Origin of the sequence: Psychrobacter piechaudii, assembly GCF_900162825.1 — a bacterium.
GTDB classification, from domain to species: Bacteria; Pseudomonadota; Gammaproteobacteria; order Pseudomonadales; family Moraxellaceae; genus Psychrobacter; species Psychrobacter piechaudii.
This window is the reverse complement of the sequence record NZ_FUGE01000124.1, coordinates 1-44,080: the sequence shown is the minus strand read 5'-3', so window position 1 is coordinate 44,080 and position 44,080 is coordinate 1. Positions and strand designations below refer to the sequence as shown.

The window sequence follows — 44,080 nt, the reverse complement described above, 5'->3', positions numbered from 1 at the left end:
AATTGCTTCTCAGGCTTGTACGCTCGTGTGGCGTATTATGCAAGCATCTGATAAACAGTCACAAGAGTTTGCTTTGTTTTTAGTGCGCCTCTCAGGTCGACAAATGAAACGCAGCAAACCAATAACCGCACCTGCTGTGATGGCAGGATTGTTCCAGTGGCTTAATTTTACCGAACTGGTAAATCATTATCCCCCTGACAAACTACGTGAATTCGCTGATGCCGCTAGTAAATTTGTGTAGATACCTATGCACTTCAGGGGGTGGATATAAGGCGACACACACTGTCGTAAGAAGCCGTTAAAGGGTTGTAAGTTAAAATTAACCTCGCCATACTAAAGGCATGAAAACCCTCAAACTACGCATTAAAGACAAGCACATAAAAGAGCTGAATCGTCTAAGCGGTTCAGTAAACTTCGTGTGGAACTATGTTAATGCGTTAAGCTTTGAGCATCTAAAACGTACCGGTAAGTTTTTTAGTGCTTATGATCTAAGTGAGTATACCAAAGGAAGCGGTGAGTATTTAGGATTACACAGTCAGACCTTACAAGCTATCAATGAGACTCACGCCAAGGCTCGCAAACAGTTTAAAAAAGCCAAACTTAACTGGCGCAGCAATCGTCCTGATGCCAAACGTAAATCACTGGGCTGGATACCCTTTAAAAAGTCTGCTATCAAGTATCTAAGTACAAGACAAACAGGCAAAAAAACACTTAAATCAACAATACAACTCTCGCTTTCTAAAGGTCAAAAGCTTATCATAGATGTATTCGATAGCTACAACCTAAGCCTATATCAAATCAACACGCTTGAGATAGTACAAGACAGTCGTAATCGTTGGTATGCGTGTATCACTGTTAAAGACTACCCCAAACTAGCCAGTGGTATGGGCAGCATTGGTATTGACTTAGGTTTAAAAGAGTCTGCTACTACCTCAATGGGTGATAAACTCACTATCAAACAAACCCAAAAATGGGCGAATAAATTAGCAACCGCCCAGCGTGCTAAGAATAAAAAACGTGTTAAAGCAATCCATGCCAAAATTAAAAATACAAGATTAGACTTAATTCATAAATTCACCACCAAGCTTGTTAAAGACAATGCCTTGATTGTAGTTGGTGATGTTAAATCACGCTCATTTACAACTAAAAAAACCAAGCTCGCTAAATCGACATACGATGCAGGTTGGTTTGAACTTAAACGACAACTGGAATATAAATGCAAGTATGCAGGTTGTCAGTTTGAGATCGTAAATGAGAGTTACACTACCCAGACCTGCTCGTGCTGCCATAAAATAAGTGACAGTAGTCCAAAAGGTAGAGCAGGTTTGCGAATAAGAGGATGGACTTGTGCTAAGTGTGGCACATGGCATGATAGAGATATCAATGCTGCTAAGAACATCCTTGCGGTCGGGCTTGACCGTCTAGTTGTAGGAATCCCCTCGGTTTAGCGAGGGGAGGAAGTCAATTTACACCTTATTAATTGCATACATAAAAAGGGCAGCTATGAGTCAGCAACTAAAGCTTAAACAAGAAGTCGCAAAAGCCGCATTGGCCTCAATTGACGACGGAATGATCCTGGGTGTGGGCACGGGCAGTACTGTGAACTGCTTGATTAAATTATTGCCGCAAGTGAATTTAAAAGGGGCTGTGGCCAGCTCCAAAGTAACCCAAGATAAGTTAGAAGCTTTGGGAATAGAGGTGATGGACCTAAACTATGTGGGTGAGCTAGACCTTTATATTGATGGTGCTGATGAGGTTAATCCTAATCTGCAGTTAATTAAAGGCGGCGGTGGTGCCTTAACTCGTGAAAAGATTGTGGCAGCCGCCTCAAAACAGTTCTTGTGTTTGGTCGATGAAAGCAAATGGGTCACTCAACTAGGCCGTGAGTTCCCAGTTCCAATCGAAGTTTTACCACAAGCACGCTCATATGTGGCTCGTGAATTGGTCAAATTGGGCGGTGAGCCGGTGTACCGTGAAGGCTTTGTGACCGATTATGGAAACCTGATTTTAGATACTTATAATCTTGAAATCACCAGTGCCAGCGAGATGGAACAAACTCTAAACAATATCGTGGGGGTGGTATGTAATGGTATCTTTGCCGCCAATCAAGCAGATAAGCTATTAATTGCTAAATCAACAGGGGTAGAGCTGTTACAGCGTTAATATAAATTAATACTCTACTGCTACTGGGTTTATGGTTAAATAAAGAAGTAATAGCAATTTGTCGTTAGTTTTAGGATCTCGTATTGATAACGACGAATTTATTTTTGCCACTTATTTATTAACCGACTGACAAGGACGTCAAACCCATGCCTATCCTCTCCCTTAATGGCGCTGAAATTTATTACGAAGACAGTGCTCCTGAACAAGCCAACCTACCCCCAGAGCAACAAAAACCTGTGATGCTATTTGCACATGGGCTATTATGGGGCACCCACCTTTATGACAAACAAGTAGAGCATTTCAAACCAGATTATCGCTGTATTGCCTTCGATTTTCGAGGACAAGGTAAATCTGAAATCACCAAGTCTGGTTATGATATGGACAGCTTAGCAGACGATGCCATCGCTTTATTAGAAGCATTACAGATTAAAAAATGCCATTTCGTTGGCCTATCTATGGGCGGTTATGTCGCACAGCGTGTGGCGTTAAAGCGCCCAGACTTATTGCAGTCTTTGATTTTGTTAGACACAGCAGCGGAAGCTGAAAGCCCAGAAAAGAAAGCGGGTTATGAAAAGCTGCTAAAGGCGATTCACTGGTTAGGGGTTAAACGGATCAGTAAAAAGGTGATGCCCATTATGTTTGGTGAGACGTTTTTAAACGATAAGTCGCGTAAGCAAGAATATAAAACTTGGCTTGAGCACCTGAAGCGAAACGATAAGAAAGGGGCTGCTAGAGCCACCATTGGGGTTATAGAGCGTGATGAGGTATTAAGCCGCTTGCCTCAAATTACCTTACCAACCTTGATTGTGGTGGGGGATGAAGACAAACCCACCCCTTATGAAGAAGCACAGAAAATGCACTTTGCTATTAGCGGCTCGAAGCTAGCAGTGATTAAGCACTCGGGGCACAGTACCCCAGTAGAGCAGCCAGAGCAATTAAATGAGGTGATAAGTACCTTCTTAACGCAGGTTATTGCTTAACCAGACATCCTTATATAAGGGTAATGTGTTAAGCTCAAATCCTGAGCCAATAAAAAAGGCTAAGTTATTTAATGACTTAGCCTTTTTATATTATTAACGACAATTTATATGGTGGACAAGTTAGCTTAGTTTGATTTTATCTTTTAATAAAAATTCCATTAAAGCTTTTTGGGCGTGCAATCTGTTTTCTGCTTCATCCCAGACTACAGAACGTGGATCATCAAGTAGGTCATGTGAGATTTCCTCCCCACGGTGTGCGGGCAAGCAGTGCATGAATAATACATCAGGGTCTGCTTTATCCAACAAAGAAGGCGTTACTTGGTAAGGAGCGAAACGACGGGCACGCGTGTTCTGCTCGCTTTCTTGACCCATACTGGCCCAGACATCGGTAACGATTAGGTGAGCGTCTTTAGCCGCCTCCTGGACGTCTTCTACTAAGCTTACACAGTGTTTGAACCTTTCCATTAAATCTGGGTTCGGTTCAAAGCCGTAAGGGGCAGCAACCCTTAGCTCAAAGCCAAATTGATGGGCAGCGGCCATAAATGAAGAGCACATATTATTACCATCACCCACCCAGGTGACGATTTTATCTTTGATGCTACCACGGTGCTCATAATAGGTCTGCATGTCCGCTAATAATTGGCAGGGATGGAAATCATCTGTTAAAGCATTGATGATAGGCACCGAAGAGTACTCGGCAAACCTTTCTACTTTTTCATGCTCAAAGGTACGAATCATAATGAGATCGACCATGCTTGAAATTACCCTAGCCGAATCTTCAATAGGTTCGCCACGACCCAGTTGCGTATCTTTGGGTGATAAAAAGATAGCGTGTCCCCCAAACTGTCCCATACCGGTCTCAAACGAGATACGAGTGCGGGTAGAGGATTTTTCAAAGATCATACCTAACGTACGACCTACAAAGGGTTGATACACTTCGCCAGCATGTTGCATCTTTCGAAGCTCACTTGCACGCCTAATTAAGGCTTCAAGCTCGGTTGGAGATAAATCGAGTAGAGTTAAAAAATGACGCACGCTCATGTGGCTCTCTTTAAATAACAGTTAATTTAGGTAGAAGGTTCCAAAAAATAATTGACTAAACTGTCAGTATAACGAACTTTTTGGCTATGTGAAAATAGTTCGCTATCATTTATATAAATGCAGTTAATCTAAATGCAGATAATAACAATACAGTTAATCTAAATGTAGCTGGTCTCAAGAGTCCTCAGTTGTTAGTGAGGGCTAAATTACCACACGAGTAGGGCGCTGTGTCACTCGGCATAATAATTCATAGCCTAAAGTATGAGCGGAGTTGGCAATTTCATCGACACTAGGTTCTGCTTGCTCTGGATCCCCCCATAAGACAACCTTGTAGCCCACCATAGGGTTAGGGACTTCAGTTAAATCGATGGCAATCATGTCCATGGCCACCCGTCCAATGACTGGACATTTATAACTTACTGTCGTCTCAGATTCGGTGCTATCACTGGCCATCTGCTTCACAGTAACCCAGGCTGAGCCATCAACCACTCGAGGATAGCCGTCACCATAGCCAATACTAACAATACCTTTAACAATAGGACGGTTGGCGACAAAACGACTGCCGTAGCCTACCGGCGCTCCAGCCGCAATGTTATGAATCGCCATTAAGCTAGCTGCAAAAGTCATGACGGGTTTTAATTGTAAATCCCGAGCACTGATGCCCTCTAAAGGTGTGCTGCCATAAAGCATAATGCCAGGACGTACCCAGTCAAAATGGCACTCGGGAAAGTTTAGGATACCGGCTGAGTTGCATAAAGAGGCTTTAATATTGCTATCTACTTGTTCTCTTAATTCGGTTAAGGCCTCAGTAAATATCTTAATTTGATTGACGTTAGAGGGATGGTCAGGGCGATCAGCATTGGCAAAGTGGCTGGTTAGGATAAGATTATATCCGGCATCAACCAGAGTTTTTGCTACGGCTACAATCTCTTCAGGTTCAAAACCTAAGCGGTTCATGCCTGTATTTAATTTAAGCCACAAAGTTCGGCAAGCAGAGTCAGCGGCAGGTAACTGATCTACAGCCCACTGTACTTGCTTTTGATGATGAATAATACTTTGACAGTCAGCCTCAATAGACTCTGCCCATTCTTGTTGACTAAATACCCCTTCGATCAGCACTATGCCTTTTTGCCAGCCCAAACTGCGAATCTGCTTCGCTTCATCAAAGCAGGCCACACCTAGAGCATCTGCTTGCTGCAAACTTAGAATACAGTGCTTGACCCCATGACCGTAAGCATCTGCTTTTACCATTGCCAAAACTTTGGTTTTTTCAGGGATTTTTTTTATGACTTGGTTTAAGTTATGGGTTAGAGCAGCAGAGTTTATAGTAATTGAGGCATTACGCATGGTTAACACTCACTAAGATATCTAAAGAATGGAAATAACTAATATAGGCTGACAGCTTGGCTAACGATAATCATCGGTTTGACTGCCATTATTGGCGGTCAGCCTAAATGTAAATGGTAATTTAATGATTTATTCATCTTGTATATAGTTAGGTACTCAGCTGACATCTAGCCTAAGATACGCCATAGCACAAACAAAATGGCTAGGATATAAAATACAGGTGATAGCCAAGCGATGACCTGTGTGGCTACAGCCACACTGATAACGAAGCCAGCTAAGGCAATCCAGTCCTTGCGTCTGTCATTTAGCATATCAGCACGAATTTGCTGTATTTCTCGTAGCTGCTGGTCTTGCCTTGCCCCTTGTGAGGCCATGCTTTGTAACCCTTGATCCAATAGCTTAGGAACCTGAGCGGTTGACAGCAATAGTTCAGGTAACTGTTCACGCAGCTCACGCATATTACGAGCAGGGTCAAGTTGCTCTTTTACCCACCCGGTCAAAATTGGCTTGGCCAAAGACCAAATATCAAGATCAGGATATAAGTCGCGACCAAGACCTTCAACGTGTACTAAGGTTTTTAGGAGTAGCATAAGCTGAGGGGGAATGCTCATATGATGGCGACGAGCGATGTCTAAGATTTGCATCAACACCCCTGCGAAATCTATTTCATTAATGGGCTTTAAGACCATAGGCGAAACAGTCCGGCGCATGTCACGGGTTAAGGCATGCTTATCGGTATTGGGCGATATCCAGCCCGCTCGGCTCACAATATCCACCAAGTTGCTGAAGTTATTATTCATCACTGCCAGTAACATACGGGCCACTATCATCTGATCTTCTTTTGATAATTCGCCCATGATGGCGCAATCAAGGCCAATATATCTGGGGTAGAAGCGATAAGGCTCTGGGGTATCTGCTGGCAAGGTTTCGACGAAGACATTTCCTGGGTGCATGTCTGCATGGAAGAAGTTGTCGCGGAAAACCTGAGTAAAGAAGATGGTTAGCCCTTTTTCTGCTAGAGCAGCACGGTCATAATCTAATTCATCGAAGACTTGAGTCTGCGAGATGGGCACACCCACAATACGCTCCATGACCATCACGCTTTTTGAAGCGGCATAAACCTCAGGCACATACATCATCGCAGAGCCTAAGAAATTATTGCGCATCTTAGTGGTATTGTCCGCCTCAAAGGTTAAGTCCAACTCATTGAGCATAATTTGACGATAGTCTTCTACCACTTCGATAATACGCACCGCACGTGCCGCTTCAATACGAGCAGAAGCCCACTGTGCTAGGTCACGTAGTAGCTCAAAGTCAGAGACAATACGCTCACGAATATCGGGCCTGACCACTTTGACCACCACCTCACGGTCATCATGCAAAGCAGCGGTATGCACTTGGGCAATAGACGCTGCGGCTAAAGGCTTGGTATCAAAGCGAGAAAACAATTCATTAATGGATTTGCCTAGGCCAAATTTTGGGTCTTCGATTTGGGCGATGGCAATATTGACATCGAAGGGCTTCACTCGGTCCTGAAGCTGAACCAATTGCTCGATAATCTCAGGGGGAACGAGGTCGCGACGAGTAGACAGAAGTTGACCCAGTTTAAGGAATAACGTTCCCATTTCTTCTAGCGCAAGCTTCACCCCATTTGGCTGATGCTTTTTGCCCCAAGCAGCGGGGTGAGATTTAATCATACGTGCTACAGATTGTAGCTGGGGAGCTTCTTCTAGGGGAAGGTGGGTATCGAGGCGGTGAAGAGCGGCGATGCGCCAAAGCTCAAGTAGTCTTTTGCGATGAGATAACAGCATGTGGAGCAACCCATATCAGGAGTATAAACAAAGCCATGACTCACTACGGAGCCTTAATAAGCTTAAATAATTGGTTTTAATGATACCACGGGAGAAGTATTTTAAGAATGGCTGAAGCCGCTTAGAGAAGACAAAGTGAATGAAATTATCAGTAAAATAGCTTCATAAAAAAGTCTCATAAAAAAAGCCACCTTAAATTTAAGATGGCTCAGTGAAGCAGATAACTAAAGCTCTGCCTTAGATTTGCATACTATGGCTGATAACTTTGGTCTGCTTTAAGACTGACTGTCCCCTTTGAGGCGAGCCTGCTCCGCTTTAATCATCGCCAGTCGCGCCTCTTCACGCTGAACATCAGCACGCAGTCTAAGAAGCTGCTGTTTTAAATCATTGGCTTCCTGCTCCTCCACTGGATCAGGAGGTTGATTGCCAGTCACTTCATTGGCCCAATCAGCGACATCATTAAAGGCATGCTTAGCAGTATGACGCACATTGCCTTTTAAGGATTTAATTAAAAGGTTCAGCTGCATCGCAAGAGGTTTGCCAATTAATGGCTCAAGCTGACCCGCAATATCTGGATTGAAGCCAGAAATAAGCTGTTTGACCTGCATCAATACTCGATAGTCGCCTTCAATGGGCAGGTTGCCACTGGCATCACGCATCAGATTCAATAGCTCAGCAGGGTTATCAACCTTAATAGTGCAGTCTGGCAGGATGCTACCAATAGACACATAGTCTTGCCAAGCTTGATCTCGGTCAGAGGCTGCGGTACCTGGTGTTTCAAACACACTTTGCTCAACTTTAGACACAGGCTCAAATCTGATGTGATCCTCATTGAAATGCACATCAATACTAAATTCAGGCATGGCCATAGTTAAGCGTAAAACTTTACCTGATAAAGGAGCGAGCCCAGACTTGGTGATTTCATCGCTCAAAATAGCAAAGTTTATAAGTTTTTCTATGCCGGTTAATAGGAGAACTGTAATCATAAATCACTGCCTAAAAAATTGTTGAGTCTGCTCACTGTGAAAGAAGAGTCAGGGCCGTCTTATAGTGCTGTGCTTATTTTTTAAAGCCACGGTGAACGGCCACGATACCTGCGGTTAAGTTGTGGTAATCACAGTTTACAAAGCCTGCATTTTCCATCATGTTTTTCAGGGTTTGCTGATCAGGGTGCATGCGAATAGATTCTGCCAAGTACTGATAGCTTTCTGAATCATTGGCCACAATCTTGCCCATCAAAGGTAGGGCAGTAAATGAGTACAGATCATATGCTTTTGATAAAGGCTCAAAGATAGGTTTAGAGAACTCTAAAATCAACAAGCGGCCACCTGGCTTTAACACACGGTACATAGCGCGTAAAGCCGCATCTTTATCGGTGACGTTACGTAGACCAAAGCTTATGGTTAATAAATCAAAGCTTTCATCTTCAAAGGGCGCTAGAGTTTCGGCATTTGCCAACACGAAGTCAACGTTGTTACAGCCGGCATTGATTAAGCGCTCACGGCCTACATCTAGCATCGCTGCGTTGATGTCTGATAAGACCACTCTACCGTTACGACCCACTTCACGGCTAAATGCCTTGGCTAAATCTCCCGTACCGCCTGCAATGTCTAACACATGCTGACCTGCGCGCACGCCTGAAAGACTGATTGTGTAGCGCTTCCATAAACGGTGGATACCAAAAGACATCAAGTCGTTCATGATGTCATATTTCTTGGCCACAGAGGTGAATACATCAGCTACCTTGGCTTGTTTTTCCGCTTTTTTAACTTTCTTATAGCCAAAGTGGGTTTCTTCTAAGCCATCGGTATCAGGAGTGTGGGGGTTGTTGATATCATCTTTGGGGTTAAAGCGAGGCAGATCACGCTGACCGGTGAAGTTTTCAAAGTCTTGAGTAGGCTGGGTGCTATTTGACTCGGTTTGGGCAGCATAAGGACGGGTAGTCTGCTGACCTTGCGGCGTGCCTGCTGGTAATTGATTGACATCGCTAAACTGGTCATTTAGCACGGTTTGCTTAGCAGAATTAGATTGTAAAGACTGTTGCACTTGGGCATTGTTTTGATGAGTGTGATCAATGGTGTCTTGGACCAATTTATTTTGTAGGCTGGCAGTGTCGTTATTTTGATTATTGGACTGGCTCATTAGGGATCCTGATTTTAGTATTTATCAATTAAAATTATGTGGGTAAATGTAATGCTGAGAGGTTAACAACTAAGTGTAGAGTAATTTAAGACTATTGACTTTAATCAATTAGGGTTTTATTACTTTCTACACCTAGTTTTTACACTCAATTGCTAACCGGAAATAAAGGGTGTTGATGGCTGTTATCATACATCAAATAGGCAGTGGCTGCTTATATAGCAACTAATCTAAATAGGTAGCCGTACCGTACCTTAATGGGCGGATTGGTTAGGCACCCTGATGCACTTCGTCAATAATAGCCAGCTCACGTTCACAGAAAGGGTCAATAAAGCTGCCAACACTTTTTAAAGGCTTCATGGCTGAAAAACCAGCGTCGATAAAGTCATATAAAGGCTGAAGGTTACGTTTGTAAGCCTGTTTTTTTACCAGTTTAAAAGACTTTTGTACGATAAATGAGTGTAAGTATTTATCACTGCGGTAGCAGACCTGCTTTAAATCTTCGATTTGCTGACGACGAGCAGCTTCATCATTAACCGCCAAATAAGCTTTTTTCATATTGGCTTCATTAACCTCAAGGTCATTTTCTATCAGCCACTGAGCCAACTTAAGGTCCAGTTTGGTAGAGGTAATGGCAGTTTCCACCCCTAAAGTACCCGTTTCTAAAGCATTAGAAGGCGCTAGTTTTTCAACCTTTTGCGCTTTTGGCACAATCTTTTCAAGCTGGCTGACGATTTGATTTAAGCTATCACCACCATATAAATGGGTCAAAAAGTAGTCTGCCATAGGTTTGTTTTTTGGTTGAGAAAAAAGATCGGCATGGGTATTGCGGATACGGTCTTTTTGCCAGCTTTGAACTTCTGCTAACTTTGCTGCAAGCTTAGGGTCATTGTGATGGGGCAGTTCCCAAAATTGTTTTAACTCAACACTTAAATCGGATAGGGCAGACATAGGTAAACTCCTGATTAGTTTTAGTAAAATATTCTATATGATAATAAGGGTAAAAAGGTTCAATAAAAAAAGCAGACAAAATAAAATCAATTAACCAAGACTATGCCGGTTAATTTGGTATGAGTTAAATATGAATTATGTAGCAAGCGATATTCGTTGTCATAAATCTGTGGCATTGTATTAATCTATAGCATTGCATTTAGTATATGCATTATAGTGATATCAATACAATACAATTTAGCCTTATTTTATCAAACCTGATTTTAATTGTGATATTACTATATGTAAGCGCTACATAATATCAAAGCCTACCCTAAATTATAGGTACAAAGCCTGGATAAACCTTTTGACAGGTAGAGATTTATTTTAAAGGATGAAAAATGTCTAAAGATAATAAAAATGAGAACAAAGAATTGCGTATTACTGCGGATCCTTTGAGTAAATTCCATATGAATGAGGAGCAGCTGCGTTTAGAATTAGTCAAGGCTCAATATGCACTGCGTGAGACCCGTCAGCAAGGGCAAGCCACTGGTTTGTTAGTCTTAGTAAATGGCATGGAGTACTCAGGCAAAGGGGCAGCTGTGACTCAGTTACGCCAATGGGTAGATCCAAGATTATTAAATGTGGAAGCGACCATAGGCACTGTGCCCAGTAAATATGAGCCTATATGGCAGGCACACGTAGCGAAGCTGCCGCGTCATGGCAATATCACTGCTTATTTTGGTAACTGGTATGCTGATCTTATTGAAGGCGCACTGCTATTGATGAAGCAGGAGAAATCTAAGGATAAAGAGGGTGAGTTTGAAGCGTGGGAAGTCTATTTGCGCCATCAATTAAACTTGTTGGCTGAGTTTGAAATGGACTTAATGAATAACCATACCAAGTTATTAAAATGTTGGTTCCATATTGATGAGGACACCTTAAAGCATCGTATCAAAGATGATAAAGACGATCCTGAATGGTTGTATCACATGGATTGGCAGGATAAAAAGAAAGTTAAGCGTTTTAATAAGATTGCCAAAGTAATTTTAAGCCAACAGCAAGATTGGATTATCCTTGATGGCAGTGAGCCGCAAGAGATTACCGAAAATAAATCCAAAAAAGAGTATAAAGATCAAGGCTATTCTGAAGAGGCCAACCTACAGTTTTGCCATGAAGTACTGCATGCCACTCAGAGTGCCCTGTTAAGCAGTCAGCAAAATGACAGCAAACATCCTTTGGTATCTGAGATTACTCGCAATATCAATGCCGCCTTTTCTTGGGCTGATATTCCCGATAAGCTGACCGATATTGATGATCCAGACATGGGGAAAACTAATTATCAAAAAGCGTTGGCAAAAAAACAAAATCGATTGGCTGAGCTGTTACGGGCTCGTGCCGATTATAAAGGTAAGGAGGGGGAGGGTGAGCCTACCAATCATCATGTGATATTTGCCTTTGAAGGGATGGATGCGGCCGGTAAGGGAGGGGCTATTAAGCGTTTGGTTGCTCCCTTAGACCCTCGTGAGTATCAAATTTATAATATTTCTGCCCCTAATCGTATGGAACAGCAGCACCCTTATTTATGGAGATTTTGGAGACGTCTGCCAGAGTTTTCCCCAACCTTAAAAGAGGAGCGTTTGAGCCGCATCGCAATTTTTGATAGGACCTGGTATGGCCGGGTATTGGTAGAAAGAGTTGAAGGATTTGCCAGTGAAGCTGCTTGGCAACGTGCTTATGAAGAGATTAACCGGATGGAGCGTGACTTGGCGGAGAAGGGCACTATTATTATTAAATATTGGCTGGCCATAGATAAGCAAGAGCAGTTAGAGCGCTTTGAGGAAAGAAAAGAGACTCCGCACAAACAATTTAAGCTGACTGAAGATGATTGGCGCAATCGCGATAAATGGCACGAGTATGTACAGGCGGCCGCTGATATGCTGGCACGAACCAATACTAAGCAGGCGCGTTGGCATGTTGTGGCTACTAATGACAAGCGAACCGCACGATTGGCCGTACTGGATCACGCCATTGCACAGCTTGAAAAAGTGATTAAAATTTGAGGTTAGAAAAACAGATGTTTCAAGTTCAATCTGACAAGGGTATAATATACGCAATTTATTTATAATGGGCGTTAATGCCTATCAAATAATGTTGATAACCTTGCGCTAAAATACAGCTAAAGTCCTATGCGGCGTAGGGTTGATAACTGTCTTGATCAAACGGACTTGTTTTAATTCATTGAAGCCCCGATCTCTCGGGGTTTTACATTTTCACCTCCGATTGGCTCAGAAATATCATGCTTCCAAAGTCAACTACACCTAGTGGTGCCCATTTTAAGGGATCAGCAAAGGCTAACCTTACTTTTGGTCTTTTTCTTTTTGCTTTTACGGCTTACTTTATCTGGTGGGGTCTAGATTATACCAACCATCAGCAAACGACGCTGTTTATCGTTGCCACTTTATTTGGCATCTTTATGGCCTTCAATATCGGTGGTAACGATGTCGCCAACTCATTTGGTACCTCCGTAGGCGCGGGGACACTAACTATTCCCCAAGCTTTAGCAGTTGCTGCTATTTTTGAGGTCTCCGGAGCGGTTATTGCTGGTGGTGAAGTAACTGACACCATTCGTAAAGGCATTGTGGACTTAGATGTCTTAGGTCCAGCGGTTACCCCCAACTTATTTATCTATGTGATGTTGTCAGCCCTGATTGCTGCTGCGTTTTGGCTATTGTTTGCCACCAAGAAAGGACTGCCTGTCTCTACGACCCATTCAATTATTGGGGGTGTGGTCGGTAGTTCTGTGATAATGGGTATTCAGATTGGGGGTACCGAGACTGCCTTATCAACAGTACAGTGGGATCAGGTTGGGCAAATTGCCATCTCTTGGGTTATTTCTCCTTTATTAGGCGGTTTTTTGGCCTATTTCTTATATGGTCAAATTAAGTCAAACATCTTAGCTTACAATGACCGAGTAGAGGAGCGCGTTAAAGAGTTAAAAGCGGCGAAAAAAGCACTCAAAAAACGCCATAAAGAGTGGTTAAATGAGCTGGCTGAATCGTTACAGATTTCCTATACCTCAAAAATGGTCCGTGACCAAGAAATCTTTAAAGATGAAGACACAGAGCGTGACGACTTAGAAACCGATTATTACCAAGAGCTTTATGATATTGAGCGTGAAAGAGCTAGTATTGATACCTTAAAAGCCTTACGTCATTGGGTTCCTTTAATTGCAGCTTTTGGCGGTGTGGTAATGACCGCTATGGTTGTGTTTAAAGGCTTAAGTAATGTGCAGATGACCCTGACCTCATTACATGGTTTCTTATTAATGATCATGGTGGGCGCGCTGATTTGGCTGACCACTTATATCTACACTAAGAGCATTAAAGGTAAGCAAAAAGAGGACTTAACTCGAGCTACTTTTATTCTATTTAGCTGGATGCAGGTTTTTACCGCTGCTGGTTTTGCATTTAGTCATGGTGCTAACGATATTGCCAACGCGGTGGGTCCTTTTGCAGCGATTATGGACGTTATTCGTACCAATGCTATTGCCAGTGAAGCTGCTGTACCTGCTCCGGTTATGATTACCTTTGGTGTGGCACTGATTGTGGGCCTATGGTTCATTGGTAAAGAAGTGATTCAAACTGTGGGAACCAACTTAGCCCAAATGCATCCCGCTTCAGGATTTTCAGCTGAGCTATCAGCTGCAGCAGTAGTAATGGGGGCTTCTATGTTAGGTCTGCCAGTATCTAGTACGCACGTATTAGTAGGGGCAGTACTGGGCATTGGTATGGTCAATAAAAATACCAACTGGGGGCTAATGAAGCCGATTGGTCTGGCTTGGGTAGTTACTCTGCCAGCAGCAGCGACCATGTCTATGATCAGTTACCTGATTTTGACCAGCATTTTATAAGGCAGTAAATAAACTGTTATATTGAATGCAACAAAGCCCCCATATATATGGGGGCTTTGTTGCATTCTGCGGGTTAAAAATGACTAAGGTAAGGTCAGAGTTTAATAATAAGATTAAACGTTTTGGCCATTTTGTTTTTGCTGAATGTTTTTAGCCAGCTTATAGCACTGGTCGATGTGGTCATTGGCAATTTTTTTGAAGATCATATAGCCCATAGTAGCTGCAACCATTTGACCGCCTAGTGGGATAAACTTGGTCACTTGCTTGGCCACAATACGTCCACCATAACCCTGTACGGTCTTTTTCACCACACCACGAGTGGCCATTAAGCCGGCAAAGTCTACCGCACGGTTTTTCATTTCGTTCCAATGAATCTCTTTAGCATTTAAATCGATAGCAGATTGAGGCTCAGAAATTAGACCAAAACGGGCACTGATTTCTGGAAGTAATTGGGTTAAGATGCCAGCATCGATTGCAATATCAACAAAAGGTACTGGAATAATGGCAGCTCCGGCTGAATATTTAGCGCGTTTTTTGACCAGTTGTTGGCATTCTTTTTTGATCTTTTCTAGATTTAAATTAGGATCAATGGTTTCTGGTAGTTTTTCAGCGGCTGGAAGAGTTATCATGAAGCATCCTTATAGAGGTTGTTTAAGATAGTAAAGCTTGTTTGAGAAACTGCTACTAAGACGAAATATATATAAAGACCTAATAGTATAACGAAGTCATTTATTGTCTTAGAAAAGTTCGCAGTTCAATTAATAAGCTATTGGTTTATAGTGCAAATTTGCATTTATAGGGTCAATTTTAAAGAATCCACAGTTTGACACAAGTGTGCGTTTGTTTCTACAACGACTAAGCACGTAAGTTTTGTAAAAAATTATAATTTTAAATTAAAAAATATGCTACTGCCCTAATTGTCTTTTATTAAATTAAGTTTTTTATCTCTTTCTTAACCTATTTCCCTTAATGAGTTAAATATTTAAAAATTATGTTGAATTTGACCCCAAGATTTACTGGAACCCTGCCTGCTGATTTGCCTGAAGGTTTACAGACTTTGTATCAATACTCTCCGACTTTAACCCGCTTGTTTTTAGCCCGAGGGGTAACCAGCAGTGAGGCGCTAGATTATGGATTGGCCACCTTACTGCCTGCTGATGGCCTAAAAGATATTGATGAAGCGGTCCAAATTCTAGATACCGCTATTGAAAGTCAGCAGCGCATATTAATCGTAGGTGACTTTGATTGTGACGGAGCAACCAGTACTGCGTTAATGATGCGAGTCTTAGGGGAGATGGGAGCGCAAGTAGATTTTGTGGTGCCAGACAGATTTAAGTACGGCTATGGGTTAACCCCTGAAATAGTGCAGTTAGGGATTGAGGAATATAATCCTGACGTTATTGTCACTGTGGATAATGGCATCTCAAGTCATGAGGGAGTGGATAAGGCGATAGAAAATGGTATTACGGTGGTGATTACCGATCACCATTTAACCACTAAGCCTAACCCTGCGGCACACGCTGTGGTTAATCCCAATCAACTGCAATGTGAGTTTGATAGTAAGGCATTGGTAGGGGTAGGGGTCGCCTTTTATTTACTGGGTCGACTGTCTAAGTATCGACGTGATGCAGGGCGTTTAAGTGCCCAAGTTAGCCGCTATTTGGACTTAGTGGCTTTAGGCACTGTGGCCGATGTTGGGGTGCTAGATCACAACAATAGAACTTTAGTGGCTCATGGTTTAGCCGCCATACGCGAGGGTCGTTGCTCATTGGGTATTTTGGCTTTGCTTGAGCTTGCTGGCCGTGATCCACAAAAGATGAGCGTCCAAGACTTCGGCTTCGTCATTGGGCCTCGTATCAATGCTGCTGGGCGTATGGACAATATGCGTATTGGTATAGAATGCTTGATGGCGGACAATATGCAAGAGGCAAAACGCTTAGCTTTTGAGTTAGATAAGCTCAATAAAGAGCGCCGCTTTGTAGAGGGCGGAATGCGGGAGCAAGCCGATGATATCTTACGGCAATTACAGGCCTCTGAGGAGAGGCAGACTGCGGCTACTGACATAAAAGATGCTGACCCCAAGGATAATCAGTCAAAGCCAAGTGATTTACGCAGTCTAATCTTATATCAAGACGATTGGCATCAAGGCGTTATTGGAATCGTGGCTGGCCGTCTAAAGGAAACTCACTATCGACCAGCGATTGTATTTGCGCCCGCTGATGAAGCCAAAGTGGGGCCGGAAGATGCGATAAAAGGGTCGGCCCGATCCATTCCAGGGATTCATATCCGAGATGCTATTGAGAGCATTGCAGAGAGCCATCCTGAGCTGATTACTCATTTTGGCGGTCATGCTATGGCAGCAGGGCTTACCCTTAAAAAGAAGGATTTTAAGGCCTTTTCTGAAGCGTTTGAGCAGTTAATGCAAAATTTGGAGGCTTCGGTATTTGAACAAGAGCAATTTACCGATGGGGAGCTGATAGCAGAAGACTTTAGTTTACAGTTTGTTGAAGCATTGAACCACAGTCATATCTGGGGTCATGGTTTTGTGGCACCACAATTTGATGGGCTTTTTGAAGTATTAGATAGCCGAATCCTAAAAGATAAGCATTTAAAGCTATCTTTAAAGTATCCTGGAGTGCTGTACCCGGTAGATGCTATTTGGTTTAACTACGATACCGATAAGTGGGACTATAGAGCCAAAGAGGTGCATGTGCTGTTTGAGCTAAATATTAATGAATGGAACGGCAATCAAAACATCCAAATGATGGTTAAAGATTTAGCGGTAACGCAGATAGTGCCTTAAATTCCCTAGCTCAGGCTAGGGCTAATAAAACCATAGCCAACAAATTGCGACCAAAAATGAAGAGCCTAAGCGGTGACGTTTAGGCTCTTTTTATTCTACAAGCTACTAATCTACTAAGCGGATAGACGGTAAGTGCCAGTCGAAAATCAGTGCCAATATACGAATGAAGAAAATAATAGCCAGCGTTAACAGGTCGTTAATACCGGGTTCGATTCCAATGGCTTGCATCACAAAATAACAGCATGAGCCAATCACACTTGCGGTAATATAAATTTCTCTTTGCAGCACTAAAGGAATTTCATTACAGATAATATCTCGAACCATGCCACCCACTATAGCCGTGCACACCGCCATTAAAACCGCAATGGCAGGGGCAACACCTTGTGAAAGGGCAACTTTTAGACCAATAACACTAAAAGCGGCAAGACCAATGGCATCAAAAAACTTTAATGCAGTGTCGATTTTATGATAAAGATGAAAGAATATCTGAAGCACTAAGGAGGTAATGGTAATCACAATGATGTAATTTAAGTCTGTCATCCAAAACAAGGGATGGCGGTCGATTATCACATCACGAATGGTACCGCCACCGATGGCATTGGCCATAGAGACCAAGATACAGCCTGCAATATCAAATCCTTTATGTTGTGCAAGCAGGGTGCCAGCAATGGCACAGGCAACAACTCCGACCATATCAAATAGATAAATTAATAGGTCTGGAGTAATGTAATAACTGGGCATGTTTCATCACACAATAAGTTAATGGGGTGGTTTATTCGTCATAACCTGACAATTATTTATTGGCGCAAATAAAAGGCCTCTAAAAAGAGACCTCGCTATTATCAATGGTTTTGTGCTATTTGGATAGCTTAACTTATAGCAGCTAATGGTTTTAAGTAGTAGCTAATGTTTTGAAAGGTTAGTTAGCTACTTATTTCAGAATTTTTAACCCTGCTTTTTTAGCCCGCTCTATGGTATCTGCTTTAGAAGCCGGAGTAGACTTAGTAGTAGTAGTAGGTTCAGGATCTTCAGGGGTAAAGTCTTCATATTCTGCAGGGTCAAATGGCATGGCGATAGACTGATTTTCTTTAGCAAAGAGCGCCATCACAGCCTGCATAGGTATCCACAGCTCACGGGAAACCCCACCAAATCGAGCATTAAAATTAATGTAGTTATTATCAATATTCATATTACCTGTGGCTTGGCTGGCAATATTTAATACAATTTGACCGTTTTGAACGTGTTCTGTGGGTATCACTAAATTATCTTGAGTGGCATCAACAAGTAAATAGGGGGTTAGCGAATTGTCTTCTAGCCATTCATAAAAAGCTCTGATCATATAAGGGCGAGTAGGGGTCAATTTTAATTCTTCTGTCATGGTAACCTCGGTTATATTTTAAATTTATTTATGCCATGGTTTGTATAAAGCTGTCGCGCTCAAACAGTCGCTTTTGGTACTCAAGCAGCGGTCGACATAAATGAGTAGGCAGTTCTATCTGCATTTCATCCAAACGATATAGCATGGCTCCTAGCAATACATCACACCAGCCAAATTCATCCGACATAAAATAGTTGGTTTGACCAAATATTGGCGACAAAGTTACTAAGGCATCAGACAGCTTCTGATTTGCAATTTTAGCTTGTTGCGGGTTAATGCTGTCTTTATGGGTTAATAAAATACGCCCCAACTTTAACCAGTCATTTTGGATACGCCAAGCCAGTTGACGTTGTAGTGCTTTTTGCTTGGGGGTATCGGGCAATAGCTTATGACCATGGAACCTGTCTTCTAGATACTCAAAAATGACATTAAGCTCATACAAGCTAAAGTCGCGGTGTACCAAAACCGGAATGGTATTGTAAGGATTTAACTGACGCAAATCTTCTGGTCGTTCACTATCAAGGAGCGATAAATAATACTTCACTTTTTTTTCTGCTAATAATAGTCGGACCACATGGCTATCGTACCCATCATCAGCATACAGCACAATCTGGCTGTCAGGAATGTCTTTAGGATCAATCATAGACTACATAAAGCAATGAATAGAGTAGCATAGTAACCAAACTGCCTAGGTTAATCAATTGCAGAATCTTTACCAAACTTAAGGCATAAAAAAGACGATAGATTTCTATCGTCTTTTTTCTCAGTTCTCTATACTTATTAAAAGCTAGGAGAGATTATTTGACGTCTTTCCAGAACTCTTTATTCAATAGATAAACTGGGATTAATAAAATTAATAAGAAGATGATCACGAAGAAACCATAACGCTTACGGTCTTCACGAACAGGCTCTGCCATCCAAGCCATGAAGTTTACTAGATCACCCACACGGCTACGATATTCTTCTTCGCCTAACTCATTCTGTAAATTAATTAGAACGTGAGGCATCGCTGCGTTCTGTAGTACCAAGTTGTTGGCACCCCAAGGACGGCTTGGATCTTCGTAGAAGCTTAGTAGGTAGGTATAAACCCAATCATCACTACGTAAGCGAGTTTCTAGCGATAAGTCTGGCGGTGGTGCACCGAACCAACCGGCTTGAATGTCTGGATCAACACCGTTATCGATATGATCACCGATCTGATCAGAGGTCACCAATAAGTATTTTTCAACCAGTTCAGGTGGAATCTCTAAATCTTGAGCAATACGAGAATGACGCACGTATTTAGCAGTGTGACAGCCAGCACAGTAGTTCATGAACATGGTAGCACCACGTTGCAATGACCCTTTGTTAGCAAAGTCGATTGGCGCAGTACTACAAGCTAGGTGTTCTTCAACCCCATCAGCGTTAGTGAAGGTACCACAGCCCTCACCACCTGCCGCTTGGGCAGATGTGGTGGCGGCTAGTGTTAGAGCAACACCAAGTCCGAAGCCGGTCAATGATTTAGTTAAAGCACTCATTAGTGACCTCCAGTAACGCGTTCAGGTGGCTGCTTACATGTCTCAATTGATGTGTAAATTGGCATCAATAAGAAATATAAGAAGTACAAGATAGTAAAGATACGACCTAGGATAGTGTTAACTGGAGTAGCAGGGGCCACACCTAAGTAACCTAATACTAAGAAGCTAACCACGAAGATACCTAGAGCAATCTTAGATAAGATACCTTTGTAACGAATAGACTTCACAGGTGAACGGTCTAACCAAGGTAGTAAGAATAGCATAGCAATCGCGCCACCCATGGCAATAACACCACCTAACTTATCTGGAACCGCACGTAAGATTGCATAGAATGGCGTGTAGTACCAAACTGGTGCAATGTGTGGTGGGGTTTTCAGAGCGTTTGCCGCTTCAAAGTTTGGTTTTTCTAAGAAGAAACCACCGCCTTCTGGGAAGAAGAAGATCACAGCAAAGAAGATAATGAAGAATACCACGATACCAACCATGTCATGCACAGTGTAGTAAGGATGGAATGGAACGCCGTCTAAAGGCACACCATTTTTATCTTTAAGCTTTTTGATATCAACGCCGTCAGGGTTGTTTGAACCCACGTGGTGTAGGGCTACTAAGTGAATAAATACTAGACCCACTAATACCAGAGGAATTGCCACAACGTGAAGGGCGAAGAAACGGTTTAGAGTAATACCAGAGATTAGGTAGTCACCACGAACCCATTCAGCAAGGCCATCACCGATAACAGGAATAGCTGCAGGTAAGTTAAGAATAACCTGAGCCCCCCAGAATGACATGTTACCCCAAGGTAATAGATAACCGAAGAAGCCTTCCGCCATTAGACATAGGTAGATACCCATACCAATTAACCAAATAAGCTCACGAGGCTTCTTATAGGAGCCATAGAGCATACCGCGGAACATGTGTAGGTAGACCACTACGAAGAAGGCAGAAGCACCCGTAGAGTGCATATAACGAATCAACCAACCGCCTTTAACATCACGCATGATGTATTCAACAGAGGCAAACGCGCCTTCAGCACTTGGGTTAAACATCATGGTTAGCCAAATACCAGTTACTAACTGGTTGACCAACACAATCATCGATAACACACCGAAGAAGTACCAAAAGTTAAAGTTTTTTGGCGCGTAGTACTTTGACATATGATATTCATAGGTCTCAGTAGCAGGGAAGCGGGCATCAACCCAACTCATCATTTTTTTACCAAAACTCATGATTACGCCTCCCCAACAGTTAAGATAGGACCATCTACGCTGTATTCTGGTACTGGTAAGTTAGTCGGAGCAGGAACACCACTGTAAACACGGCCAGCTAGGTCGTATTTTGAGCCATGGCAAGGGCAGAAGAATCCGCCGAACCAGCTATTACCACCTAAATCAGCAGCACCTACTTCTGGACGGTAGTTAGGGGCACACCCTAGATGGGTACAAACACCTTCCACAACTAAAACGCTAGGCTCACGTGAGCGAGTAGCGTTCTTGGCATATTCAGGCTGTACTGAAGCATCCGAATTGGGATCACTTAGCTGAGGGGTTACCTTCTCTAAGTTAGCCACCATCTCTTCGGTACGCTTAACGACAAAAATTGGCTTACCGCGATATTTAACCACAATCATTTGGCCATCTTCGATAGCACTAATGTCTTGTGTAACGGCAGCACCTGCAGCTTCGGCCTTCGCACTTGGATACCAAGAGCGCACGAATGGTGTGGCCACCGAAGCAACCCCAACTGCGCCTATAGCAGCAGTTGAAGCGATCAGAACTCTACGGCGTTTTATGTTGACGCCTTCGGCATGGCTCATTAAAAACTTCCTCCAGATAAAAGTCATGAAAAGACGAGGCTTAGTATATAAGGTACTCGCTACTTTTCATACTGGTATGTAAAACCCAATGCAATAAGAAGACAATAACGTTTAATTCCATAATGCTATTTATCATTAATAATAAATGTTGGGTTACATTGGCTTTGCCTAATATTACTAATTGTGTCTATTCTAAGCTATTTTATTAATAAAATAAATTCGCATCTGTAAAAATAAAAAAACCCTTGAGTCAACAAGGGTTTTTTTAATATTAAATAAGCAAATACCACACTGCCTATCAAATAAATTAACGCTTAGAGAATTGAGGACGTTTACGCGCTTTGCGTAGACCCAATTTCTTACGTTCAACTTGACGTGAGTCACGAGTAACGAAACCAGCTTCTTTAAGAGCAGGCTTAAGAGTTTCGTCAGACTCGATTAGCGCGCGAGTGATACCATGACGGATAGCACCGGCTTGACCATTGATACCACCACCTTTAACAGTAGCGTAGATATCATATGACTCAGCTGAATCAAGTAATTCTAGTGGCTGACGAACAACCATGCGTGAAGTTTCACGACCGAAGTATTCATCAAGTGGTTTGCCGTTGATAACGATATTACCAGTACCTTTTGATAAAAAGACACGGGCAGTTGACGTTTTACGACGACCAGTTCCGTAATTGCGTTCCATAACTTACTCCTGATTATGCGATTAGATGTCTAGTTCTTTAGGCTGCTGGGCGGCATGTGGATGCTCAGTACCAGCGTATAGCTTCAACTTCTTAATGGTAGCATAACCAAGAGGGCCTTTAGGTAACATACCTTTTACGGCTTTCAAAAGAACTTCTTCTGGCTTATGAGCGATTAACTTAGTGAAGTTAGTCTCTTTGATGCCGCCAGGGTAGCCACTGTGACGATAGTATTTTTTGTCTTGGGCTTTCTTACCAGTTACAGCAATCTTGTCTGCATTGATAACAACGATATAATCGCCAGTATCTACGTGCGGAGTGAAAGATGGCTTATGCTTACCGCGAAGGCGATGAGCGATTTGAGTGGCAAGGCGACCTAAAGTTTTACCTTCAGCATCGACGATATACCAATCGTGAGTAACCTCAGCGGGCTTTGCACTTTGTGTTTTCATGATTAAACCTTAAGTTATCAAGTGAAGCAGTTATCTGTGAAACAGCTAAACTGCTTCACTGTCGTTGAGAGTGTTGGGGGAAACGGGGCTCTCAAAAAACAGACGCACATTGTAGTCATTGGCTACAAAAAAAGCAATATAAGATTGTAAATAGAAGGCTTTATTTCTCTAAAAGGTACTTTATTTCTCTAAAAACTACTTTAGCCTAGCTAAAAACTTATTGATTGCACAAATTATAGTCTATTTTTAGGGCCACAAGCGATATATTTCCTAAGTAAGGTGGTTAGATTTGCTCTATTTGAATCAGGCTTGCAAAAACTTGCCCCATCTTAGTTTGTTTTAACACATTATAGTTATAAGACAGCTGCTCAAGAGTTTGAGTTAATTCTCTTTTATCTTCTATATAGAACAAAGTTTGGGAGTTAACCAATTGATGCTCGATTAATAGATCCAGCATAGGTACCCAGAGGTCAAGGTCATAAGGAGGGTCGACATAGACGATATGATAGCAAAGTGTCTCAGTAGGGGAGTTTGCTTGCCCTTTATTAGAACTGCTATCAGTATTGCTGTCTAAATTATTATCAGAGCTGTGCAGGTTACTAATAGGTTTTAGTCTCGGCAGTGTGGGAATTAGCTCTAAAGCATTCCCTAAGGATACTCGAAAGCTATCGTTTGGTAATTTAAGTCTTTCTGCCGTCTGCGAGATGAGACTGGCTTGATTTGGCTGAAGCTCAATAAAGTCGACCCAACTTGCTCCACGCGATAAAGCTTCAAAGCCTAAGACGCCACTGCCGGCACATAGATCTAGCACATGGGCGTCATGAAGCTCAAACTGGAGCCAGTTAAACAGAGTCTCTCTTAACCGATCAGGGCTAGGTCGTAAGCCGTCAGCATCTATAAAAGGGACTAGTTGACGGCGAAACTGACCTCCAATGATGCGAACTTGACCGGTTGCTTTAGCTTTGCTTCTAGTAGCAGCCTGACGAGAGCCAGCAGGCTTTTTTGTAGAGTGCGTTGCTTCAGCAACTTTGTGGGGACGGTTTCGTTTGGCGTTCATTGCCTTGACCTTTAAATACAGTATTCACGTGTTTTTAGACACATTTTGATTTCATTAAAGTCTTATGTCTATATGCTTTAAGCGCTTTGAATGACATAAGTCAGTGTTTAGGGGTTAGGTGGTTGGTTTTGTTTCAGGCTTATTGGCCTCAGCCTGTTTTGCCTTTTCTTCTAAAGCTTCTTTTGCTTCACGCTCAGCATCTAACTGCGCCTTGGCGGCTGCTTTCTCTGCTCTGATGATCTCTAACTCCTCTGCACTAGGAGGATTAATAGGGTCATTGGGTCGACGTAGCATCCAGTAATCAAATAAAGCTCGGCCAATAGGAGCCGCCGTTGAGCTACCGCCACCGCCGTTTTCTACTAAGACAGCTACCGCAATTTGTGGATCTTCAACAGGAGCAAAGCCTGTAAACCAAGCATGGTCCCAGTGACGCTTATCTAAGGCCGCCTTGTTATAGCTTTTACCTTGAGCAATAGATTTAACTTGGGCAGTCCCCGTTTTACCAGCAATCCGGTAGCGGTTGGTATAGATGCCTCTCCCTGTGCCTCGTTTAATGGTTTCTTCCATAGCATCACGCATCTTTAACCAGTCAGCCTCAGTCCCATTGAAATCAATGGTACCAGTAGGTCTATCGATAGGGTGAACTTCCGCCGCGCCTTCTGAGCGTTTCAACATATGGGGTGTCAGCTTTTTTCCTAAGTTAGCGGTCATCGCAGTGGCATTGGCTACTTGTAAAGGGGTGGCTAAGAAGTAGCCTTGACCAATACTGACTGAGATGGTCTCACCAGGGAGCCAAGCTTTGTCATAAGTATCCATTTTCCATTGGGGGGACGGCATTACCCCTGCTTTCTCATTGGGTAAGTCAATTCCTGTGGGGCTACCAAATCCGAAACGAACCATCCAATCATGTAAGCGTTGGATACCCATTTGATACGACAGCTTATAATAGTAGGTATCTACCGACATCACGATGGATTTGGTAAGGTTAACCGTACCATGCCCGCCTTTTTTCCAGTCACGGAAGCGGTGGCTATCTCCTGGTAAAGTAAAGTAGCCTGGATCATAAATGGTGTCATTCCAGCCCATTAGGCCATAATGAATCACACCCAGTCCTTCAAAGGGTTTAATGGTAGAGGCAGGAGGGTACATCCCTTGTAAAGCTCGGTTATAAAGGGGCTGATCAGGATCGTCGCGTAGGGCGCCATAATCCTTGAACGAGATACCTGAAATAAAAGGGTTGGGATCAAAGCTTGGGTTACTTACAAACGCCAGTACATCGCCATTTTGGGGGTCAATGGCAACAATGGCTCCTCTACGGCCATTTAGCTGATCTTGCGCTACTTTTTGCAGTCCATAATCTAAGCTAAGGTAGATATCATTACCAGGCACGGGCGGGGTGTTGTCCAACTTACGTAAAATATCACCATGAACGTTGGTCTCCACCGCTTGATGGCCTGCTTTACCTAACAGTAAATCCTCATAGTATTTCTCAATACCAATTTTACCAATGAGGTCTGTCCCCGCATAACGCTCTTTATCAATTTCTTTAGACTCTTTGTCATTAATCCGGCCCACATAGCCAATCACATGAGCAAATAATTCGTCATGAGGATAGCTGCGAGTGAGCTTACTTTGAATGCTTACCCCTTTAAAAAAAGGTTTTCGCTCACTAAATTGAGCCATCTGCTGATCATTAATACCAATTTTAATGGTGACGGGATCATTCTTACTTTGCTCTATACGAGCCAAAATATCGGTAACTTCTTCATCCGTCAGATCAAAAATGGGCATCAACAACTCAAGGGTGCGTTTTGGATCTTGCACCTCATCAGGGCTAAGCATGGCGGTAAATACCGGCTTATTATCTGCTAATAAGTGGCCATTCCTATCATAAATGTAGCCGCGAGAAGGCGGGTCTGAGATTAGCTTAACCCGGTTATTCTCAGCTTGAGTGGTATATTTTTCGTGAGAATATACTTGTAAATACCAATAGCGAGCCATTAGCCCTGAGAGACCTAAGAATATAAATAGCGCAGCAAACAAAATGCGGTTTAAAAAACTGCGATTTTCTTGGCGAGTATCTGAAGAGAGGGGTTGTTTCATTAAATTTATATACTTAGCAGGATGAAAAAGGAAATAGAGCTTGAAGGGGAGGTGATTAATCAAAGTAACCAGTAGCAGCAATTATATCATAACAAATCAAAGCTCATTCTATTGCTCAATGATTTTTAGTGCAGGGAAAACTGTTGCAGTTTGGGTTCATATCACGCTATTATCAGGTCTCACTAGGACGGGTGAGTTGATTTAAGTAAATCTATAGCTTGTGTGTTAGAATTTTGCACACTGACATTACAATAACATGGAAATAGGTTCCTTTAACCTAAGTATAAGTGATATATCCAACATGTTTTCTTCTATCTGGCAAGTCTTAAGCGCGCATCCTGAATTTTTTGCAATGTTAACCATTCCATTTGTAACGGCATTCGTTACGTGGGCGCACGTTTGGATGGCTTTGAAAATGTTGTTTTACCCCATCAAATTTTGGGGTATAAAAATTCCAAATTTGCCTTATGACTGGCAGGGTATTGGCTGGCAAGGCATTGTGCCGCGCAAAGCCGGGAAAATATCGGGTGTTATTGTTGATCAAACACTATCAAAGCTTGGCTCACTTGATGAATTCTTCAAGGCGATGGAGCCTGAAGAGATGGCCGACTTTATAACTAAAACCGTCGATGCCAATCTTGAGCACCTTATTGATGAGATTATGAATGAGCGCTCCGCTTCGTTGTGGAGTAATTTACCTTACGCTGTAAAGCGCCGTATTTATAGTTATGCCCATGAGCAGCTCCCTACTATTATGCGGGAGCTGGTGGTTGATCTGACCTATAATGTCGAAGAACTGGTCGATATGCGTCAAATGATCGTGCGCACCATGGAAAATGACCGTCGTTTAATGGTCAATATGTTCTTAAAGGTAGGTCAAAAAGAAATCAACTTCATTTGGCACATTAGTGCGCTAATTGGATTTATCTTTGGTATCGTGCAAATGTTTATTTATTTGCTGGTGCCTCAACACTGGACGGTTCCTTTCTTTGCAGCGATTTGGGGTTTTTTAACCAACTGGATTGCTATTTGGATGGTGTTCAACCCAGTTGATCCCAAGCCTATCAAGTATATTCGTTTATTTAAGCGGGTAAAAGGTTTCCCCTTTATTGTGCCCGTATTGCCTCGAATAGATACCTACAACTGGCAAGGCGGCTTTATGAAGCGTCAGCCAGAAGTTTCTGAGGTCTTTGCTGCTATCGTGGTAGAAGAGCTGGTGACGTTAGAGAACATCATGAATGAAATGATGTATGGGCCAAAAGCGGCAGAAACGCGTAATCTAATGAAAAATCACTTGTATGGCATCCTAGAGTCTCCAGTAGTTAGCACCACTTTAAGATTAGGCTTAGGCAGACGTGAATTTGGTCAGTTGAAAAATACTATTATCGATAAATCAATTGATGCGACCATGGTGCCCATCCGTGATCCTGAGTTGAATAAGAGTCGAGCCGAGAAGATTTATGGCTTATTCTGTGAGCGTATTAAGGCACTGACTTCGCACGAGTTCCAAAACTTATTACGTCCCGCCTTTAGAGAAGATGAAACGACCTTGATTATCCTAGGCGGAGTCACCGGTTTCTTGGCAGGTTGGTTGCATTTAATTTTAGTATTTTTCCCAGTGAGCGGATAAAGTGCTAAAATATGTGCTTAGCTGAAGCTATCTATATGGCCATCGACACTATACAATATAACTATATATAAAATATTATAGGGATATATCAACTGTGATGTGCAAATAAAGGTAAAGCCACTTTATAGTTTGAGTGGCTTTGTTCGTCAAGAGATAGTAGAAAAACCTTAATAGACAATAAATAGCATCTAATTAAAGTAAGCTTGAGTCGTAAGCAATAATAAGGTTACAGCCCTTTTGTTTTGGCCTTCTATTTTTTGAAGGGTCTGTTTTTGACAATGAATCCACACAGTAAAATTAAAGAATGATTTATCTAGCACCCACGGTAAGGTAAACATTTGATTTGAGTTTAGATCCTGTTATTTAACAAAATAGGTTTTAATAAATATTTATACGCTTACTAGAATAGGGGTTGTCTTTAATAACTCCTACCAAGCTTAAGCAACAGCATAGTAGTATTAGGGCGAGCGAATATGGTAATTACTGAGCTAGGATATTTTGCATTAGTTGCATCAATGATTTTGGCTTTATTGCAAGTGGTGCTGCCTACCATTGGTATTGCACGAAATCAGAGTCATTTGCAACGTTTGGCACCAAGCTTGGCTTGGTCACAATTCGTCGCAGTGTTGATATCTTTCTTAACACTTATGGCTGGCTTCTTCTATAACGACTTTACCTTGGTCTATGTGGCTCAGCATTCAAACTCGTTACTGCCTTGGTTCTATAAGTTATCAGCAACTTGGGGTGGTCACGAAGGCTCTTTACTATTATGGGTAACCATTTTAGCGGGTTGGTCGGCCATGGTGGCTTGGTTTAGCCGAGGCTTACCGCTGAATATGCGCGCCAGAGTATTGGTGATTTTAGGCGCTGTGCAATTAATGATGCTGGCCATGCTTATTTTCACCTCATCGCCTTTCGAAAGAACCCTGCCTAATGTGCCTGTCGATGGCGCAGACTTAAACCCACTATTACAAGACCCCGGTCTAATTTTCCACCCTCCTATGCTGTACATGGGTTATGTCGGCATGGCGATTCCTTTTGCATTTTGTATGGCCGCATTATGGGCCGGACGACTCGATGCGGTATGGACCCGATGGTCTCGCCCTTGGGCTCTGGCTGCTTGGGGCTTTTTAACTTTAGGGATCGCTCTAGGCTCATGGTGGGCTTACTATGAGTTAGGCTGGGGTGGCTGGTGGTTCTGGGATCCGGTAGAAAACGCTTCATTGATGCCTTGGCTGGCTTGTACCGCATTAATTCACTCATTGGCAGTAACTGAGAAGCGCGGTGTTTTCAAAGCATGGACCATCATGCTGTCTATCTTTGCTTTCGCTTTAAGCTTATTAGGCACTTTCTTAGTACGCTCAGGGGTGATTACTTCCGTTCACTCTTTTGCAGCAGACCCGACTCGGGGTCTGGCTATCTTAGCCATCTTAGGTGTGGTTATCGGCTCAGGTCTCATTGTGTTTGCGTTACGGGGTTGGCGTTTAACCGTTGAAAGTAACTATGGTTTAAAGTCGCGCGAGACATTACTGGTTATTAATAACATCGTGATATTAGTAGCCACTTTGGTCGTGCTACTAGGCACGCTGTATCCTATTATTGCTGACTTCTTTAATCTAGGTCAGGTATCGGTAGGCCCTCCGTATTTCAATACGCTATTTGTGCCCTTAACTTGGTTGCTATTGTTGACCATGGGTATGGGCTCTAATTTGCGCTGGAAACAGGATAAGCGTCCTTTGTTAGGCGTCACCCTCACCATTTTAATTAGCAGTGCGTTGTTAGCAGCGATCGCTACTTACTTATTTACGCAAAGTTTAAATCTACAGATTGTCGTTACTAGCTTACTGTGTCTATGGGTTCTGGGGTGGATAATCTATGATATTAAAGATAAAACCAAGAACTCAGCCAGCTTTGGCTTAGGCATTAAGCGTCTAAAAGCTCATTATTGGGGCATGCAATTGGCTCATATCGGCGTACTTATTGTTTCGCTAGGTATTGGAGTAACGAGTGCGTTAAGTGTCGAGAAAGACGTAGCAATGACCGTGGGAGATACGGTTGAAATCAAAGATTATGATTTCACTTTGGTCGACTTCGATGAGGTGCGCGGTAAGAACTATGATGCCATTCAGGCTGAGATTAAGGTAGAAAAGGACGGTAAGTTTGTCACTACTCTATATCCACAAAAACGTAATTATGTGGTGAGTAGTATGCCAATGACTGAAGCTGGGATTCAAACTACTTTCTTCCGAGATCTATATGTCGCTTTGGGTGAGCCTATCGATGAAAATGATTCTAATGGGAACTGGGCGGTACGTATTTATGTTAAGCCGATGATTGCTTGGCTATGGACTGGCGCCATCGTTATGGCATTAGGCGCCCTGATCAGCATGCTAGATCGCCGCTATCGTCTAAAAAAATCTGCATAGATTTTATTTCCGGTAATCGTTACTGAAAGGCGGTTATCGGTAAAAGCGGTAAAGAGTAACGGTAAATAACTGATGCAAAATTTGTATTAAGGATATGGTAAATGTCTGACCCATTAATGAGTAAATCACAGTTTAAGGTTTGGTTTTTAATTCCTCTGATTGTTTTCTTAGGTCTTATCGTTATGTTCTTTGCCCGATTAGGTAAGGACACTAACGTGGTATTTGATAATGCATTAAACCGACCAGTGCCAGAGTTCAATTTACCTTTATTGTCTGACCCTGACATCAAGGTAACCAATGCTGATTTACCAAAAACCCCTTTCATTATTAACGTTTGGGGCTCTTGGTGTCCTACTTGTTACGAAGAACATCCTTTCTTTATGGAGCTGCACCAACAGCAGGTGCCGATAGTCGGGGTTAACTACAAAGATGAGCTGGATAAGGCTCAAGAGTACCTCACAAATGGTGGTGACCCCTATGTATTTAGCTTTAGAGATTTTGATGGTAGTTTTGCCATTGATTTGGGGTTAACTGGTGCCCCTGAAAGTTTTATCGTTGATACTCAAGGTAATATTCGTCAACATATCGTCGGTGAAATTAGTGCCGATAATTGGCAATCTAGAATTAAGCCTTGTATGGACTTATTGACAGAGATGGGTCAAAAACAAGCAGCGCTAGATACTCCAGAGATCACGAAGCAGATTGCTGAGGTGTGTAAATGATTACTATAAAGGCCACAGCCCTAACCAAGCGTCTCATTGCTTTATTTAAAGTTTTGGCTTTGGTGCTTACCTTAGGCTCAGTGAGCAGCTTATCAAATGCTGCTATTGAAGTATTTGAGTTCGATAATCCAAGACAAGAAGCCCAGTACCAAGCTTTGATTGAAGAGTTTCGTTGTCCAAAGTGTCAAAACCAAAACTTAGCAGGATCAGATTCTGTTATCTCTCAAGATCTAAAAAGAAAAACTTATGAAATGGTTATGGCAGGGCAGTCCGATGCTCAGATACGCGAGTATATGTATGAGCGTTATGGAGACTTCATTAGTTATAAGCCGCCGGTAAGGCCTTCGACCTGGATTTTGTGGTACTTCCCACCCGTGATTTTATTATTGTTAATAGCAGGTTGGCTCATGCGTACTAAAAAAGCCAATAATAAAAAACAGGTCAGTAGCGTACCAAGCGGTGCTCAAGCTATTGACTTAGATAAGGTCGGGTCAAATTTAAGTGATGAAGAGGCCCAAAAACTTAAAGCATTACTTAAAGAGCATAGTAACGACCATAAAAGCGATAACAATTAAGCGATAAGAAATAATTAATCGCTAACACTTGTGTATCTAAGATTAATATTTACCCAAGACTAAAGTTAAGCAGTGCATTTTGCTGTCACCACCATTGCGGTTTATATCTCAACTTGTAAGGAGTTAAATCATGCCAACGTTAGTGATTTTTGTCGCGCTGGCAATTTTATTGGCAATCATATTAGCAATTATAGTGCTTATGCCATGGCTGCGGGTGGACAGATCTGCTCAAAACGATCAGCTAATAGCGCTTAATGTTGAGGTATTTAAAGAGCGACTGGAAGAGCTAAAAGCTGACTTTAATGCCGGAGCAATGACCGAGTCTGAGTTTAAGACTCAGAAGACAGAGCTTGAGCGTCAGCTATTATTAGCCAGTGATGATAAGAATAGTGTGGTGTTAAATGACGGGCTTAAAGAAGAAAGCTTTAGCCGTGGGCAGCTTCTAAAAGCAAAGCGTGAGCAACAATTTACGCGCAGTAGCAAAGCACGTTTAACACTGCTTATATGTGTGCCTATTCTGATGATATTGGGCTACTTTTTAGCTGGCGATAGATCGCCGGTGGTCAACTTATGGCAGGCACAGGATAAAGTAGGTCAAGTAGCCGACGATCTATTGACGGGTAAGATTGATGCGCCGCCAGAATGGGCTACTGAAGACTCAGTGGGCCTAATGGGTGCCATTCAAACCAATGTCCATCATCACGCTCACGACCCTATGCGCTGGATGCGATTGTCGGATATATTATTGGCTTTTGAGGCCAATGAACAGGCTATGGAAGCTCAGGCTCGCGCTTATCGCTTAGCACCTGAAGATGAAAACATTGCTGTCAGTTATGCTCAAACTAACTTCTTCACTAGCGGAGGTATGTTAGATGCCAGTAGTCGTAAAGCGTTAGAAGGGGTGCTACAAAAGAATCCAGAGCACCAGGGAGCTCAAATGTTGATGGCAATGGGGGAAGCCCGTTCAGGTAACTATCAGCAAGCACAGGCTTGGGTAGAAAGATTGAAAGCAGGCATTATGGCAAGAGAGGGTGATCACAGTGAGGCGCTAAATAGCTTGGATGAGCTGAGCCGCAATATCGCTCAACAGCAGCAAGCAAGTCTTTCTGCAGCCAATAACAGCACGGCCACCGCTTCAACTCAGACAGTGGCGGTAACTGTCACTCTGAATCCAAGCTTGACTCCATTATTAGCACCTTCAGACATCTTGTTTGTAACGATTCAGCAAGCCTCAGGGGGTGCTCCGCTAGCAGTAAAACGCCTCCCAGCTTCAGAGTTGGCAAATGCAGCGAATGGCTTTAATATTAAGCTAAGTGATGAAGATGCTATGATGCCGACACAAACCTTGTCAAAAGCGATGCAAGAAGGCAAGCAGTTGGTGTTGAAAGCTAGAGTAAGTAAATCGGGACAAGCGATGCAAGAAGCAGGTGATTTGGCTGCTAGTGATTTACCGCTTAACTATCAGAATAATACTGAAGGTGAGCTGAAAGTAACTACTGAAATTAATAAACAGCTTCCTTAGTTAATTGATAGCGAAGATTTAAGTTTTGTTTGACTACTAAGTTTTAATTATAGCGGTATTTATTATTAAAATAGCTTGAGCTTTTTTTCATCTCAAGGTAAGGTATTTATGCTTATTATAACAGTCAAACAAGACTTGTCTGAGGCGTCATTAGTTGTAGCCACCTAATGAATCAACCCTATTCAGGGCTAGGGCTTGTGGTTACCATTATATTGTTATTTAAGACATATTGTTATTTAAGACGCTTTTTTTATGATGATTTTTCATCGACACAATTCAAGAGGATTACCACTATGATGCGTATTATTTTGCTAGGGCCTCCAGGGGCAGGTAAAGGGACCCAAGCACAGTTCATCTCTAAAGAATACGATATTCCACAAATTTCAACCGGCGATATGCTACGCGCTGCTATTAAAGAAGGAACAGAGCTAGGCAAAAAAGCTGAAGGCATCATGAAGTCAGGTGGTTTAGTCTCTGATGATCTAATCATCAATTTAGTAAAAGAACGTATTGAGAAGCCGGACTGTGCAAATGGTTGTATCTTCGATGGTTTCCCACGTACCATTCCTCAAGCAGAGGCTTTGATTGAAGCGGGCGTTGATATCGACCATGTGGTAGAAATCAGTGTTCCAGATGACGAAATCGTTTCTCGTTTATCTGGTCGTCGTCAGCATCCAGGTTCTGGCCGTGTTTATCACCTAAAATATAACCCACCTAAGCAAGAAGGCTTAGATGATGTTACTGGTGAAGAACTAATCCAACGTGATGATGACAAAGAAGAAACGGTTCGTGATCGCCTTGCCACTTACCATGAGCAAACCTCTACTTTAGTTGGTTTTTATCAGAATAAAGCCAAAGAAGATGCCAATGCACCTAAGTATCATCAGTTTGATGGTACTAAAGATATCGAAGTGGTTAAGCAAAATATCCTTAGCGCACTTAAAGGCTAGTTTGATTTTATAACTGAAAAATCTGAATTAAATATTTAGTTTATAAGTCACTATAAAGCCCCGTAATCTAATTAGATTACGGGGCTTTTTATTGAGTATTAAAAAAGCCACTATAAGTTACTTATAGTGGCTTTAGTGAGATCAGTTATATAACCGGTCAATCATAGAAGGATTAAGCGTTGCCTTCAGCATCAGCAACTTGCTGCTGACTCTGAGCATAAGCTTGATCAAAGTTAACAGGGGCTAACAATAATTGTGGGAAGCTACCACGGGTTACGATATCACTGATCACTTCACGAGCATATGGGAACAAGATATTAGGGCAGTAAGCACCTAAAATTTGACCAATTTGATCTTCTGGAATGTCTTTGATTAAGAAGATACCAGCTTGATGAACTTCAGCGATAAAGGCTGCTGAACCTGCGTTTTGTGCATTTACAGTAACGGTTAGAACTACCTGATAATGATCTTCATCTAAGGGTTCTGCATTGGTAGCTAGATTAATGTCTAGCTCTGGTTGCCATTCTTTAGTAAATACTTCTGCACCTGCTACCTCAAGTGACATGTCTTTTACATAAATACGCTCAAGGGCCAGTTGAGGTTGTGCTTGTTGTTCAGCCATGAAAAATGTCCTTTTTTAAATTAGATTTTATGATTGTAAAATTATAAAGCTACCAAGTGCATAAAAATTAAGCATTTAGCATTTCATCAAGTTTACCACTTTCATTCAAGGCGTTTAGTTGATCAAAGCCACCGATGAAAGTTTCTCCGATAAAGATTTGTGGAACAGTTCTGTAGTTGTTGGTCTTTTTCATTAAAGCCATACGCTCATCAGAACTCATATCATGCATACCAATTTCTTTATACTCAATGCGTTTTGATTTCAAAAGTTGTTTGGCGTTTGAGCAATAAGGGCAAATAGGGGTTGTATATACAGTAACAGGAGCAGTCATGAACAATCCTTTTAGTTTTATGAGATATTTAGGGGTGTGGCTTTTAATGTTAATTGTACCAAAACACCGTTCCTTATAATTAAGGGTTTATCTGGCATTTTGTACCAGATATATTACTTAATGTGTGCAAGGTATCGTAGGGTAACTGCAGTCTAGAAACAATCGCTGCTTTAAGGGAAAATCAAAATAATAATATTAAGGTCGTACTAAAATGTATTAACAGTGACGACCTTATTTTTGTTATTTATTTGGCTTTTACTTTGGCTTTTCCATCCACAGTTTTTGATTTTTTTACTGTGCCGCCAACCAGTGGCATGCCTGCTGCTTGCCAGCCACCAATACCGCCGTCAAGACGAAATACGTTTGGTTTGCCAATCATTTGAACCGCAGCCCCTGCTTGAATACCCATATCACAAACCACCACAACTGGAGCTTCAATGGCTCTGATCTCTTCTAAGCGGTCTTTTAATTGGGTGAAAGGGATATTGCGGCTACCCTGGATATAACCTGTCTCAAACTTTTTCTTAGCACGAATATCAATAATTTGTGCATTTTGAGAGTTAACTAAAGTACCTAACGTATTGGGCGAAATCTTTTTACCACTGCGTTTGTTTTCCACCGTGAAAAATAAAAAGATAAGGACAGCTAGAGTACCAAATAAAAAAGGGTGGTTCCCAATAAATTCAAGCCAACGATCTAGTGACAAAACACTTCTCCAGTAAAATTTTTATGGCAATTATTATAACGTGATAAGCATTAGAATGCATTAACGACAATAGAGAATTGCTAACTTAACGGTTAGAATTCTCTATTTAAAGCATTTGAGTCAATATCTAATAAGTGGGGGTGTCTGCTTCTGCTTGCAAGGTTACCAAGCTTTCGACCCGGCGCTGCATGACCTTACCTTCTGCCACCGCTTCCCACAACGCACAACCTTTACTATTGTGGGTATGTTTGCAGTCTCTAAACTGACAATCACCGGCCAAAGGATATAATTCAACGAAGCCGGCAATAATATCATCCGGGGTTAAGTGCCAAATACCGTATTCACGAATGCCTGGGGTATCGACAATACCGCCTTGAGTAAGGTCTTCAGGATTAAAAGGTAATAAACGACTGGTGGTAGTAGTGTGCTGACCAAGCTTGGAATTGGTAGAGATGACATTAACGCTTTGATCAGAGTTGGGCAGTAAGGCGTTAACTAAGGTGCTTTTACCCACCCCTGATTGACCGGCAAAGATCACCAGCTTATCTTTAATTTGTTGCTGTAAATCAGAAAGGCCTAATTCAGCTTGCTGTTGTAATGGCTCAATATCAGTCAGCTTAGTTTTATCTACAACTTTTTTACTACTGGCCTGTGAGGGATTGAGTAAAATATTTTCAGGGCAGGGGGCTGCGGTTAGCACGGTCTCATAGCCCAAGCTTTGATATTCGCTGAGTAAGTTTTTGGTAAAAGCATAGTCTTCAATGGCCAATAGATCGGCCTTATTTAGCACCAAAAGAGGCTTAACATCGGCATGATGACAAACCACCAAATAGCGGTCTATAAGATTAGGAGCAGCAGCGGGCAGCGGGGCAAAAACAATGGCTAAAATGTCTACGTTGGCGGCCACAGGCTTAAGTTTATGGTAACGGTCTGGGCGCGAGACTAAAGAGGTACGTGGCTGAACCGACTCAATACGGCCAAAGCCCGTATTAGGGTCAGCGACCCAGCGAACCTTATCTCCCGTCGCTAACATAGGTAAGTTGGTACGGACATGACAGCGCCAAATATCACCTAACTCGATAGCCTGCCAAAAAGGCTCAGGCTCACCTTCTTCCACCACAGGTGGGTTCGGAATAATCGCCGGTAATGAGGTGACTTGAACCTCTAGCTGTTTGCCATAATGAGCCATCACCACGCCATCCATCAAGCTACCATCAATTGAGTCTTGTTGCTGAGCTTGTTTTTTATCAATGCGTCGAAGTTGTTGCTTGGTTAGCTTACGTTGTCTTATCAAAGCCATAAATTCAAGTTACCTATAATATTGCAGTGTGCTTAAGTAAGCGCGAGGGTTACTAAAAACAGTGACAGTGAGTATCAGAGTGTCTAGGATATAGTTTATTGGGCGTTGGTACAATAAATTCAAAGTTTAAGTGTTATAGTGCGTGAATAGTTAAGGAGCCAGGGGCTAAATTTGGTAACATAGTCAGATTGAGCCTTCTAGCTATTTGTAGACCCTAATAAAGGAATTGGCTCCCTATAATTAACTCTATTTTTAATCTATTTTTGTGAACTAAAAGTGTCTAGGAAATGTTATGAGCGATCATCCCAATAAAATTAAAATTAAAAACCAAGGTAAAAAAGGTCTTATCTGGATTGATTTGGAAATGACTGGTTTAGATACCATGAATGACGATATCATTGAAATTGCGACCATCGTAACCGATGAAGACTTGAATGTACTGGCTGAAGGCCCAGTGTTTGCCATCAAGGTTTCTGATCAAAAATTGAATGCCATGGATGAGTGGAACACCAAGCAGCATGGTCAATCGGGGTTGATTGATAGAGTGCGCCGTAGCGCTGTGACGCTTGAGCAAGCTGAAAAAGAAACCATCGAATTTTTAAATAAATGGGTAGATGAAGGCAAGTCTCCGATGTGTGGTAATTCAATCTGCCAGGACAGACGTTTTTTAGCGCGTCAGATGCCTCAATTGGAGCGCTTCTTCCATTATCGTAACTTGGATGTGTCCTCTATTAAAGAGTTATGCTACCGCTGGCGTCCTGATATCTTAAAAGGGGTGGAGAAGACCGGCAGTCATTTGGCTATGGATGACATTCGTGATTCGATTCGTGAGCTTAAGCACTACCGTCAGCACTTCTTTAAATTATTAGACTAATTTGTTGATATCAAAGAGATAGCTTTTGGGGCTAGTATCTCGTTTGGAAGCTAATACCTAGAGCTAACCAAACCGAGCCTTTGGCTAACTGAGTTTGTGTTTAAATTTTGATCATGAACTTAACCAGCTGAAGGCTTTCTTTTTGCTCAAATTCTGTGCTTGTGCTTACTGCGATAACTGCTTCGACCTGTTGATAAGAGCTTTCAGGATTTATTACTCGCCAATCCCCCAAAACGTAACGGGGCTTGGTTGAGTTATTTTCGTTATCAGTGATAACTTCATGGATATTAGGACGGTGAGTGTGACCATGTAATAAGGCCTCTACAGGCTTTAAAGCCCTAAGTACTGCCTGTTGATTGACGTCCATAATGGACATGGATTTTTGGGTTTTATTTAAGGCACTTTTTTGACGAATTTTTTGTGCCCAAGCTATTCTTTTATGCAGAGGTCTTTTTAATAGTAGCCACTTGGTAAGAGGGTTACGGGCTATGACCCGAAAACGTTGATAGGATTTATCATCGGTACATAACGCATCGCCATGCTCAAATCGGAAGGCTTTATTGCCGATACTTACTAAGTAAGGCTCAATAACTAGCTCACCATGAAATAAATCACAGAAGCGTTGCCCGATCAAAAAGTCACGATTGCCGTGCATTACTTTAATTTTGCAGCCTTGATTACTCAGGTGCTTCAGCTTCTCGATGATAGGAGTGAGCCAGTGCCGCTTGGCTTCAACAGCCGTTAAACTTAAGTAGCGATCATCACCGACCCAGGCATCGAACCAATCTCCAAGAATATAAAATTCAGTCAAATTGGGTAAAGCGATTAAGTCATCAACTAAAGCTAAAAAAGCCTGCACTAAGGCAGGCTCATCCGCTGATAAATGCAAGTCACTGATAATCACTCGGCGCACATCATAGGGCCGAGTGGTTATCAAATGGCTATAATCAATAACAGCAGGGTCATCTACTAGCATCATATCATTAGTAACTTATAATTAGCGATGGGCTAAATTATTCAGAAACCATAACTGCAGATTCGATGATAACAGGCTCTTTTGGCACATCAGCATGCATACCGTAACGACCTGTTGGAACGCCTTCAATTTTCTTAACCACATCCATGCCGCTGGTTACTTTACCAAATACAGTGTAGCCCCAACCTTGCATGTTTTTGCCAGAATGGTTTAAGAAAGCATTGTTTTTTACGTTAATAAAGAACTGGCTAGTGGCTGAATGCGGGTCTTGAGTACGAGCCATAGCGATGGTGCCTTCTTCGTTCTTCAGGCCATTGTCTGCTTCGTTTTCGATAGGAGCGTTGGTGCTCTTTTCGTTCATGTCAGCGTCCATACCGCCGCCCTGTACCATGAAGTCAGGGATAACGCGATGGAAAATAGTGCCATCATAATGACCAGATTTTACGTAAGACACGAAGTTTTCTACGGTCTTAGGTGCTTTTTCAGAATTTAATTCAATAACCACTTCACCCATTGAGGTGTTTAACTGAACTACAGGCATATCACTCATTTTTGTATCCTTAACATTAGATGTAACATTGGTGTTGGTATTGGTGCCGGCATTATTAGTTGGGGTTGTATTGGTGTTGGTACAGCCCATTAAAAAAAGAGGCATCATTAAAGTGCCAAAACCTAAAGTTTTAAATGCATTCACAAGATGTCCTAGAGGGCTTTTATTGGACTGAGTGCCAAATAAACCCAAGCTATATTAATATTTGATTAATAATTGGTTTTTTTAGGGGTTAAAGATATTAACTACAACCAAGTCTTCGTTAATTTATTTCTGCTTGGAGCAGATAACCCCTTGTTTAAAAGACGCATTAACACTATATAAGTATTAACATGATATAGGTATTAACATTAATACTATATAGAATAGATACGCTTAAATTTAAAGGGGTAGTCTAACCTCTTTTTTTTAGATTGTCATGTGTCTGGCTGTTACAGGGCTCGGCTATCTCCCAAAATAATATCCTTATAGACGCTTGGAATTAGAATGGACCTCTTTTTTTACGTTAGCTTTTTTTTAACTCAAGCCTGTTTGTTTGAGATAAATGATAACTTCAGAAGTGTTTCATTTGCAATCAAGGGTAATTTGCTAACCGTATATTTTGTATTATCTAGGCAAAGCAATGACGACGAAGAGGCGATTTATCATGAAATAATGTCTCTGTTTGATTTGTGGTTAAGTGAATTTCTTGAAGCCAATAATATTGAATTTGAGTACGAGCTTAACCAAGAGGTTATTTATAATCATAATAAGGACTTTATCCTAAGCCTACCTAAAAATAATGATTTTGTAGCTTCAGTATTTCAAAGAAAAGAATCTGAGGAGTGAGAGTGCAACGTAGTAAAATCCATGTTTCAAACTGTTAAAGTCGAGGAGTAATAGATCATCGCTTACAGCACGGTTATTCAATACCAATTTGTAAAGCATTAGCTAAAAGATGAGTTGCAAAATATATTGTATAAATAGATGAGTGATTACGCTTAGGTTTGTTAGAATAGAGCATTTGTTATTTTTAATTGGCTTTTAATGATTGCTAAGTCGCCTTTTTTATAAGAGTTTTTAATATTAGGAGTAAGGTTTTATGAGCGATGCTGTAAATAAAGAAGAACATGAGAAGAACGATTTTATTCGTCACATCATCCGTGAAGATGTTGCCAACGACAAATACGAGCAGATTATCACTCGCTTTCCGCCAGAGCCGAATGGCTATTTGCACTTAGGTCATGTGAAATCAATCTGCCTAAACTTTGGTATTGCTAAAGAGTTTGGTGGTATTTGTAACCTACGTTTTGATGATACCAACCCCACCGCCGAAAAGCAGGATTATATTGATAACATCAAAAATGATGTTAAATGGCTGGGTTTTGAGTGGGCAGATAAGCCTTACTATGCTTCTGATTATTTCGATCAGTTACATGAGTGGGCCATTAAACTAATTAAGCAAGGCGATGCTTATGTAGACTTGCAAACGCCTGAACAAATTCGTGAAACTCGAGGCTCATTTAATGAGCCAGGTAAACCTTCTCCGCAGCGTGATGCCAGTGTAGAGGATAACTTACAGCGTTTTGACGATATGAAAAACGGTAAGTATGCAGAAGGTGAAGCGGTATTGCGTGCCAAGATTGATATGGCTAGCCCTAATATGAATATGCGTGACCCTGTAATCTACCGTGTGATGAAACAGGCGCATCACCAAACGGGCGATAAATGGTGTATCTATCCGATGTACGATTACGCCCATCCTTTATCAGATGCGATTGAGGGGATTACCCATTCAATTTGTACTCTAGAGTTTGAGGATCACCGTCCATTTTATGATTGGGCAGTGGAGAAGGTTGGTGCTGAAGGGGGTATTAAATACCCACCCCATCAATACGAGTTCAGCCGTCTAAATGTTGATCATACCATGACCAGTAAGCGTAAGCTTAAGCAACTGGTTGATGAAGGCATTGTGACTGGTTGGGATGATCCCCGTATGCCTACCATTGCCGGTATGCGTCGTCGTGGTTACACCCCTGAAGGTTTACGTGATTTCTGTGAGCGTGTGGGCGTAACTAAGTCTGATAGCGTTGTAGATTTCCGTTTACTTGAATTTAGTATTCGTCAGTCGCTTGAGAACACAACGGCACGCGGCATGGCGGTTCTAAAACCTCTTAAAGTAACCATTACTAATTTTGAGGAAGCTTTAAGTGAGTGGGAAAGCTTAAAAGATGAAGGGGTAAACGCACGCTGGGATGAAGCTGAAAAAACCTTATGGATTAACCAGCCTAAGCATCCTAACGTGGATATGGGTGAGCGTGAAATTCCGTTTACTGAAACGATCTATATTGATCAAGGCGATTATGAACTTGAGCCACCAAAAGGCTACAAGCGCTTGTCTCCTGAAAAATCAGAAATCCGTTTACGTAATACCTATGTATTGGCAGTTACCGAGCATGTGCTAGATGACGCTGGTAATGTTGTAGAATTAAAAGCCACCATTGATAAAACCACTTTGGGTAAAAACCCTGAAGACCGTAAAGTCAAAGGCGTTATCCACTGGGTATCTGCCACGAAAGGGGTACCGGCCACTGTGCGTATGTATGAGCATTTATTCTCAGCAGAAAACCCAAGTGCAGTGCCAGATCTTCATGACGCATTGAATCCGAACTCATTGACGGTACTAGAGGCGGTAGTAGAGCCCTCACTGGCCAATGCTGAAGCGGGCAGCCGTTTCCAGTTTGAACGTGAAGGTTACTTCGTGGCAGACGCAGAAGAGCACACTGCGGATAAGCCAGTGTTTAACCAAATTGTTAGCTTGCGTGATAACTATAAGCCAGAATAGCACAAGCTATAAGCTAAGGTAGTAAACCGTAGATGCCCATACTTCATAACTCTTATAAGTAGGGCGCACAATAAAAAGAGGAGCTATATTTAGCTCCTCTTTTTTATGGATAATTTATGGTGGGGAAGCTTTGAATGCTTGGCCTTAAGCGGTCTTCTCTTGTTTTGCAGTGACCAAGTGCTCAGTACCAAATTCTTTACGTTTATTGGCAAAGAATCTATCTAGTCTGTCCATGGCATCTTCTAGGTCAAATAAGTTAGGCAGGAAGACCACGCGGAAATGATCGGGTGCGTCCCAGTTAAAGCCGGTACCTTGAACCATTAATACTTTTTCTTCGATTAATAGATCCATCATAAACTGCATATCATCTTCAATAGGATAGATGGTGCGGTCTAATTTAGGGAAGCAGTAGAAGGCACCTTGTGGCATAGTGCAGGAAATACCTGGGATAGCATTTAAGCGTTCAACCGCCAGTTGACGCTGCTTATACAATCGACCTGATTCCGCTGTTAAATCTTGCATACTCTGATAACCGCCGACCGCAGTTTGGATCGCATGTTGAGCGGGCACGTTGGCACACAGTCGCATTGATGCCAACATATCCAAACCTTCGATGAAGTCGCTGGCATACTCTTTATTGCCCGATAGCATTAACCAGCCTGCACGGAAGCCAGCAATACGGTGTGATTTAGACAGCCCATTGTAGGTTAGGGTTAAAACATCTTGGGCTAACGTACACATAGGGGTGTGAACCGCATCATCATATAAAATACGGTCATAGATCTCATCAGCCATTACCACTAGGTTGTATTCACGAGCCAGCTCAAGAATCTCTAGTAGCACTTCATTTGAATACAACGCCCCTGTTGGGTTATTGGGGTTAATGACCACAATACCGCGAGTTTTATCGTTAATCTTCGAGCGAATATCTTCAATATCAGGTTGCCAGTTTTTATCTTCGTTACAGCGATAATGCACTGCTGTGCCCCCAGCTAAGTTAGCTGCTGCGGTCCATAGAGGATAATCTGGCATTGGAATAAGCACTTCATCACCATCATTCATAAGCGCTTGCATGGTCATAACAATAAGCTCAGACACTCCATTGCCTAGATAGACATCACGAACATCGACCGCAGATAACAAGCCTTTTGATTGGTAATACTGCAGAACCGCTTTACGGGCGGAGAAAATACCCTGAGAGTCTGAATAGCCTGTCGCATTATGTAGATTTAGCGCCACATCTTGCAGGATTTCATGAGGGGCATCTAAGTTAAAAGGCGCAGGATTTCCCACGTTTAATTTTAAAATTCGTTGACCTTGAGCTTCCATCTGCATGGCTGTCTTTAACAAAGGACCACGGATGTCATAACAGACGTTTTGAAGTTTGTCAGATTTTTTTAGAGGTCGGCGATTGGGGGTAGGGGCAGTATTGGTCATGGTACGGTTACTCGTGCTTTGATTAGAAGACTGGGGATTAGTAGAGATTTGCGTTTCAGGGTCTAAAGAGATTGAAGGGTTAGCTGAGTTAGTAGCGGTATCTGGTAATTCACCGCGCAACAAATAACCTTCAGAGCAGCCTAAGATAGTGGCTAGAGCGGGAAGCTTTGAGGAGACAATACCATTTATGCCTCGTTCCCAATTTGATATGGCACCACGGCTAACTTTTGAGCCGGCATCTGTCATAGCGGTTGCTAATTGCTCTGCGGTTAACCCTTTGGCTTTACGCAGCTTACTAAGCCGTTCTCCTTGAGCCTTGTACTCTGATTCCTCACTCATAGTGACTACTCTCTAAGTATTAAATTAAATAACAGCATTAAAATGCTTATAAAGGTCATTGCTAATAAAACAAAATTTATTAGCTTATGCAAGATATTATTGCATTGATACTTATTTTGCAATAGCCGTAATGCAAGTAAAACTTGCATTTCAATAT

39 protein-coding genes and 1 pseudogene are annotated in these 44,080 nt (G+C 42.1%); 16 read left to right on the top strand and 24 right to left on the bottom strand.

Annotation, left to right across the window (positions count from 1 at the left end):
• From A1019T_RS06715 to A1019T_RS06695, 4 genes and pseudogenes are all read left to right on the top strand, one after another.
• Positions 1-241 (top strand): annotated as a pseudogene (locus A1019T_RS06715) (transposase); the annotation flags it as partial.
• 100 nt (positions 242-341) lie between these two features.
• Entirely contained in the window at positions 342-1,448 is a 1,107-nt protein-coding gene (locus tag A1019T_RS06710; protein WP_077450968.1) for an RNA-guided endonuclease InsQ/TnpB family protein, read from the top strand.
• A gap of 55 nt (positions 1,449-1,503) precedes the next feature.
• The gene (gene rpiA, locus A1019T_RS06700) at positions 1,504-2,163 is read left to right on the top strand and encodes a ribose-5-phosphate isomerase RpiA (protein ID WP_077450967.1); all 660 of its coding nucleotides are present in this window, start codon (positions 1,504-1,506) and stop codon (positions 2,161-2,163) included.
• Positions 2,164-2,309: 146 nt separating this feature from the next.
• Positions 2,310-3,143 (top strand): alpha/beta fold hydrolase, encoded by an 834-nt coding sequence (locus tag A1019T_RS06695; RefSeq protein WP_077450966.1) that lies wholly within the window; start codon positions 2,310-2,312, stop codon positions 3,141-3,143.
• A gap of 120 nt (positions 3,144-3,263) precedes the next feature.
• On the opposite strand, the gene argF is transcribed toward A1019T_RS06695, so the two are convergent.
• The 6 genes from argF to A1019T_RS06665 form a co-directional block, all read right to left on the bottom strand.
• Positions 3,264-4,184, bottom strand: coding sequence for an ornithine carbamoyltransferase (gene argF, locus A1019T_RS06690; RefSeq protein ID WP_077450965.1), 921 nt, complete (start codon positions 4,182-4,184; stop codon positions 3,264-3,266).
• A 201-nt stretch (positions 4,185-4,385) separates the two neighbouring features.
• Positions 4,386-5,531 (bottom strand): alanine racemase, encoded by a 1,146-nt coding sequence (gene alr, locus A1019T_RS06685; RefSeq protein WP_077450964.1) that lies wholly within the window; start codon positions 5,529-5,531, stop codon positions 4,386-4,388.
• A 167-nt stretch (positions 5,532-5,698) separates the two neighbouring features.
• Positions 5,699-7,342: an ABC1 kinase family protein gene (locus A1019T_RS06680; RefSeq protein ID WP_077450963.1), complete on the bottom strand. Its 1,644-nt coding sequence runs from the start codon at positions 7,340-7,342 to the stop codon at positions 5,699-5,701.
• A gap of 275 nt (positions 7,343-7,617) precedes the next feature.
• Positions 7,618-8,328 (bottom strand): ubiquinone biosynthesis accessory factor UbiJ, encoded by a 711-nt coding sequence (locus tag A1019T_RS06675; RefSeq protein ID WP_077450962.1) that lies wholly within the window; start codon positions 8,326-8,328, stop codon positions 7,618-7,620.
• A 73-nt stretch (positions 8,329-8,401) separates the two neighbouring features.
• Positions 8,402-9,484, bottom strand: coding sequence for a bifunctional demethylmenaquinone methyltransferase/2-methoxy-6-polyprenyl-1,4-benzoquinol methylase UbiE (gene ubiE, locus A1019T_RS06670; RefSeq protein ID WP_077450961.1), 1,083 nt, complete (start codon positions 9,482-9,484; stop codon positions 8,402-8,404).
• 267 nt (positions 9,485-9,751) lie between these two features.
• The gene (locus A1019T_RS06665; protein WP_077450960.1) at positions 9,752-10,432 is read right to left on the bottom strand and encodes a DUF8198 family protein; all 681 of its coding nucleotides are present in this window, start codon (positions 10,430-10,432) and stop codon (positions 9,752-9,754) included.
• Positions 10,433-10,812: 380 nt separating this feature from the next.
• Here A1019T_RS06665 and A1019T_RS06660 point away from each other — a divergent pair, with 380 nt between their 5' ends.
• A complete protein-coding gene (locus A1019T_RS06660) occupies positions 10,813-12,474 on the top strand; it encodes an ATPase (protein WP_077450959.1) in 1,662 nt (553 codons plus the stop codon).
• A 236-nt stretch (positions 12,475-12,710) separates the two neighbouring features.
• Positions 12,711-14,324, top strand: a complete 1,614-nt coding sequence (locus A1019T_RS06655) for an inorganic phosphate transporter (RefSeq protein WP_077450958.1) — start codon at positions 12,711-12,713, stop codon at positions 14,322-14,324.
• 113 nt (positions 14,325-14,437) lie between these two features.
• Here A1019T_RS06655 and A1019T_RS06650 read toward each other — a convergent pair whose 3' ends face one another.
• Positions 14,438-14,953, bottom strand: coding sequence for a hypothetical protein (locus A1019T_RS06650; protein WP_077450957.1), 516 nt, complete (start codon positions 14,951-14,953; stop codon positions 14,438-14,440).
• A 362-nt stretch (positions 14,954-15,315) separates the two neighbouring features.
• Here A1019T_RS06650 and recJ point away from each other — a divergent pair, with 362 nt between their 5' ends.
• Complete coding sequence (gene recJ, locus A1019T_RS06645) at positions 15,316-17,127, top strand: single-stranded-DNA-specific exonuclease RecJ (RefSeq protein WP_077450956.1); 1,812 nt, start codon at positions 15,316-15,318, stop codon at positions 17,125-17,127.
• Positions 17,128-17,232: 105 nt separating this feature from the next.
• On the opposite strand, the gene A1019T_RS06640 is transcribed toward recJ, so the two are convergent.
• The 10 genes from A1019T_RS06640 to mrdA all read right to left on the bottom strand — a co-directional run bounded on the left by A1019T_RS06640 (position 17,233) and on the right by mrdA (position 26,139).
• A complete protein-coding gene (locus A1019T_RS06640; protein ID WP_077450955.1) occupies positions 17,233-17,868 on the bottom strand; it encodes a trimeric intracellular cation channel family protein in 636 nt (211 codons plus the stop codon).
• Between the two features lie 190 nt (positions 17,869-18,058).
• Positions 18,059-18,505: a ClpXP protease specificity-enhancing factor gene (locus A1019T_RS06635; RefSeq protein ID WP_077450954.1), complete on the bottom strand. Its 447-nt coding sequence runs from the start codon at positions 18,503-18,505 to the stop codon at positions 18,059-18,061.
• Positions 18,506-18,533: 28 nt separating this feature from the next.
• A complete protein-coding gene (locus tag A1019T_RS06630) occupies positions 18,534-19,148 on the bottom strand; it encodes a glutathione S-transferase N-terminal domain-containing protein (protein WP_077450953.1) in 615 nt (204 codons plus the stop codon).
• A 154-nt stretch (positions 19,149-19,302) separates the two neighbouring features.
• The gene (locus A1019T_RS06625) at positions 19,303-20,022 is read right to left on the bottom strand and encodes a cytochrome c1 (protein ID WP_077450952.1); all 720 of its coding nucleotides are present in this window, start codon (positions 20,020-20,022) and stop codon (positions 19,303-19,305) included.
• Positions 20,022-21,227, bottom strand: a complete 1,206-nt coding sequence (locus A1019T_RS06620) for a cytochrome b (RefSeq protein WP_208608047.1) — start codon at positions 21,225-21,227, stop codon at positions 20,022-20,024. Before A1019T_RS06620 ends, A1019T_RS06625 begins: the two co-directional genes overlap by 1 nt.
• Positions 21,228-21,250: 23 nt before the next feature.
• Positions 21,251-21,835 (bottom strand): ubiquinol-cytochrome c reductase iron-sulfur subunit, encoded by a 585-nt coding sequence (gene petA, locus A1019T_RS06615; RefSeq protein ID WP_028859265.1) that lies wholly within the window; start codon positions 21,833-21,835, stop codon positions 21,251-21,253.
• Positions 21,836-22,142: 307 nt separating this feature from the next.
• Positions 22,143-22,529 carry a 30S ribosomal protein S9 gene (gene rpsI, locus A1019T_RS06610; protein WP_028859266.1) on the bottom strand — a complete coding sequence of 129 codons (387 nt, stop codon included), beginning with the start codon at positions 22,527-22,529 and terminating at the stop codon, positions 22,143-22,145.
• Positions 22,530-22,550: 21 nt separating this feature from the next.
• Positions 22,551-22,979, bottom strand: coding sequence for a 50S ribosomal protein L13 (gene rplM / locus A1019T_RS06605; RefSeq protein ID WP_028859267.1), 429 nt, complete (start codon positions 22,977-22,979; stop codon positions 22,551-22,553).
• Between the two features lie 283 nt (positions 22,980-23,262).
• Positions 23,263-24,036, bottom strand: a complete 774-nt coding sequence (locus tag A1019T_RS06600; RefSeq protein ID WP_077450950.1) for an RsmD family RNA methyltransferase — start codon at positions 24,034-24,036, stop codon at positions 23,263-23,265.
• A 114-nt stretch (positions 24,037-24,150) separates the two neighbouring features.
• Complete coding sequence (mrdA, locus tag A1019T_RS06595; protein ID WP_077450949.1) at positions 24,151-26,139, bottom strand: penicillin-binding protein 2; 1,989 nt, start codon at positions 26,137-26,139, stop codon at positions 24,151-24,153.
• 301 nt (positions 26,140-26,440) lie between these two features.
• On the opposite strand from mrdA, the gene A1019T_RS06590 reads away from it, so the two are divergent.
• The 6 genes from A1019T_RS06590 (at position 26,441) to adk (ending at position 33,964) form a co-directional block, all read left to right on the top strand.
• Positions 26,441-27,769, top strand: coding sequence for a DUF445 domain-containing protein (locus A1019T_RS06590; RefSeq protein ID WP_077450948.1), 1,329 nt, complete (start codon positions 26,441-26,443; stop codon positions 27,767-27,769).
• A gap of 473 nt (positions 27,770-28,242) precedes the next feature.
• The gene (locus tag A1019T_RS06585; protein ID WP_077450947.1) at positions 28,243-30,195 is read left to right on the top strand and encodes a heme lyase CcmF/NrfE family subunit; all 1,953 of its coding nucleotides are present in this window, start codon (positions 28,243-28,245) and stop codon (positions 30,193-30,195) included.
• A gap of 101 nt (positions 30,196-30,296) precedes the next feature.
• Entirely contained in the window at positions 30,297-30,917 is a 621-nt protein-coding gene (locus A1019T_RS06580; RefSeq protein ID WP_077450946.1) for a DsbE family thiol:disulfide interchange protein, read from the top strand.
• Positions 30,914-31,492, top strand: coding sequence for a cytochrome c-type biogenesis protein (locus tag A1019T_RS06575; RefSeq protein WP_077450945.1), 579 nt, complete (start codon positions 30,914-30,916; stop codon positions 31,490-31,492). The genes A1019T_RS06580 and A1019T_RS06575 overlap by 4 nt, the downstream gene beginning before the upstream one ends.
• A 130-nt stretch (positions 31,493-31,622) precedes the next feature.
• Positions 31,623-33,014 (top strand): c-type cytochrome biogenesis protein CcmI, encoded by a 1,392-nt coding sequence (ccmI, locus tag A1019T_RS06570; protein ID WP_077450944.1) that lies wholly within the window; start codon positions 31,623-31,625, stop codon positions 33,012-33,014.
• Positions 33,015-33,310: 296 nt separating this feature from the next.
• Positions 33,311-33,964 (top strand): adenylate kinase, encoded by a 654-nt coding sequence (gene adk, locus A1019T_RS06565; protein WP_208608046.1) that lies wholly within the window; start codon positions 33,311-33,313, stop codon positions 33,962-33,964.
• A 172-nt stretch (positions 33,965-34,136) separates the two neighbouring features.
• Here the strand turns inward: adk and secB are convergent, their stop codons facing one another.
• From secB to rsgA, 4 genes are all read right to left on the bottom strand, one after another.
• Complete coding sequence (secB, locus tag A1019T_RS06560) at positions 34,137-34,586, bottom strand: protein-export chaperone SecB (protein WP_077450942.1); 450 nt, start codon at positions 34,584-34,586, stop codon at positions 34,137-34,139.
• Positions 34,587-34,653: 67 nt separating this feature from the next.
• Entirely contained in the window at positions 34,654-34,917 is a 264-nt protein-coding gene (grxC, locus tag A1019T_RS06555) for a glutaredoxin 3 (RefSeq protein ID WP_077450941.1), read from the bottom strand.
• A 244-nt stretch (positions 34,918-35,161) separates the two neighbouring features.
• Positions 35,162-35,623, bottom strand: coding sequence for a rhodanese-like domain-containing protein (locus A1019T_RS06550; protein ID WP_077450940.1), 462 nt, complete (start codon positions 35,621-35,623; stop codon positions 35,162-35,164).
• Positions 35,624-35,750: 127 nt separating this feature from the next.
• Positions 35,751-36,923 (bottom strand): ribosome small subunit-dependent GTPase A, encoded by a 1,173-nt coding sequence (gene rsgA / locus A1019T_RS06545; RefSeq protein WP_077450939.1) that lies wholly within the window; start codon positions 36,921-36,923, stop codon positions 35,751-35,753.
• Between the two features lie 292 nt (positions 36,924-37,215).
• Here rsgA and orn point away from each other — a divergent pair, with 292 nt between their 5' ends.
• Positions 37,216-37,797 (top strand): oligoribonuclease, encoded by a 582-nt coding sequence (gene orn, locus A1019T_RS06540; RefSeq protein ID WP_077450938.1) that lies wholly within the window; start codon positions 37,216-37,218, stop codon positions 37,795-37,797.
• Between the two features lie 100 nt (positions 37,798-37,897).
• On the opposite strand, the gene A1019T_RS06535 is transcribed toward orn, so the two are convergent.
• Both A1019T_RS06535 and A1019T_RS06530 read right to left on the bottom strand, forming a co-directional pair.
• Complete coding sequence (locus tag A1019T_RS06535; protein ID WP_244156561.1) at positions 37,898-38,776, bottom strand: UDP-2,3-diacylglucosamine diphosphatase; 879 nt, start codon at positions 38,774-38,776, stop codon at positions 37,898-37,900.
• Between the two features lie 34 nt (positions 38,777-38,810).
• Entirely contained in the window at positions 38,811-39,323 is a 513-nt protein-coding gene (locus A1019T_RS06530; protein WP_077450969.1) for a peptidylprolyl isomerase, read from the bottom strand.
• Between the two features lie 486 nt (positions 39,324-39,809).
• Between A1019T_RS06530 and A1019T_RS06525 the strand changes: the two genes are divergently transcribed.
• On the top strand, positions 39,810-40,151 hold the full coding sequence (locus A1019T_RS06525; RefSeq protein ID WP_077450937.1) for a MafI2 family immunity protein: 342 nt from the start codon (positions 39,810-39,812) through the stop codon (positions 40,149-40,151).
• A gap of 253 nt (positions 40,152-40,404) precedes the next feature.
• Positions 40,405-42,147 carry a glutamine--tRNA ligase/YqeY domain fusion protein gene (locus A1019T_RS06520; RefSeq protein ID WP_077450936.1) on the top strand — a complete coding sequence of 581 codons (1,743 nt, stop codon included), beginning with the start codon at positions 40,405-40,407 and terminating at the stop codon, positions 42,145-42,147.
• 144 nt (positions 42,148-42,291) lie between these two features.
• Here the strand turns inward: A1019T_RS06520 and A1019T_RS06515 are convergent, their stop codons facing one another.
• Positions 42,292-43,923: an aminotransferase class I/II-fold pyridoxal phosphate-dependent enzyme gene (locus tag A1019T_RS06515; RefSeq protein ID WP_077450935.1), complete on the bottom strand. Its 1,632-nt coding sequence runs from the start codon at positions 43,921-43,923 to the stop codon at positions 42,292-42,294.
• Between the last annotated feature and the right edge of the window lie 157 nt (positions 43,924-44,080).

What these genes read in the sequence shown, in the direction of transcription:
- A1019T_RS06710 (WP_077450968.1), top strand. Translation starts at nt 342, where the DNA reads ATGAAAACCCTCAAACTACGCATTAAAGACAAGCACATAAAAGAGCTG.
- rpiA (WP_077450967.1), top strand. Translation starts at nt 1,504, where the DNA reads ATGAGTCAGCAACTAAAGCTTAAACAAGAAGTCGCAAAAGCCGCATTG.
- A1019T_RS06695 (WP_077450966.1), top strand. Translation starts at nt 2,310, where the DNA reads ATGCCTATCCTCTCCCTTAATGGCGCTGAAATTTATTACGAAGACAGT.
- argF (WP_077450965.1), bottom strand. Translation starts at nt 4,184, where the DNA reads ATGAGCGTGCGTCATTTTTTAACTCTACTCGATTTATCTCCAACCGAG.
- alr (WP_077450964.1), bottom strand. Translation starts at nt 5,531, where the DNA reads ATGCGTAATGCCTCAATTACTATAAACTCTGCTGCTCTAACCCATAAC.
- A1019T_RS06680 (WP_077450963.1), bottom strand. Translation starts at nt 7,342, where the DNA reads ATGCTGTTATCTCATCGCAAAAGACTACTTGAGCTTTGGCGCATCGCC.
- A1019T_RS06675 (WP_077450962.1), bottom strand. Translation starts at nt 8,328, where the DNA reads ATGATTACAGTTCTCCTATTAACCGGCATAGAAAAACTTATAAACTTT.
- ubiE (WP_077450961.1), bottom strand. Translation starts at nt 9,484, where the DNA reads ATGAGCCAGTCCAATAATCAAAATAACGACACTGCCAGCCTACAAAAT.
- A1019T_RS06665 (WP_077450960.1), bottom strand. Translation starts at nt 10,432, where the DNA reads ATGTCTGCCCTATCCGATTTAAGTGTTGAGTTAAAACAATTTTGGGAA.
- A1019T_RS06660 (WP_077450959.1), top strand. Translation starts at nt 10,813, where the DNA reads ATGTCTAAAGATAATAAAAATGAGAACAAAGAATTGCGTATTACTGCG.
- A1019T_RS06655 (WP_077450958.1), top strand. Translation starts at nt 12,711, where the DNA reads ATGCTTCCAAAGTCAACTACACCTAGTGGTGCCCATTTTAAGGGATCA.
- A1019T_RS06650 (WP_077450957.1), bottom strand. Translation starts at nt 14,953, where the DNA reads ATGATAACTCTTCCAGCCGCTGAAAAACTACCAGAAACCATTGATCCT.
- recJ (WP_077450956.1), top strand. Translation starts at nt 15,316, where the DNA reads ATGTTGAATTTGACCCCAAGATTTACTGGAACCCTGCCTGCTGATTTG.
- A1019T_RS06640 (WP_077450955.1), bottom strand. Translation starts at nt 17,868, where the DNA reads ATGCCCAGTTATTACATTACTCCAGACCTATTAATTTATCTATTTGAT.
- A1019T_RS06635 (WP_077450954.1), bottom strand. Translation starts at nt 18,505, where the DNA reads ATGACAGAAGAATTAAAATTGACCCCTACTCGCCCTTATATGATCAGA.
- A1019T_RS06630 (WP_077450953.1), bottom strand. Translation starts at nt 19,148, where the DNA reads ATGATTGATCCTAAAGACATTCCTGACAGCCAGATTGTGCTGTATGCT.
- A1019T_RS06625 (WP_077450952.1), bottom strand. Translation starts at nt 20,022, where the DNA reads ATGAGTGCTTTAACTAAATCATTGACCGGCTTCGGACTTGGTGTTGCT.
- A1019T_RS06620 (WP_208608047.1), bottom strand. Translation starts at nt 21,227, where the DNA reads ATGAGTTGGGTTGATGCCCGCTTCCCTGCTACTGAGACCTATGAATAT.
- petA (WP_028859265.1), bottom strand. Translation starts at nt 21,835, where the DNA reads ATGAGCCATGCCGAAGGCGTCAACATAAAACGCCGTAGAGTTCTGATC.
- rpsI (WP_028859266.1), bottom strand. Translation starts at nt 22,529, where the DNA reads ATGGAACGCAATTACGGAACTGGTCGTCGTAAAACGTCAACTGCCCGT.
- rplM (WP_028859267.1), bottom strand. Translation starts at nt 22,979, where the DNA reads ATGAAAACACAAAGTGCAAAGCCCGCTGAGGTTACTCACGATTGGTAT.
- A1019T_RS06600 (WP_077450950.1), bottom strand. Translation starts at nt 24,036, where the DNA reads ATGAACGCCAAACGAAACCGTCCCCACAAAGTTGCTGAAGCAACGCAC.
- mrdA (WP_077450949.1), bottom strand. Translation starts at nt 26,139, where the DNA reads ATGAAACAACCCCTCTCTTCAGATACTCGCCAAGAAAATCGCAGTTTT.
- A1019T_RS06590 (WP_077450948.1), top strand. Translation starts at nt 26,441, where the DNA reads ATGTTTTCTTCTATCTGGCAAGTCTTAAGCGCGCATCCTGAATTTTTT.
- A1019T_RS06585 (WP_077450947.1), top strand. Translation starts at nt 28,243, where the DNA reads ATGGTAATTACTGAGCTAGGATATTTTGCATTAGTTGCATCAATGATT.
- A1019T_RS06580 (WP_077450946.1), top strand. Translation starts at nt 30,297, where the DNA reads ATGTCTGACCCATTAATGAGTAAATCACAGTTTAAGGTTTGGTTTTTA.
- A1019T_RS06575 (WP_077450945.1), top strand. Translation starts at nt 30,914, where the DNA reads ATGATTACTATAAAGGCCACAGCCCTAACCAAGCGTCTCATTGCTTTA.
- ccmI (WP_077450944.1), top strand. Translation starts at nt 31,623, where the DNA reads ATGCCAACGTTAGTGATTTTTGTCGCGCTGGCAATTTTATTGGCAATC.
- adk (WP_208608046.1), top strand. Translation starts at nt 33,311, where the DNA reads ATGCGTATTATTTTGCTAGGGCCTCCAGGGGCAGGTAAAGGGACCCAA.
- secB (WP_077450942.1), bottom strand. Translation starts at nt 34,586, where the DNA reads ATGGCTGAACAACAAGCACAACCTCAACTGGCCCTTGAGCGTATTTAT.
- grxC (WP_077450941.1), bottom strand. Translation starts at nt 34,917, where the DNA reads ATGACTGCTCCTGTTACTGTATATACAACCCCTATTTGCCCTTATTGC.
- rsgA (WP_077450939.1), bottom strand. Translation starts at nt 36,923, where the DNA reads ATGGCTTTGATAAGACAACGTAAGCTAACCAAGCAACAACTTCGACGC.
- orn (WP_077450938.1), top strand. Translation starts at nt 37,216, where the DNA reads ATGAGCGATCATCCCAATAAAATTAAAATTAAAAACCAAGGTAAAAAA.
- A1019T_RS06535 (WP_244156561.1), bottom strand. Translation starts at nt 38,776, where the DNA reads ATGATGCTAGTAGATGACCCTGCTGTTATTGATTATAGCCATTTGATA.
- A1019T_RS06530 (WP_077450969.1), bottom strand. Translation starts at nt 39,323, where the DNA reads ATGAGTGATATGCCTGTAGTTCAGTTAAACACCTCAATGGGTGAAGTG.
- A1019T_RS06525 (WP_077450937.1), top strand. Translation starts at nt 39,810, where the DNA reads ATGGACCTCTTTTTTTACGTTAGCTTTTTTTTAACTCAAGCCTGTTTG.
- A1019T_RS06520 (WP_077450936.1), top strand. Translation starts at nt 40,405, where the DNA reads ATGAGCGATGCTGTAAATAAAGAAGAACATGAGAAGAACGATTTTATT.
- A1019T_RS06515 (WP_077450935.1), bottom strand. Translation starts at nt 43,923, where the DNA reads ATGAGTGAGGAATCAGAGTACAAGGCTCAAGGAGAACGGCTTAGTAAG.